The 57671-nt window shown below is 44.2% G+C and carries 44 protein-coding genes and 1 tRNA gene; 29 read left to right on the top strand and 16 right to left on the bottom strand.

Features of this window, described 5'->3' with window-relative positions:
- The first annotated feature begins 17 nt into the window (after positions 1-17).
- The 7 genes from P8O70_17380 to carB all read left to right on the top strand — a co-directional run bounded on the left by P8O70_17380 (position 18) and on the right by carB (position 8647).
- Positions 18-416 carry a YbjN domain-containing protein gene (locus P8O70_17380; protein MDG2198613.1) on the top strand — a complete coding sequence of 133 codons (399 nt, stop codon included), beginning with the start codon at positions 18-20 and terminating at the stop codon, positions 414-416.
- A gap of 346 nt (positions 417-762) precedes the next feature.
- The gene (locus P8O70_17375) at positions 763-1275 is read left to right on the top strand and encodes a hypothetical protein (GenBank protein MDG2198612.1); all 513 of its coding nucleotides are present in this window, start codon (positions 763-765) and stop codon (positions 1273-1275) included.
- Positions 1276-1284: 9 nt separating this feature from the next.
- Positions 1285-1731: a hypothetical protein gene (locus P8O70_17370; protein MDG2198611.1), complete on the top strand. Its 447-nt coding sequence runs from the start codon at positions 1285-1287 to the stop codon at positions 1729-1731.
- Positions 1732-1812: 81 nt separating this feature from the next.
- Positions 1813-2817, top strand: coding sequence for a glycosyltransferase family 9 protein (locus P8O70_17365; protein ID MDG2198610.1), 1005 nt, complete (start codon positions 1813-1815; stop codon positions 2815-2817).
- Positions 2818-2935: 118 nt separating this feature from the next.
- Positions 2936-4036: a hypothetical protein gene (locus tag P8O70_17360; protein MDG2198609.1), complete on the top strand. Its 1101-nt coding sequence runs from the start codon at positions 2936-2938 to the stop codon at positions 4034-4036.
- 342 nt (positions 4037-4378) lie between these two features.
- Positions 4379-5236 carry a hypothetical protein gene (locus tag P8O70_17355; GenBank protein MDG2198608.1) on the top strand — a complete coding sequence of 286 codons (858 nt, stop codon included), beginning with the start codon at positions 4379-4381 and terminating at the stop codon, positions 5234-5236.
- A 186-nt stretch (positions 5237-5422) separates the two neighbouring features.
- Positions 5423-8647, top strand: coding sequence for a carbamoyl-phosphate synthase large subunit (carB, locus tag P8O70_17350; protein MDG2198607.1), 3225 nt, complete (start codon positions 5423-5425; stop codon positions 8645-8647).
- 3 nt (positions 8648-8650) lie between these two features.
- On the opposite strand, the gene P8O70_17345 is transcribed toward carB, so the two are convergent.
- The gene (locus tag P8O70_17345) at positions 8651-9901 is read right to left on the bottom strand and encodes a hypothetical protein (protein ID MDG2198606.1); all 1251 of its coding nucleotides are present in this window, start codon (positions 9899-9901) and stop codon (positions 8651-8653) included.
- Between the two features lie 226 nt (positions 9902-10127).
- On the opposite strand from P8O70_17345, the gene P8O70_17340 reads away from it, so the two are divergent.
- The 3 genes from P8O70_17340 (at position 10128) to P8O70_17330 (ending at position 12379) form a co-directional block, all read left to right on the top strand.
- Positions 10128-10424: a FliM/FliN family flagellar motor switch protein gene (locus tag P8O70_17340; GenBank protein MDG2198605.1), complete on the top strand. Its 297-nt coding sequence runs from the start codon at positions 10128-10130 to the stop codon at positions 10422-10424.
- 100 nt (positions 10425-10524) lie between these two features.
- Positions 10525-11811: a CARDB domain-containing protein gene (locus P8O70_17335; GenBank protein MDG2198604.1), complete on the top strand. Its 1287-nt coding sequence runs from the start codon at positions 10525-10527 to the stop codon at positions 11809-11811.
- A gap of 136 nt (positions 11812-11947) precedes the next feature.
- Positions 11948-12379 carry a CBS domain-containing protein gene (locus tag P8O70_17330; GenBank protein ID MDG2198603.1) on the top strand — a complete coding sequence of 144 codons (432 nt, stop codon included), beginning with the start codon at positions 11948-11950 and terminating at the stop codon, positions 12377-12379.
- Between the two features lie 11 nt (positions 12380-12390).
- Here P8O70_17330 and P8O70_17325 read toward each other — a convergent pair whose 3' ends face one another.
- The 7 genes from P8O70_17325 to P8O70_17295 all read right to left on the bottom strand — a co-directional run bounded on the left by P8O70_17325 (position 12391) and on the right by P8O70_17295 (position 21917).
- Positions 12391-13383, bottom strand: coding sequence for a lysylphosphatidylglycerol synthase transmembrane domain-containing protein (locus P8O70_17325; GenBank protein ID MDG2198602.1), 993 nt, complete (start codon positions 13381-13383; stop codon positions 12391-12393).
- Positions 13383-14453, bottom strand: a complete 1071-nt coding sequence (locus P8O70_17320; protein ID MDG2198601.1) for an aminopeptidase — start codon at positions 14451-14453, stop codon at positions 13383-13385. Before P8O70_17320 ends, P8O70_17325 begins: the two co-directional genes overlap by 1 nt.
- A gap of 266 nt (positions 14454-14719) precedes the next feature.
- Entirely contained in the window at positions 14720-15229 is a 510-nt protein-coding gene (locus P8O70_17315; GenBank protein ID MDG2198600.1) for a hypothetical protein, read from the bottom strand.
- 145 nt (positions 15230-15374) lie between these two features.
- The gene (gene clpA, locus P8O70_17310; protein MDG2198599.1) at positions 15375-17612 is read right to left on the bottom strand and encodes an ATP-dependent Clp protease ATP-binding subunit ClpA; all 2238 of its coding nucleotides are present in this window, start codon (positions 17610-17612) and stop codon (positions 15375-15377) included.
- A 17-nt stretch (positions 17613-17629) separates the two neighbouring features.
- Complete coding sequence (gene clpS / locus P8O70_17305; protein ID MDG2198598.1) at positions 17630-17938, bottom strand: ATP-dependent Clp protease adapter ClpS; 309 nt, start codon at positions 17936-17938, stop codon at positions 17630-17632.
- A gap of 110 nt (positions 17939-18048) precedes the next feature.
- Positions 18049-18984 carry a serine acetyltransferase gene (locus tag P8O70_17300; GenBank protein ID MDG2198597.1) on the bottom strand — a complete coding sequence of 312 codons (936 nt, stop codon included), beginning with the start codon at positions 18982-18984 and terminating at the stop codon, positions 18049-18051.
- A gap of 29 nt (positions 18985-19013) precedes the next feature.
- Entirely contained in the window at positions 19014-21917 is a 2904-nt protein-coding gene (locus P8O70_17295; GenBank protein ID MDG2198596.1) for an Hsp70 family protein, read from the bottom strand.
- A gap of 149 nt (positions 21918-22066) precedes the next feature.
- Between P8O70_17295 and P8O70_17290 the strand changes: the two genes are divergently transcribed.
- The 7 genes from P8O70_17290 to P8O70_17260 all read left to right on the top strand — a co-directional run bounded on the left by P8O70_17290 (position 22067) and on the right by P8O70_17260 (position 29425).
- Positions 22067-24100: a carboxy terminal-processing peptidase gene (locus P8O70_17290; protein MDG2198595.1), complete on the top strand. Its 2034-nt coding sequence runs from the start codon at positions 22067-22069 to the stop codon at positions 24098-24100.
- Positions 24100-24633: a hypoxanthine phosphoribosyltransferase gene (gene hpt, locus P8O70_17285; GenBank protein MDG2198594.1), complete on the top strand. Its 534-nt coding sequence runs from the start codon at positions 24100-24102 to the stop codon at positions 24631-24633. Before P8O70_17290 ends, hpt begins: the two co-directional genes overlap by 1 nt.
- A gap of 26 nt (positions 24634-24659) precedes the next feature.
- The gene (locus tag P8O70_17280; GenBank protein ID MDG2198593.1) at positions 24660-24932 is read left to right on the top strand and encodes a hypothetical protein; all 273 of its coding nucleotides are present in this window, start codon (positions 24660-24662) and stop codon (positions 24930-24932) included.
- Positions 24933-24951: 19 nt separating this feature from the next.
- A complete protein-coding gene (locus tag P8O70_17275) occupies positions 24952-25404 on the top strand; it encodes a hypothetical protein (protein MDG2198592.1) in 453 nt (150 codons plus the stop codon).
- Positions 25401-27071, top strand: a complete 1671-nt coding sequence (locus P8O70_17270; GenBank protein MDG2198591.1) for an SUMF1/EgtB/PvdO family nonheme iron enzyme — start codon at positions 25401-25403, stop codon at positions 27069-27071. Before P8O70_17275 ends, P8O70_17270 begins: the two co-directional genes overlap by 4 nt.
- A gap of 22 nt (positions 27072-27093) precedes the next feature.
- Complete coding sequence (locus tag P8O70_17265) at positions 27094-27399, top strand: hypothetical protein (protein ID MDG2198590.1); 306 nt, start codon at positions 27094-27096, stop codon at positions 27397-27399.
- Between the two features lie 247 nt (positions 27400-27646).
- On the top strand, positions 27647-29425 hold the full coding sequence (locus P8O70_17260; GenBank protein ID MDG2198589.1) for an ABC-F family ATP-binding cassette domain-containing protein: 1779 nt from the start codon (positions 27647-27649) through the stop codon (positions 29423-29425).
- A gap of 30 nt (positions 29426-29455) precedes the next feature.
- Here P8O70_17260 and P8O70_17255 read toward each other — a convergent pair whose 3' ends face one another.
- Positions 29456-29992 carry a dihydrofolate reductase family protein gene (locus P8O70_17255; GenBank protein MDG2198588.1) on the bottom strand — a complete coding sequence of 179 codons (537 nt, stop codon included), beginning with the start codon at positions 29990-29992 and terminating at the stop codon, positions 29456-29458.
- 34 nt (positions 29993-30026) lie between these two features.
- Here P8O70_17255 and hrpA point away from each other — a divergent pair, with 34 nt between their 5' ends.
- Complete coding sequence (gene hrpA, locus P8O70_17250) at positions 30027-34064, top strand: ATP-dependent RNA helicase HrpA (protein MDG2198587.1); 4038 nt, start codon at positions 30027-30029, stop codon at positions 34062-34064.
- On the opposite strand, the gene P8O70_17245 is transcribed toward hrpA, so the two are convergent.
- Positions 34065-37070, bottom strand: a complete 3006-nt coding sequence (locus P8O70_17245) for a class I tRNA ligase family protein (GenBank protein ID MDG2198586.1) — start codon at positions 37068-37070, stop codon at positions 34065-34067.
- Between the two features lie 102 nt (positions 37071-37172).
- Complete coding sequence (locus P8O70_17240; GenBank protein ID MDG2198585.1) at positions 37173-38726, bottom strand: 2-isopropylmalate synthase; 1554 nt, start codon at positions 38724-38726, stop codon at positions 37173-37175.
- Between the two features lie 315 nt (positions 38727-39041).
- Here P8O70_17240 and ileS point away from each other — a divergent pair, with 315 nt between their 5' ends.
- The gene (ileS, locus tag P8O70_17235) at positions 39042-42170 is read left to right on the top strand and encodes an isoleucine--tRNA ligase (protein MDG2198584.1); all 3129 of its coding nucleotides are present in this window, start codon (positions 39042-39044) and stop codon (positions 42168-42170) included.
- Between the two features lie 411 nt (positions 42171-42581).
- On the opposite strand, the gene P8O70_17230 is transcribed toward ileS, so the two are convergent.
- Together P8O70_17230 and P8O70_17225 are read right to left on the bottom strand one after the other, a co-directional pair.
- Positions 42582-44267 carry a hypothetical protein gene (locus P8O70_17230; protein MDG2198583.1) on the bottom strand — a complete coding sequence of 562 codons (1686 nt, stop codon included), beginning with the start codon at positions 44265-44267 and terminating at the stop codon, positions 42582-42584.
- Positions 44268-44367: 100 nt separating this feature from the next.
- On the bottom strand, positions 44368-45156 hold the full coding sequence (locus P8O70_17225) for a hypothetical protein (GenBank protein ID MDG2198582.1): 789 nt from the start codon (positions 45154-45156) through the stop codon (positions 44368-44370).
- Between the two features lie 143 nt (positions 45157-45299).
- Here P8O70_17225 and P8O70_17220 point away from each other — a divergent pair, with 143 nt between their 5' ends.
- A complete protein-coding gene (locus tag P8O70_17220) occupies positions 45300-46019 on the top strand; it encodes a recombinase family protein (protein MDG2198581.1) in 720 nt (239 codons plus the stop codon).
- Here P8O70_17220 and lnt read toward each other — a convergent pair.
- A complete protein-coding gene (gene lnt / locus P8O70_17215; protein MDG2198580.1) occupies positions 45991-47664 on the bottom strand; it encodes an apolipoprotein N-acyltransferase in 1674 nt (557 codons plus the stop codon). The two genes, P8O70_17220 and lnt, sit on opposite strands and share 29 nt — an antisense overlap.
- On the opposite strand from lnt, the gene P8O70_17210 reads away from it, so the two are divergent.
- From P8O70_17210 to P8O70_17175, 8 genes are all read left to right on the top strand, one after another.
- Positions 47663-47896, top strand: a complete 234-nt coding sequence (locus tag P8O70_17210) for a hypothetical protein (GenBank protein MDG2198579.1) — start codon at positions 47663-47665, stop codon at positions 47894-47896. The genes lnt and P8O70_17210 overlap by 2 nt on opposite strands.
- Before the next feature lie 93 nt (positions 47897-47989).
- Positions 47990-49381, top strand: a complete 1392-nt coding sequence (gene thrC, locus P8O70_17205) for a threonine synthase (GenBank protein ID MDG2198578.1) — start codon at positions 47990-47992, stop codon at positions 49379-49381.
- Positions 49374-50375: a lysophospholipid acyltransferase family protein gene (locus P8O70_17200; GenBank protein MDG2198577.1), complete on the top strand. Its 1002-nt coding sequence runs from the start codon at positions 49374-49376 to the stop codon at positions 50373-50375. The genes thrC and P8O70_17200 overlap by 8 nt, the downstream gene beginning before the upstream one ends.
- 2 nt (positions 50376-50377) lie before the next feature.
- Positions 50378-51184 (top strand): alpha/beta hydrolase, encoded by an 807-nt coding sequence (locus P8O70_17195; protein MDG2198576.1) that lies wholly within the window; start codon positions 50378-50380, stop codon positions 51182-51184.
- A 120-nt stretch (positions 51185-51304) separates the two neighbouring features.
- Positions 51305-52129: a FecR domain-containing protein gene (locus P8O70_17190; GenBank protein MDG2198575.1), complete on the top strand. Its 825-nt coding sequence runs from the start codon at positions 51305-51307 to the stop codon at positions 52127-52129.
- A complete protein-coding gene (locus P8O70_17185) occupies positions 52126-52893 on the top strand; it encodes an A24 family peptidase (protein MDG2198574.1) in 768 nt (255 codons plus the stop codon). Before P8O70_17190 ends, P8O70_17185 begins: the two co-directional genes overlap by 4 nt.
- Positions 52894-52974: 81 nt before the next feature.
- Complete coding sequence (locus tag P8O70_17180) at positions 52975-55779, top strand: tetratricopeptide repeat protein (protein MDG2198573.1); 2805 nt, start codon at positions 52975-52977, stop codon at positions 55777-55779.
- Positions 55780-55830: 51 nt separating this feature from the next.
- Positions 55831-55905, top strand: a tRNA-Gln gene (locus P8O70_17175).
- A 46-nt stretch (positions 55906-55951) separates the two neighbouring features.
- On the opposite strand, the gene P8O70_17170 is transcribed toward P8O70_17175, so the two are convergent.
- The gene (locus tag P8O70_17170) at positions 55952-56149 is read right to left on the bottom strand and encodes a hypothetical protein (protein ID MDG2198572.1); all 198 of its coding nucleotides are present in this window, start codon (positions 56147-56149) and stop codon (positions 55952-55954) included.
- On the opposite strand from P8O70_17170, the gene P8O70_17165 reads away from it, so the two are divergent.
- Positions 56148-57428: an MFS transporter gene (locus P8O70_17165; GenBank protein ID MDG2198571.1), complete on the top strand. Its 1281-nt coding sequence runs from the start codon at positions 56148-56150 to the stop codon at positions 57426-57428. The two genes, P8O70_17170 and P8O70_17165, sit on opposite strands and share 2 nt — an antisense overlap.
- Here P8O70_17165 and P8O70_17160 read toward each other — a convergent pair.
- On the bottom strand, positions 57347-57671 hold a 325-nt coding region (locus P8O70_17160), incomplete at its 5' end, for a hypothetical protein (GenBank protein ID MDG2198570.1). The genes P8O70_17165 and P8O70_17160 overlap by 82 nt on opposite strands.

Raw genomic sequence — 57671 nt, 5'->3', positions numbered from 1 at the left:
CCTCAGCGAGAAAAAAAGTGAATAAATACAGTGCACTGATTTCTGATTTTCTTCACAATTGTGGTGATGCAGACAAGGGGTTTGTGAATGACACAGAGTGGTGGATCGTCAATGGCTCTGTGAAGGTTCAGATTTTTCTGACTTCCCTCGAAGAAGACGCAGAGTTGATTGTGGCGGCCAACCTTTTCCGTTACACACGATCAAACCCTGAGTTGAATGAATATGTTCTGAAATTAAATGGGACCTTTAAACTCAAGGGTGTCTCTTTTGGGATTCGCAATAAACATCTTGTTCTGAGTTTTGTTCGTCCGGTGCTTGGCCTAGATCCAGAAGAACTGGAGTGGATGATTGCCTGTATTGCCATCATCGCAGACGAATATGACGACTACCTGTTGAATGAGTTCAGTATTGCCTGAGTCCTCTCCTGTGGGCAGTTTCCTGAAATTCTATTCCATCGAAATTGCCCTGTGTTTGATAGCTCTGCCTCTCACGTTCGCAAAGATCCTTCAAAAAACGACAGCTAGTGTCTGGTGGCACGCTTTTTATCATTTTTTCCGCAGCGTTCAGTGGGAATGTCTAAGAAGTTCCCAAAATCTGAATTGGGAAATTTCGCTGCCATCCACATTATCACGTGATCGCTCTTATCTTGTAATTTCAAACCAAGAAGGACCACTGGTACCTCTCATTGTTAGAGGGGTTCTCGGTAGAAAAATCACACCTATTGTTACTCCAATTCGCCATAAGAAAATTCCAAATCTGATAATGGAATGGAGAGCCTGGCTAGATGAAGCACCAGTTTATCTGTACCTGCCAGCTGAGCGGCAAACTAACGATCCACAGGCCACCCAAGAGCAGTTGACAAAAGTAGCTGAAAAGTACAAAAACCTTCTTGAACAAACTCGTTCCCTGCTTTTATTGCCTGAAAAAGACGCTTATAGGAGAGACCGACAACTATTGAGAAATTCCAAATTTCTTTACACTCCGAAGGCTGGTGAACTAATTGATGCTACGCTGATGCAGAATCAAACTTGGCATTCGATTTTGGATGTGACTTTTCATCAGGAAAAACCAGTACGCTTTGCTTGGCAATGGTTTCTTGGAGGAAGGCAAAATATATTGTTGTCGGTTCGTGAAATTCCATTGCCCAGTGCCCTACAGTCTTCACCAGCAAATGACGTAAGAAGATGGCTGAGTCAATTCTGGAAGGAGAAAGCAGAATGGTTGGAAACTTTGGTGACCACTGAACCGACTCGACATGATCTGGTGAACACTTAGGAAGAATCTATGCGTTGGAAGATGATTTTGGGGACTGTAATCTTATCGACAATTATTAGTGGTTCTTTGTGTGCGCAAAACATTGTTGAATTGGGAGACGGCAAGACTCTGATTTTAAAATCCGATGGCACTTATGAAACAGTCAAGGTAGCAGCCACTGAGCAGGGTGAGAAAGTCATTTTACGTCAGGATATGACTTACGAGTATCTTAAAAATAAGGAGCTTTATCTCAAATCAGATGGTACATACGAATATCTTGCAGAGAAAGAATTTTCGCTTACAGATCAGCCAGCACGAGACAACTTGCTCAGTGAACTACAAGAACTTTATTGCACCAAACGTCAGAAGGCCTTATCTCCGCAGCAAAGGTCAAGGATGATCAAGCTCACTATCGATATTCTGGAAGGCAACCAAACAGCACTATTAGCTGAACTTCAAAACGGAAATTGTAACTGATAATCAGCCGCTTCATTATTAGACCCACGCCTTGTGTTTAGCAATATCCTGCTAATTCGCTTTAGTTCATTGGGAGACTTGGTGTTGACGACTCCAATCTATCGTGAACTCCGCAAAGTATATCCTGACTCCCGATTAACACTTCTGACCTCAGAGGGATTTGGTCGAGTCCTGGAAAATAATCCACATCTTGACGAAATCATCTACCATCATCGAAAAGAGACCCGTAACGATCTAAAAGAGCTTATAGATCAACTGCGTCTGCAAAAATTCGATCTAATCTATGATATCCACAACTCTTTGCGCAGTCGTTGGATTGGTTGGCAACTGAAGTGTCATGTTCCAAAACTAGAACATTGGTTGATTGAGAAGCGAACGCTAGCTCGTGAACTTCAAATTAGATTTGGCTGGGGGCAGTTTTTCAATGGAAGATCACAACGGGAACAGTGGCTTGAACCGTTACAACGTCATCACTCAGGTAAGCTGTTGACCAAGACAGAATTGTTTCCACGCGCAGCAGACAAAAACTGTGTGGAGGCTTGGCTGAACCAAAATGGTCTGCAGGACAAGTCATTTATCTGCATTGGTGCCTCGGCATCTTTTCTTCTCAAATGCTGGCCGATACAGAATTTTAAGCAACTGATTGAGAGAATAATTCAGTCAGGAGTCTCGGTAGTATTGGTCGGTGCCAGTGGGGAAAGTGAAACAGAAGAATTGGCAGAGTATTTTAAGGGTTCCCAAGACGTTTTCTCTGCTGCAGGGATTTTTACTATTCTCCAATCAGCCGCACTTCTTGAAATGGCCAATGCAGTAATCGCTAACGACACCTCCATAGTCCATCTTGCAGAAGCAATGGGGACCCCATCAATCGCAGTATTTGGTCCTACCGTGAAAGAATTTGGTTACGCTCCCATGTTAGCACAAAGTATGTTAATCGAGACTGATTTGGCATTGCGCTGTCGTCCATGTTCCAGAACAGGGAAAGGCACATGTAAGAACAGAGAACAGCAGATCTGTATGTATTCCATTTCGACTCAGAAAGTCTGGGATGCCGCTCAGTTACTGTTGCCAAAGGTGAGAGAGTAGTTCATGCTAATCCCTTTCATTCATGACAATCTCACTACCTTTAAATTTAAGATATTTATCAAAAATGAATTGTGAATTAAGGCTCAGAAAAATCAGTTGGATCTTATTACTAATTCTTTTGTCAGCATGCTCTGAGAAAACAAGCCTTCAGATTCTTCAGCCAGCTGAAATTGATACTTCAGATATTCAACGAATTGCCATTGGTGCTTTTGAGGTTGGAGTTATTCAAGAAGATTTTGTTACGGAAAGAGGGGGTGATTGGTTCAAAAAATCAGCAAATCTGACTGATGAAGAACGTCAAATTCTGTCACAAAATATTCGAGCTCGAATTACCAATCAATTAACCAAGGTCCCTTTTTTTGAGGTTTTACTGACTGACGAGTTTTCTAGTCTTGAGAATGATGTAGCTCTACAGCAAATGATCGCAACTCAAGGTTATAAAACTCGAGATGTGGATGCGGTCTTGAGTGGAAAGATTTGGCTGACATCAGAGAGACTGGACGGAGTCGATCTTCAAAAAATTTCTCTGAAATATTTTACACCTGCTAATTCACGACAAAAAATTCCAGCAGAAAAGTTAACTGTTCAACAACTAGTCTGGTGGCCCTACAAACAACTGAGTGGAAGTTTGATAGTGGAGCTTAAACTCGTTCGATTACAACCTGCTGAAATTGTGGCTGCCGATGTAGTGCACAGAAGATTTGCCCAGCGAGTGGGTGGAAGCCCCGGTGGAATTGTGGACCAAGCTGAAGAAGGAATGAGTTTGCTCCAAGAATTTGTGGAAGATCAAGGTGATGATCAGTCGGTTACAAGTACTTCAGAGGTTTTGCCACCATTATCTGTAATGGTTGGAGAAATGGTGGCTTCAGTGGGGGCTGATTTTGTGAGGCGAGTTTCTGTAAGTCAATCGACAGTTGAATATCCCATTGCTGAAGATGGAGATGAACAAGCCCGACTTTTGATATTAGGGGGGGCATATGAGTCTGCTTTGCAGAGGCTTCAGAGGCAGACAGCTAATGATCCCAATTCAGAAGATCTCTATAATCTTGGTCTTTGTTTTGAGGCTCTTGGCGATTATGGATTAGCACTTCTCAATTTCCGTGCGGCTCACCAAATTGATGACACAAACCTAATGTATGCCCAAGGGATTGGCAGAATCGAAAATTTACAGCGTCAATTTCCTAAGCTTCGTTCACAAATTCAGAGTAGAAAGCTTTAATTGAGTTCTGGGATGATCTGTTCAAATTTGTTTCTAATTGCATGGTTAATGTTTTTTGCTGCAAGCCAGGTGTCCTGCTCCTTTTTTAGTCAGCGTCCACAAATCGAGTTTGTGGTTGCACAAAGTCCAAAATTTCAACTCAATGAAATAGATGCTCTGAAAGTAGGCTCGTTTAAAGGTCAACCGTTAGTAAAAATATCATTACCAGTGGAGGCAGAAGGGACTCCCCATTTGTCTCCTAGTGTGCTTTCTTTTGAAGCTGATCAATCAAGTGAACAAGTAGCTGAACTCTTCCGATTACAAGTCATTAAAAATTTCTCTAAAAATTCCTCTCTGAGATTGTTGAATACTAGCGAAGACGTGAAAGGCTACGGTGGTGTCATTCCTGCCCCAAATCGAGTAGTGGTCATCTCTGCATTAGTCCGTTATTCGCAAATTCGCAAGGAAAGCAAAGAGTCTGTCCCTTATTTCGTAACAGTTTTCAATGAGGCCCTGCCGATTGAACAGCAGCTTTTGGCCCGTGGTGCTGTTTTTGGTGCAGAACGACTTGTGGGTGGAATCGAGGAGAATACGCCCTATGTTGAATTGATGGGAGCCCTTGAGGTTCGTGTTAGTCTCAATCGTCAGAGCAATGGAGCAGAACTTATCCCTCCTCAAACTTTACAGGCCTTTTATGTTCGGAAATGGGGCGGGAAAAGTGAAACGTCCCACTTGCCTGATAACGTTAGAGTTTGGATTACTAAAAACTTTCAGGAGGATGAAAATCTGACTGAACGATTTTTAAACGAAGCTGACAAAACTAGGATGATTTCGGAAAACTACGAGCAATACCTAGCACAGGGGTACAATCTAAGGCGTGATAGCAGGATCCCTCTATCCAATCTGGATCTGCAATATCGGCTGACGGAACAAATTGCTCGGGAATATGTTTCCCAAGTTGTCCCCACTTTTAGAAAAGCTGATATGAGTATTGATGACGATGGTGACGAAGTCAGCATTACCTTGCTGCAAGGTAACGCGTATGAAGAGGCAGTCACTTACTTGCAGGGACGCAAAGATAGAACAGCATCCGATGATTACAACTTAGGTTTGGCGTATGAAGCGCTTGGACAAAGACAACAGGCCCGAACATTTTATGAATCAGCGAATCGTCGGGACAGTGAAGACCTTTATGAGGAGGCTCTGAATCGAGTCAACTAGTGCAATTCTTAAAAGACTTGCAAGTCCTGTGTGCTTCCTGACAATCTTCCAAGGTTCAAGTGATGGTTATTCCACTTGTCTTCGGAACAAAACCTAGAGTTTCATTCCAATACCTGCCTGCCTCACTGAATCAACACTGATTTAAAATCTACTCCAAAATTAAAGCTGAGTAGCTAGGGCCGAATTATGCCTCGAAGAAACGATATCTCCTCCATCCTGCTGATTGGCTCTGGCCCTATCGTGATTGGTCAAGCCTGTGAGTTTGACTACAGTGGCACGCAAGCCTGCAAAGCCCTCAAGGAAGAAGGATTTCGGGTGATCTTGGTCAACAGCAATCCGGCTACAATTATGACTGATCCCGGGCTTGTTGATGCAACTTACATTGAGCCAATCCGATTACCTGTCTTGGAGCGAATCATCTCGCAAGAACGCCCAGACGCCCTTTTGCCAACAATGGGTGGGCAGACAGCTTTGAACATGGCTATGAAGTTGGATGAAGCGGGGATTCTTAAAAAATATGAGGTGGAATTAATTGGTGCGGACATAGAGGCCATCCAAAAGGCGGAGAATCGCGAACTCTTTAGGGTTTCTATGGAAAAACTAGGCATTCCAATGCCACTGAGTCGTGTTGTTCACTCGGTTGCAGAGGCTTTGGATGTTGCAGAGCAGATTGATTATCCTTTGATCATAAGGCCATCTTTCACCTTAGGGGGAGAAGGAGGTGGAGTAGCAAACGATCAGGAAGAACTAATTCAGATTGCCACTAACGGATTATCGGCTTCACCTACACAGGAAATTCTTGTTGAGCAGTCCATTCTCGGCTGGAAAGAATTCGAGATGGAAGTAATGAGGGACCACAGTAATAATTGCGTCATCATCTGCTCCATTGAAAATTTTGATCCAATGGGTGTTCACACTGGGGATAGTATCACGGTGGCTCCTTCTCAGACTCTTACTGATGTTGAATACCAGCAACTCCGTGACATGTCTTTTCAGATCATGCGTGAGGTTGGAGTTGATACTGGTGGCTCAAATGTCCAGTTTGCAGTTAATCCAAGAGATGGCCAGGTTATGGTCATTGAGATGAACCCTCGAGTATCGAGAAGTTCTGCACTTGCCTCTAAAGCTACAGGATTCCCGATTGCCAAGATTGCAGCCAAACTGGCAGTAGGCTACACATTGGATGAAATTCCCAATGATATCACAAAGAAAACTCCTGCTTCATTTGAGCCATCTATCGACTATGTGGTTACAAAAATTCCCCGCTTTACCTTCGAAAAATTCCCTCTTTCGGATCCGCGTTTGGGAACCCAAATGAAATCCGTTGGCGAAGCAATGGCAATTGGTAGTACCTTCCGGGAATCATTACAGAAAGCACTTCGATCTTTGGAAACAGGCCATATTGGATTAGATCCACAAATTTACCCAAAAGATCGAGATCTTGATGAGGTTTTGGAGGAAGAACTCTCTTGCGTCACAAGCCAGCGCTTATGGTATGTGGCTGATGCGCTGAGAGCTGGATGGAGTGTTGAGCGTCTACACCAAAAAACTTTCATTGACCCTTGGTTTCTAATGCAGATGCAGAGTTTGATTCAGGAAGAAATCAAAATAGCTCGGCAAAGCGTTGATCAAGTTACACAAACAGATTTACGTCGATGGAAGTCCTTGGGTTTTTCAGATGCCTTGCTGGCGAAAAAATTCCAAGTACCTGAAGCTGAGGTTGCTGAACTTAGAAGATCACAGGGATTGCGTCCCGTTTTCAAGATGGTAGACACTTGTGCGGCTGAATTTCCTTCGGAGACTCCATATTTCTATTCTACATATGCTCAGGAAAACGAATCCATCCCAACGGATCGGCCTAAAGTATTGATTTTGGGGAGTGGTCCAAATCGGATTGGTCAGGGTATCGAGTTTGACTACTGTTGTGTCCATGCAGCTCTGGCAGTTCGCGAATATGGATATGAAGCCATTATGTACAACTGTAATCCTGAAACGGTAAGTACAGATTATGATACCTCAGATAGACTTTATTTTGAGCCCCTCACCTTCGAAGATGTCATGCATGTTATCGAACTGGAGAAGCCTATTGGGGTGATCGTACAACTAGGGGGACAAACTCCATTAAAGTTGGCAAAGCCGCTACATGCCGCTGGTGTGCAGCTATTAGGAACTGATTTTGAGAGTATTGACCGAGCAGAAGACCGAGAACTTTTTGCAGCAATGATCATTAAGCTTGGACTGCAACAACCAGCGAATGGCACAGCTAGGTCGTTGGAAGAGGCTCGCAAGATAGCAGATCGTATCGGATATCCAATTTTAGTTCGACCTTCATATGTATTGGGTGGAAGAGCTATGGTGGTCGTTGAGAGCGAGGATCGCTTAGAAGAATTTTTTGCTGAAGCCATTAAAGTTTCACCAGATCATCCAGTCTTGATTGACCAATTCCTGAGCAATGCAGTTGAAATTGATGTTGATCTTTTGGGAGATGGAGAGAAAGCAGAAGTCGCTGGGATTATGGAACACATTGAACGGGCAGGAATTCATTCTGGAGATAGTGCGTGCTCACTTCCACCATTTGGGCTTAGGCAAGATATCTTGGAAGAGCTTTGCATACAGGCGAAATCGATGGCTCAAGAACTTAAAGTTTGCGGGCTCATAAATGTTCAATTCGCAGTTAAAGGCAAAGATATTTACGTCATTGAGGTGAATCCACGTGCTTCTAGAACGGTTCCTTTTGTTAGCAAGGCAACTGGGGTTCCCCTTGCCAAGTATGCAACTAGATTGATGCTCGGAGAAAAGCTCTCTTCCCTTGGTTTTGAGTATCATGCTCTAACAGATTATGCGGTCAAGGAAACGGTCTTTCCATTTATGCGTTTTACAGGATCTGATACGACTCTAGGTCCAGAAATGCTCTCGACTGGTGAGGTAATGGGCAGGGGAACTAACTTCGAGGAGGCGTTTTTGAAAGCACAAATGGCCGTTTTTGAGGACAGCTTAAACAGACCTTATGTGTTCATAGGGGTGATGGACGAAGACAAGCCCAAGATGGTAATAGTTGCTAAGATGCTAGAAGAAATGGGTTATGAGATCCTGTCCACTAGAGGAACCTTCCAAGTTTTGAAGGACCAAGGTGTGCAACGAATCCAAATCACATCTATGGATATTAGTGAGGAGGGCAATATCATCGAATATATTCTGAGGAAAGAAGTTGCATTGCTTATCAATACGACCCGCCGTAGAAAAAGGGCTGTTGGTGCACGCCACATTCGCCGACTTGTATTGGTGTACAACCTTCCCTATTTCACAACTTCTGAAGCAGCAGTGCAATTCTCAAAATCTCTCCATCAGTTAAGATCTTTGGAGAATTTGAGCTATCAGCCTCTTCCATTTCCTGTGGCCAAGAGTACTTAGAGATTATTCTTGCGTTTCGCCTTCGCTTAAGCCCATGCCCATTGAATTACAGGCTCTAAGCAGCCTAGCCTGCATGGGTGCGTAGGACTCATCAACAGTCATAGCAGCATCGGCAGCGTCTTTTCCTGCTTGTAACAGCTTTTTCAATCCCTCCTTGTCAAGCCTCATAATTTGGCGGTTGATGTAACCGTAGTAAGTGAGATTTGCAAACTCAGCTAGAGCAGGGAGGTCCTGTTTTTTGGGCATGGATTGAGAGACAGTTTTCATGGATCTTCGGTACGCAACGACTGCGGCATTGAAAGCAGGCGCAACAAAGGGTCGTGCCTGGTCGTCTCCGGCTTCCATGCGCATAATGTGATAACGCACCATTTGCTGGTTGAGGCGCCCAATCATTACCCACGGGTAGGGAATCTTATCTTCAATTTCCTTCATCTTTTCTGCGAGTGATAAGCCAGCGCTATTCATCATTGGAATGAGCTTAATCATGTCAATAGAGTGCATGATTTTGGTGGTGACAATTCCTTGAACCTGTTCAACATTAATGTCTGAGCCTTCTGAACCAAACATGCCACCACCACCACCCTTGCCTAGTGCCAAATCCAGTTCGTACTTACTTAGGGATACTCCCATTTTATTTTGAAGCGTGACACTGGCTTCACTGATCTTTTCAAGTAAACCCTCACAAATCTTAATTTCCATCATCATTCCAGCTCGGTTTCCTACTCCCGAGTCTTCCATGTCATCTTCGTTCACTTCGATTCCACTGAGATTCACTCCCTTCAGTACATTTGACTGAATAGCCATCATCTTCTCTTTGTGAATCTGTAGGATTCTTTCGAGGAAGAGTTTGAAAGTTCTCAGTAGCATCTGTACTGCAGGTCCTGTGACTTCACCCCAATAAAATGGTAGACAGGAGTGGATCAATAGAGCTCGTGCTACCTCCAGCTGAGGTCTGCCTTCCATTTGCAGTGCACGTCCAACCAATTGCATTCGAATTGCTTGGTTTTTTGGGTCTCCCGACAATTGAGAGACCAGTTTGTTGATTTCCTTATCCCCACGTAAAAAAGCAATTTCGAGGATGTCAGTTCCTGTGGCCGGGGTAACCTCTCTCGTTTTTCTTCCAAGTCCTAACTTTGCAAAAAATCCTTTGCCCTCCATCGCGAGGACCTCTTTTGCGATCTCTTCCAACTCCTGTTGCATTTTCAAGATGTTGACGTTAGGAGTATCTTTGTTCTCGCTAGGTTGTTTTGCCATAGCCCCTTTGCTGACAAAATTGAATCAATCTAATTTTTGAAATAGCAGACCGTTGTCTGCTGGAATTGTCTTAATTAAGCCTCTGGCATTATTAAGTGTGCCATTATTGCACACTTTAGAGAATTAAGAACCCCAAGAATTAGTCATTTGAAGACTAGATTGACTAGGCTTGATCCATCACGTAGATTCTTTATATAATATTTATTGTTGCTTGCCAAGAATTCCCATGCCTTCTAATGATCCTCCTAACATAGAACCCGGCCATACTATTGATTTTTTGAGCGATGTTCCCCAACGTTTAGTGGTAGAAATTTCTAGAAAACGCCTAGCTTTACGAGAAATTCTGACCTGGCGAAAGAAAACAGTATTGTCATTTCCAAAATTGATTGGAGAACCTGTGGAAATTTTCATAGATAACCGAATCATTGCCAGAGGAGAGGTTGTTGTGATCAATGACCATTATGGTGTTCGTATTTCAGAAATTACCCATCCTACTGACAAACCAAGCCAGTCTCGGATCTGAAAGACTTTTCTGAATTCAGACAATTAACCGAATTTGTGTATTTCTTGAATCACCGTAAGAAATTAAATCCCATCAAACGCTGACTGTTCAAACTAAGCCTATGCCACTTCCCAAGCTTTTGAAATCCAGCTTCATTCTAATTACCCTCTATATTTTGATTGGATTTCTGAGTCTGCCGAATGCACAGGGTCCCTCAGATCCGATTGTAGAGTCAATTGTTTTGTCCAAGAATTGCCCAATTCCTGACGGTCCAGATTTAGTAATCAAGTCACCAGAAATTGTCCTCAAGTCTGTCGACGATCCATATTGTCCTAAGATTAATGATATTCAATTAGTTCAAGTCACAGTCCACAACCCTGGTGAAGAAGTTCGAAGTGTGGGCCTTGAGGTTTTGTTGACATTGGATGGCAATCGATTGGATCAGTCCCAAAGGCAAATCTTTACGATCCCCCCTTACGAAACTTCTCGAATGCTACATGATGTGATTCTTGAGGCTTCTGGCCGCTATCGTGTGGCGGCAAGAATCTGGGACACAGAATTTGAGAAACCAATTGCCGAATCAGATCTGGGTGTCAACCGACAATTTTACATTGCCACACCAGACGATTTGGCAGCTGCTCAGGAACAGTTAGTTGTCATGGAAAGTAGTGGCAAAGCTCCGAGGCCTTCGCCACTTCAATTTGACCCACCCGATCTGCGCTGGGAGAGTGTCAGTGTATTGCCAGAACACCTGCTACGTGGTGAGACGCTAAGGATGCGTCTGAACTTGCTGAATGTAGGTGGAGATGTTGTTCAAAATGTACTTTGCAAGGTGGAGTACTACAACGAAAGACAACCACGACGACGAACTACTATCGCCAATCCCATTGCAGACGTAATTGCGCCCGGAGAGACAGTAACCTTTGATCTGGAATATATCCCACCCACCGACCAATTACTTGGCGAATACAAGATTGCTGTGACCGTAGATCCTGACGACCAGTTAAAGGAATTGAAAGAAGACAACAATGCAATGGAGTCTGAAACTATCCGTCTTAGTGATATTCGGTTGCTCCTCCCTTCGGATAGCTTTGTTTTCGATGAAAACGGACTATTTCTATTTCAGTGGGATAGTTTAGTCTTTGCTGAATTCAAGATTCAGGTTGGGGTTGATGACAAATTCGAAGATCCACGTCTTTACTTCGACCTACCGCAGGGAGACCGCTGGATAGCCGATAAAGAATTGGTGCCACTGACAGGTGAATTGCCAGGAATGGCAATGGGGCTTATGCAAACAAGTCAGAAGAACAAGCTCTTTTGGCGTGTCATAGGTCGAAATATCAGCGGTCAGCAGGCTATTTCAGACGTTCAAAGCTTCACAATCAAACCTACCTCCGACGCGTCCTAGATTGAAAAGCTAGCCTACTCGGCTGGTTCCAGTTACGTTGTTTTCCTCCCAAAGCCTTGCGTTCCTTTTCCAAAAGCGTTACAAGCTTGTTTCCGTTGAGTTCGTCAGTCAACAACCACTTTTCAGGGAGGAATCCATGTTGAGTGTCCGTCAAATGCTATCCGAAAAGGGCAGTGCAGTCGTCTCAATCACTCCAAATACAAGTGTGTTCGATGCACTGAAGGTCATGAGTGAGAAGAATATAGGTGCGGTTTTGGTGATGGAAGAAGAAGAACTACTCGGAATTTTTTCTGAGCGTGATTATGCGCGCAAGTTGATTCTGGCAGGCCGTTCTTCCAAAATGACAGAGGTTAAAGAATTGATGACCAGCAAGGTCTATTGCATTGATCCGTCACGGACAATTCAGGATGTGATGGAACTTATGAACGATCATAGATTCCGTCACGTCCCAGTAATGGAAAACGAAAAAGTGATCGGTGTGTTGAGTTCAGGAGATGTGATGCGAGGTGTGGTTGCTGAACAGAAAAATACTATTGATAGTCTAGAAAGCTATCTTTTGAGGCAATAGCTGATATACAGTCACATACTTCGTGAAATATTCTCTTCTTGGGGTATGTGATACTCGCTGTTATAGAGAAAGTAGGGAATTCCTCCCAACAGATATACTGTCAATTGTACGATGATGTACACATTGAAAATATCTGCTCCACCAGATATCCCCACTAACTGATACAGCGATTCAAATGCGACATGGCCAATTCCAATTCCCCCAGGCGCAAGTGGAATAGCAGTGGTTATAAGTCCAATTGGCATGAGAAATAATTGAGTTCCTAGTCCCATTTCAGTGCCAGTCAGTAAGTGAGCAATTTTCCAAAATAAGAACGCCACTAGGCAGTGAATGAGAATCGCTATCAACAATGTGGAGAGCAAAATTGGTTTCTGATTTTGGTAGCTTTTGAAAGCCAAATAAATTTTGGTTGTAAACTTTGTAGCGGGGAGTTTTTCAAAAAATTGTAGGAAGGGATCTTTACCATCATGAAATGGCCAAACGACCAAAGTGTAAAAGCAAATCGTGGCTAAAAACAAAAAACTGATCATCCAAATCAAACCATAGAGTCGTGGATTTTCAAGAAAGATAGATAAGTTCGCAAGCAGGGAAAAAAAGGAGATGACGATCAGTCCAAATAAACCTACGAAACGATCAATCAGAAGAGTCATGAAAGCACGGGTTCGGCCTTCTTCAGCTTGGGTCTTTATGATGTAATAGCCTTTTACAACGTCACCGGAGACAGCCCCAGGAAGAGTACTGTTGAAGAAGTTACCAATCCAAGTCAATAGAAAGGTTCTGCGGGGAGAAACTTGAAGGCCGAGTGCTCTGAGTAGCAGCCACCACCGTAACGCTGCCAACGGGACCACTAACATGATGAGAATAGAGAGAATCAGCACCAACAAATCAGGTGAATCCTTCAATAACAATAATCGCTCTAAGTTTAAGCGATCACTGCTAATTAAGTAATATATAATTCCACCTACAATAGATAATTTCCCACCTGTAAAAACCAACTTCTTCATCAGTTTACTTTTGATAGAATTAATTGATTCAACGACTTATCTCTCCCTTCTTTTGGTAACTGTGCGAGTTTTCCAACTTTCGCATGAAAATCCTCCCAATTGCGTTCTTCGCTCTTAAACAACTCCTCAAAAGCAGGCACAAAATTATGGTAGCGCTTGACACCCAATAGATGTGAGTTGTTCAAATCCTGAGCAAACCATCGACTGTAATTCAAGAACTGAAATTGGGATGAGTTTTGTTGATAGCGCTGTTTCAATTGTTCAAAAATCAATTGTTTCTGCAGTCGTTTTTTATCTTCATCTAATGAAGATCTGTAGAGGTCGTTTAAATCTTTGACAGTTTCATCAATCCAACTTCGAAATAATAAACGATCCTCGTAGTTTTGTCGGATTTGTTCCATCTCATCCTCCAGATTACTTGCTCTAAGGTATTGCAATGTGCCTTCCTGCTCTACAAAGGTAGCGTAGGACTCATTGAAAGATGTGTCACCAGCAACATAAACCACCTGATGTGCCATCTCGTGTATGAGGGTTGCGATTAGCTCCCTGTCGGAACGCTGGAGGAAAGTACTAAGTACTGGATCTGAAAAATAATCGGGTAACCAGCTCTGATTCAGGTAACCCAATGTGGAATAAGCACTTGCGTAAGAAAGAGATACGTCAAAACCATTCTCTCTCAACTCATTTGCTAGTTGTTCAGCATCTGCAATATCGAAATATCCACGATAGCTTTGGCAGCCAATGATCAGATAGCACCATTGTTTTGGGTTTAGTAAAAAGGGTGGTGCAGCAGAGACGAGGACACTTACATAGGAATTTGGCAACTCTACGTAACTTTTGTAGCCATTGCCGGATGGTAGATTTAATTCAGCGGAAGCGAAGCGGCGAACTTCGGAAAGAAGCAGAAACTTTTTTCTGAGTTCCGGATCAGTTGTGTTATCTAGCAACAGACTCTGGATTTCCTGCTTACGTTGAAGCAGGTCTAGATGGCCTCGTGTGGCTTGCCAGTAGTAGCTCAGTTCACATCCAGCCAGTAGTAGGCAACAAACGAGAATTAGTGGGATTTTCATGTAAAGGAGAGAAATCAGGCGTCGACTGCAGTCTCTTCTTCACTTAGGGGCATGTAAAGAATGCGGTTGCAGTGAGGGCAGTTTCGATAATTATCTGGTTCTGCTAGAAATTCATTTACAAATTGAGGTTGAAGTCGAATGTTACACCCCCCACAAGTTTTGTCCACAACTGGGGTGATCGGACGATGTAGTCCATTTTGCTGGCAACGTTTGTAAAATTGCTGAATAGGCCTGGGCGCACCTTCAAAAGATTTTTGGAAGAAATTTTACAATTCTTGTATCGCCAGGATAGTTTGCTTTTGAGATAGAACAGTTTGTTCTAGTGCTGCTTCTGATTCCTGTTTCCCTTTTTCTAATTCAGCTTCCTGCTCAGTCAGTTCAGGGTCTAAATCTTCTAATTTGATCGCAACTTCTAACAAGTTTTCTTCTAGCATTGAGCGATGCTTGCGGGATAATTCCAGTTGCTTTTTACTGGCTTCAAATTCTTTTTCATTCCGGATTCGCGGAACATGCTTTTCGAGTTTTTCGATGAGTATGCGTTGCTCTTCGAGTTCATTTTCCATTTGCTGCTGTTGGTTGATCAACGTGCTTTTCTCTGCCTGAAGGTTTTGAAAAACCATTTCGAGAGGAGCAACTAGTTCATTTACATCAGCAATTTCTTTTTCGAAGCGTCTCAACTGTAGTTTAAGAGCAAAACCCTGCTGTTCGGTGTCAGCAATGGCGATGAGGGTAGAGCGAAGATGCTGAGACATCATAGACTCCTTTGTGAGAGGCAATCTGGCTTCCTGCCTGAGTGCGGAAGGAGGCGGACGGGTAATATTGTATGAAAATCGCAAAAAGGGAAAAGTTCAACACACGTAGTGCTGATTTTGTAAAAGCTTCAAAATTCGATGTTCCCTGAAATTTGTATGAACTATTTGTTCAATTATATTTAAAAGTTAGCTTGTCGGCTTTGAGGCCAATCGTTACCTCTCCTCCGTTTTCTAGATTTCCAAATAGAACTTCATCGGCAAGAACTGTTTCGATTTCCTGCTGAATGACTCTCTTCATCGGACGTGCTCCAAAATGAGGATCATAACCCTTATTAGCTAGCCAATCTCTGGCCTTGTTACTGACATTGATCGTTACTTTTTTCTGTTGCAGTTTGATCTCTAGCTGGATGATCAATTTGTCAACGATGAGCTGGACGACTTCTTTTGGTAACTGTGCGAAGGAAATAATCGCATCCAATCGATTTCTAAACTCTGGACTGAATGTGCGCTCTAGAGCTTGTTTTGATGGAGTCGTTGGAGACTGACTTCCAAATCCAATCACCGAGGAAGCCATTTCCTTAGCACCCACATTACACGTCATAATCAAAACTACATTTCTGAAGTCTGCTTCTCGGCCATTGTTGTCTGTGAGAGTAGCGTGATCCATCACCTGAAGCAAAATATTGAAGATATCCGGGTGAGCTTTTTCGATCTCGTCCAGCAGCAATACAGTGTGGGGATGCTTACGAATCGCATCGGTAAGCAGTCCTCCTTGATCATAACCGACATATCCTGGAGGTGCTCCGATCAACCGGGACACAGTATGCTTCTCCATATATTCACTCATGTCGAAGCGTTGGAAATGAATGCCTGTAATTTGTGCCAATTGCTTGGCCAACTCAGTTTTCCCAACTCCTGTAGGGCCAGTGAATAAGAAAGAGCCAATTGGTTGATCAATTTGTCGCAAGCCAGCTCGAGAACGTTTGATGGCTTGAACCAATGCATGGATCGCATTGTCCTGCCCAAAGACCTGAAGTTGGAGTTCTTTCTCAAGATCTTTGAGCTTTTCCTTGTCAGAACTATTCATTCGCTCAATTGGAATCCGCGCAATACTGGCAATCACCTTTTCAATGTCTTGGGAATTAACAGTTTTGCGGCCCGCTCCTTTCAGCCGAATAGCAGCACCAGTTTCGTCAATAACATCGATAGCCTTGTCAGGCAGGTAGCGGTCATTAATGTATTTTGCAGACAGTTCAGCGGCTGTTCTTAGGGAAGAAACGGTATAGCGGAGTTCGTGATGTTCCTCGTAACGATTCTTTAGTCCCTTGAGAATTAAGAAGGTTTCCTCAATTGAGGGTTCATCAATGTCGATTTTCTGAAAGCGTCTTGATAGAGCTCGGTCTTTTTCGAAAAGTTTTTTGTATTCATCATAGGTTGTAGAACCTATGCATCGAATTTCACCCTTTGCCAAAGCTGGCTTGAGCAAGTTTGAGACATCCATGGATCCACCACTAGTCGCTCCGGCTCCAATGATCGTGTGAATCTCATCGATAAAGAGGATAGATTTTGGCTTCTGCTGCAAAGATTTTAACACTGCTTTGATGCGTTGCTCAAAGTCCCCACGAAATTTTGTACCGGCTAAGAGTGCCCCGATATCAAGCGCATAAATTTCAGATCCTTCCAGTAGTTCAGGAACCTCTTGACAGAATATGCGTAAGGCAAGACCCTCCGCAATGGCAGTTTTTCCGACCCCAGGATCACCCACGTAGATGGGATTATTTTTCCGACGCCTACAGAGAATCTGGATTGTTCGGTCTAACTCCGCATCACGTCCAATCAAGGGGTCAATGCGATCTTCTTCGGCAAGCTTTGTTAGGTTTGTGGTGTAGTGTTTGAGGGCATCCTGCTCCCCACGTCCCTGGGAGCTTTCTTCTTCGTCTGTACTATCAAAATTATGGTTTTCTTCTTCATCCTCGACAGCGACCTTGGCAATCCCATGTGAGATGTAATTCAGTAGATCGAGCCTCGTAATGCCCTCTTTCTGCAGAAAATAGGAAGCATAAGATTGGGATTCTCGATGAATTGCCACAAGGATGTCCCCAACGTCAGCAGATGCCTTACCAGAACTATTAACGTGCATGATTGCTAAATGGAGAACACGTTGAACCGCTCTAGTTTGTTGAGGATTGGATCCCTCTTCTCGCATGGTTTCTTGTTGATCAAAAAAATCTTCCAGATCTTCTTTGATTCGATCAACGTTGCCTCCACAACTTCTAATAATTCTTACCCCATTGTCATTGTGCAATAGGGCATAAAGAATGTGCTCTACGCAAAGGTACTCATGGCGTCGATCCTTGGCTTCACTTTGTGCAGCCATCAAGCACATTTCTAAATCTCTCGTGAACATATGGGATTCCTGTCAGATCAAACTTCTTCCATACTTGCTCTGAGAGGAAACTCGTTTTGACGAGCCATCTCATGAACAGCTTCAACTTTGGTTTCTGCCACCTCATAGGAGTAGACACCGCAGATACCGACACCAGTCTTGTGGACCTGTAACATAATCTGAATCGCTTCTTCAGCCTTTTTGTGGAAGACCGCCTCTAAAACACGTACCACAAAATCCATTGTGGTGTAGTCATCGTTATGCAGTAGGACTTTAAACTGAACCGGTGGTTTTACTTTCTGTTTCGTCAGTGTGACGAGGTCTTCTTGAGGCTTAAACTTACTCATTCTTATTTTTGGCTTACCGGGAAATTTCCTTTGTGATAATCCCAGCAACATTTAGATGAATTCCTAAATAAGTTCAATAATATACCGTTTCATATCGAGGGATTTGTCGTTCAGGTTCCTGTAGGTCTCATCTCTAAACCAGCACGAACTTCAGTACGCTGCTGACCAGGTTCTTGGATATATACTCGGCTATCTGGAGGTACACTGTGAGTTAGCCATACATTACCACCAATAATTGAACGAGCCCCCACTACGGTATTGCCCCCTAGAATCGTGGCACCAGCATAGATAATGGTTTCACGCTCAATAGTTGGGTGCCGTTTGAGATGTGGTTCATTCTTATGCTGTATTGGACTGAATGCTCCAAGTGTTACCCCTTGGTAAATGCGCACTTGGTCGTGAATCACCGCGGTGCCACCAATGACGATGCCAGTGCCGTGATCAACCATCACACCACGTCCAATCCAGGCACCTGGATTGATGTCGATTCCGGTCAATGAATGAACATGCTCACTGAGAATCCGGGGCATTAGCGGGATTTCATAGTTGTGGAGGAAATGGGCAATACGATAAATGCTAAGGGCGTGTATTCCAGGGTAGGCCAGAACGATTTCCTTACGATCATTGGCGGCTGGGTCACCTGCAAAGGTTGCTTCGACGTCTTCAGCCAAAACTTCTCTCATTTCTGGAAGAGTCTCGAGCAAGTTGAGAGAAATTTCTTCAGCTCTTTCACTGCAGGCTCCTACTGGTGGCTGGGGTAATCCCTCCTGTCTGCTTTGCCAGCAGATCACTTGCTCCAGATAGTCACGTAATCTGTAGAAGATTGAGGCGCTTTTTTGGCCTAACCAATAAGGTAAACTGATCGCATCAAGTTGTTCTTGCCTGAGCAAACCCGGGAACAGCAAAACCTGTAAATCATTGGCCAACTGAACGATGCTTTCTCGAGCAGGCAGACCAGAGCAGCCGATGCTCTGAATTTCTGGATGACTATGATAGGAGTCTAGTAAGGCATCCACTGCCTTCCGAAGTCGTAACTCTGTTTGCATAACTAACTGAGAAGAATCATGACTGGTTTTCAGGATGATTTAGTCAATTTCAAACCTATCGGTAGTTCATCACCAAACAACCAGTTCTGCAAGTTGCTTTGTAGAATCTCCACAGTATCTCTCTTTGATTCTTCGTTAAGTAATCGTACCAGGGTACCATCTTCATCATAGGATTCTACGAAAGCAATCAGTTCTTTTCGAAGATCTTGAGAAATATCTCTGTGTCGGTCTCCGGTAAACTGCCCCAGCTTAGTCAGAACCAATGGTAACTCTTGAATCGGTTTTTGATGATGGATTTCAACCAAACTTTTTATCCAAGATTCAATTTCTTTGGGAGGTATTGCATACAAAGAACCTGCATGCACTAATTCACGTGAACCAAAGCGGGCCAGACAGAGTCCCTCAATTCCTGTATTTTGCCCCTTCTCCAAGCGATCGAGTAACTGTTTGCCATGAATTCTCTTCTTCTCGTGTGGTACTGATTCTAGGTTGCTAAGTAACAACCATAATTCGTTGAGAGCGCTTGGAGAAATAGATGCAGGCCTTTTCCCTTTTGGAAGTTTTGAAGACCTTGGCTTACGATTCCCTTCGACCAATCGCTCTTCCAAAGATTTGAAGATGGCTTCTTGGGTTTGTGGAGGTAGTCCCGCGGCTACACGGCGACAAAAAATCCACCACTCAACTTCTACGTTTCTCTCTTTTCGAAACTGTGGTCCCCGATCAATCCACTCTGTCAGTTGCTTGATACGTAGCTCATCATTTGGAAATCCAAATCCTGGGCGCAGGCAGAATCCACAGATTTTCAACCAATTCATTTCATGGTTTACAGAACGAACTCTAGTTCCCATTCCACTGAGTAATTGATCAGCAATTTCTCGCAAAAGCGGTAGTGGCCACCCAGATCGGAGACCCAGTAACGCCTCCAGTTGTTTGTTTAGGCTCAAGGGCAGATTTTCTTGGCGGCTTCTCTTACCAAACCAGCTTTGCAGAGTCTTCTGAACATCATCCCAATTGCTAGGAGGTACCCATTGATTACCAACAGTGATGCTTTGATCGGGTTGAATTACCTCTGGTACAGATTCTCGGATATGGAATTCAAGACGCCATTCTTCTCTTAAGTGGTGGTTAACACACTCTAGGCTGAGGGTCCCTATCTCATTCAACTTTGCTCGGATTTGGATTCCCAGCGTTGTGGCTTTTTTGGGAAGCCGATTGCGGTCTATTCCCAGAAATGTCTGAATCGGTGGAAGTTCAGTAAAATCACGTTCCAATTGTTCTTGTTCAAGTTGCATTATATCACCCAAGTGGTCCTGCGTTCGGATACTGGACGCCCTCATCTCAAATTGAACAGGTTGATTTACGGCAATTTCAAGGGTGTGTCCCTGCACTTCCTGATATTCCTCAATTGAGGCTTGTTGAGGCAAGATGCACAACCAAGCTAGGTTTTGTGAACCAGGCTCCATTCCATCAACCAGCAGTGAGACATAGTAGCTTCGAGCACTCCCTCCTTTGATTTGCAGACCTTTACCCTCACGAACAAGATGGTAATAAGTTGCCCCTTTGGCAACAGCCAACTGCATTTGCTCTTGAGGAAGCACCTGAACACTTTTCTCAGTTTCTCCTAGTTGAGAGCCCCATTTTTCTAGTAGACACCGGATTTTCTCCTGAAGCAAAGAAGGCTCAAGTGTCCCACCGTTGAAAAGTACGTGAGTAGGAAAGCGCTCTGGTTCAATTTGGGAGCAGTGATTCCTTAAAAATCTCAGCAGATGTCGAGTAATTGCGGTGTCACTGGCGTATGGGAGTCCAAGGGTTCGCAATCCCTGAATCTTCTTGGCTGGTAAATCAGCATCCCAGTCCAGTTCAGGGAAAAAACCATCCAAGATAATTTGTTCGAATTCTTTTTGGGAAAGAATATAGTTCTTTGTCTTTCCAATCAGTCTGCTCCCTTTTCCGGCAATAGTGATCGGAAACTGATCCTGTTCAGTTGTCCAAAGTATTTCCTTTGCTCTTCTGCATTGGGCTGTGAGTGCCTCCCAAAGACGGGGGGATAGTTTTCTCTGTTGTCCAGTCAGTTGTTGCTCAACATGTGCTGCTAGGGCTAAATCCAAATTATCCCCACCCAGTAAGATATGGTCGCTGACAGCCAGACGTTCCATCTCAGGATTCTCTTTGGGATCATCCGGCATCTTTACTTTGACGAGACTGAAATCGCTTGTTCCACCACCGATATCAACAACTAAGACAATATTTTCGGAGTTTGTGAAATAATCTGATAATGTTTTTAGGGAATCATGAGCCTCTAAATTTTCAGCAATCCATGAGTAAAAGGCCGCCTGAGGCTCTTCCAGCAGCGTAATGTTTTTTAGTCCTGTCATTTTGACGGAACGGAGGGTGAACTCTCGGGCCACTTCGTCAAAAGAGGCTGGAACCGTAAGCACAATTTTTTGTTCTTCCAGCCGCAGTTCGGTTCTGTCTTTGGCAATTTTGTGATTCCACGAATCTCTAAGATGCTGAAGAAATAGTGAACTCGCAGCCAGTGGAGAATAGCGTCTGAGATCCGGCTGGTCACTCTTAGGGAGAATCTCTGCTTCTGGATTTAAATTGTGGTAGCATAACCATGATTTCGCAGAATGAATATTCCGCCCAGGTCGGAGCACCTGCTGTTGCCGGGCCCATTCTCCAGTAGCTAAATCAGGTTCAGAATCCTCTGACCAAGGCAATTGATAGCGACCAGAAAGTTTTTCTTCTTTGGTCAATAAAAATGCATGAGAAGGTAAGGTCTTCTGATTGTACCACTCGCCATTGCCAATCCACTGTGGAATTTCAAAACAGTGCAGTTGATTTGTAAGATCTTCCTGGTCTAAATAGCAAAGTGCACTGTTGCTGGTACCAAGATCAATTCCGATTCTAAATCTCGATGTGGGCAATTTCATGATGTTTTCTTCAAAAGAGGCTTGATCTCATGATATCTTTAGATGCTCTAGTGGCCATGGTAACTCTGGCAATTCGTTTGAACTTTTGGGGCAATCATGGAATAAGATTTATCTTCTTCAAGTAACCAAAGCTTAAAATTCAAATCAACATGCAAAAACTTATAGCTAGCTTGCTGCTTCTTGTATTTCTGGGAGGAAATACCGGAGTGGCTGAGGAAGACAAGCTCAATCAGGCGGTTGTTCGAGGGATTGTGGAGCGATTTACATCGTTGCACTATGCTCAGGAGCCTTTAAATGATGAATTGTCCAAAAGGATTTTTCAGCTCTACCTAGATTCCTTGGATTCTGGACATTACTACTTCCTGGAATCCGATGTGAAAGAGTTTCGAGCTAAAGAGACCAGTTTGGATGACATGCTTCGGCGTGGTGATGTTACTTGGGCAATGGACGTCTTCACACGATTCCTAACCAGGCTTAGTCAACGTCAATCGATGCTGGAATCTTTTCTGGAAGACGAGTTTGACTTCGAAAAAGATGGTCAATGGAGAATTGATCGGAAAGATGAACCCTATTCTAAGAATGAAGACGAAGCGAAACAGACTTGGAGGCTGAAAACAAAGTTTGACCTACTGACGCTCAAGTTAGCAGGCAATACGGATCAAGAGGCCAGGGACCGCTTATTAAAGCGTATTCGCTCAGTCTGGAAGGATTATTCTCAGTACACTGACGATGATGTAATAGCGCTTTATCTAAATGCACTTACACGAGCCTATGATCCTCATTCGACCTACATGGCTGCGGAGGATCTAAGGAATTTTGATATTTCGATCAAACTCTCTTTGGATGGTATCGGTGCGGTGTTGCGCTGGGAAGATGGCTACACCGTTGTGAACTCAATTATTCCTGGTGGTGCAGCTGCACGGCATGGAAAATTGGCTGTCGATGATCGGATCATTGCTGTTGCACAAGGTACAGAACCATTCGAAAGCGTCATTGATATGCGCTTGAATGATGTCGTTGAGCTGATCCGTGGGCAGCGTGGAACTACCGTTCGTCTTCAAGTTATGCGTAAGAATGAAAACGGATTTGATAACCTCAATTTTGCGATTGTTCGTGATAAAATTATTCTGAAGGATGGCGAAGCCAAAGCAGAAATTTTTGAACCGACCGCATCTTCGGAGGAAAGTCCCTCGGCTTACAAAATAGGTGTTATTGAACTACCTTCGTTCTATGTTGATTTTAATGACCGAAGACAGAATCCGAACAACTACAAGAGTTCATCCCGCGATGTTCGCGCTCATTTGGAGCAATTTAAGGGGGATGGGGTTGATGGAGTGATTTTAGATCTTAGAAATAATGGCGGTGGTGGTCTTGACGAAGCCATCACGATGGCCGGCTTGTTTGTCGGACGTAAGCCAATCGTCATTGTCCGTCAGGCCAGTGGTGCGCGGATTACAGTCCATCGCAGTCGAGAAGAAGCTATTTATGAAGGTCCGCTGTTGGTCATGCTAAATCGCTTCAGTGCATCTGCCTCCGAAATCCTAGCGGGAGCAATGCATGACTACCAACGAGCAATCTTGGTTGGGGACCGTACTACATTTGGCAAAGGTACTGTACAAAACATTGTGCAACTTCCTGAGGGCTATGGGGCTCTGAAAGTGACCATTGCCCAATTTTATAGGGTCTCTGGGTGGTCCACACAAAATCGTGGTGTGGAAACAGACATGATCTTACCTTCGATTAATAATGCTCGTGATCTTGGGGAATCCACTTTAGAAAATGCTCTGCCTTGGAAAGCGATCTCACCAATCTCATACACACCTGTCGGTAACATTCGACGCTACATTAATGAGTTGCAGCAGTATTCACATGAGCGACTTACCAAGGATACAGATTTCAAAGAAATTGAAGAGAATGTTCAGGAATTTTTGACCAATGTTAAACCGCTGGAGTACACCAGTATTTTGAAAATGCAGGAAGACGCAGCAAAGCGAAAAGAAGAGAGAGACGAAGAGATGGCCAGTGCCCAGAAGACTATGAAGAATACCACACAAGAAGATTCCGAGGATGAGACTGCTTCAAATGAAGAGACAACCATTCGGAATGATGCCTATCTTTTGGAAAGCATGGCCATCTTAGAAGACTATATTCAGTTGCAGCAACGTGTGGAGGTTCAGAATTAATGAGTGAAACAGAATTTCTTCCTTCTAACACTCTGCCAGTTCTGATTGACGCAGACCGAATCCGAAAACGTGTGGAAGAATTAGGACGTAAAATTAGCCAAGACTATAAGAATCAACCTTTGGTACTGCTTGTCGTTCTCAAAGGTTCGTTTCTTTTCTGTGCAGATCTGGCAAGACAACTTTCGATTCCTTGCCGTATCGAATTCATTCGAGCCTCAAGCTACAAAGATGCGAAGGTCAGTTCTGGACAATTGCAACTTTCTGAACTGCCTGATCTACGACATGCAAATGTTTTAGTCGTTGAAGACATCCTCGACAGCGGGTTGACTCTGCAGAAAATTCTGGGGCACCTACGGTCAGAAAATTTAGCTTCCCTCGAAGTTTGTACGCTTTTATCTAAGCAGATCCCTAGGGATATTAAGATTGAACCCAAGTACATTGGTTTTGAAATTCCTAACCGCTTTGTTGTCGGCTACGGTTTGGATTACGCAGAGCGCTACAGGGAAGTGCCTGACATCCGCTGTTTAGACTGATATTAACCCTCCAAAAAGTCATCTATATGAGTGTCAAAATTCGTCCAAACTGGAACTTTGAATCTCAAGATGAGGCAAATCAACTTTTGCTACAACTCACTCTGGAAAACCGAGCCTACCTTGAAGCAATCTTGCAGAATTTAGCTTTTCTAACAGCGAAATCAACTGATACTGATGTGGAGGAGTTGATGATGACACTATGGCAGCAAGTCAAAGACACTGGTAGTCAGAAATTTAAGGAACTGCAGCAAGATTACCACGCAAACAAAGTTTCTAGTCAGGAAGATGAAGAAGGCTAAGATCCTGATCATCTCACTATTGCTGACAAATTCTTCTCTATGGGCTATCGATGATCAATATCTCAAAGAGGGAGCCATAGACTTGTGGGATAAGTCTAAAGATGCTGCCGATACAGTAAGTGAAACTGTACGAAGTACTTGGGATGATAATGAACCTCTTAGGGAGGCGATTAGTGAAAAATCTGTTGAGCTTTGGGATGATAGTGAGCCGCTACGAGAGAATTTAGAAGAAAAAGCAAAAGATGGCTGGGAAACCACTAAGGAATGGTCGACAAAAAAATATGATGAACTGAAACAGTCCAAGAAAAATCCTGACAACTCGAGTGTTTGGTGGAATTTTTCTGATTCAGAAAAGAAAAGTGAGGACGATTCAGCAGTCGGAAATTCTTTGAAAGAACTGTGGGAGAAGACGAAGGAGGGTTCAAAACAACTAGGTGAGAAAATCCAAGAAAACACTAAAAGTCTCTTATGAACAGACTCTTTCTTGGGTTATGGTGGTTCTTGATGATCCCAGTTGTTGTCAATGGACAACAAGTTTCTCTGCGGGCAACTGGGGATGGTCTAAGTTCTGAAGAGGCACAGCAAGCAGCACTCGCAGAACTATCCTTTAGAATAGCTGCTAATGTCGAGAGCCAGATTGATTCAATTCAAGAACTGCGAAATGAGGAATTCAACCAAACTTCAAGCCAACGGCTGAGTGTCACTTCAGAACTACCTCTCCTTGGTAGCACGATTGAAATCACTGAAAAAGATGGGACCTACTTCGCTACTGCAAGCCTTGACGCTGCTACCTCTCTACCACTCTACGAAGTCAGAATTGATGAACTAACAAAGGAATTAGATGATTCTTGGAAGATTGGAAAGATTAGCGATCCAATTCGTGTGATCCCCAGCTTGAAAGCCGCTCTACTTGTCCTCGAAGAACTTAAGTTGCTGCGACTGATTGCGCGCTATCTTGGTGCAGAACTACCTCAACTTATAATAACTGTCACATCAATTAATGATCGAATTAAGCAACTCCAACAAAATCCACAGACTATCGAAGTTGCTGTTCAGATATTTGCCGATCCATGGAAAGACCTTGAAAAGGTTTATGTCTATCCTCCATTACTTAGTGGATCAGAGGAAATCACAGAGTTAGCCAAAGTCTTTCGCAGTCGGCTTGCCAGCCAACTTAGAGAAGTCAGTCGTCCTGCTCAGTCAAAATTTATTCTCCGTGGTGAATACATAATTACAGCTAAAGGGATAGTCCTAACTTATCGGTTGCAGAATTGGAAAGGTGAAACCCTTGAGACTAGTAGTGTCCAGTTAGCCCCTGTCGCCTACAGCGGACTTCAAGTTAAGACATCGCCAAAGACTAATTCAAAGATAACTTCCAAAACCGCTGTTGATCCAGATTCTTCACATGCATCCCTGATAAAGCCATCAAAGCCAGAAGGTACTCCCTCAAAATCATCTTGGATAGATCCTGTGACCAAAATGGAATACCACTTCATTCCAGAGGGACAATTTGAGATGGGTGATATCTTCGGAGAAGGAAATTCTGATGAAAAATGGGTTCGAAATGTTGTGCTCGACCCCTATTGGGTCAGTACTACAGAAGTTACCCAGCAAGCCTGGGAACGAGTCATGGGGAAACCAGCCAGCCGAAATGCTTCATCAAGATACCCTGTGGAAGTAACTCTCGCAGAGACTAATCGGTTCCTCAATAAATTGAATGAAAAAAGCGCAGGTGGAGAATTTCGCTTGATTACAGAAGCTGAGTGGGAATATGCCTGCCGTGAAGGAGGAAGAAAAGTTCGATTTGGGAATGGTGAAGATGAAATTTCTGAAAAAGCTTCTGCTTACTCCAACGTGCCAATCCAAGCTGTCGGAAGTTATCCACCAAATAGTTTTGGTTTGTTTGATTTCAGTGGAAATGTGGCGGAGTGGACTGCAGATAAATATCAAAAAAGTTATCGTGATCTGCCTGAACTCAATCCTCTTTCCCAGAAAGGAAGAGGTAATGTGATAAGGGGAGGTGGTGTTGTCAATCTACTTCCAGTTACCGAAACGAAGCACATCCGATGCAGTGCTCGCCAACAGCCTCGCAGCAGTCGTGATCGATTCGGTCTCAGACTTGTTCGAAAACATTACTGACGATCAAAATTTTCTGAGAAAAATGGTATTTCAATTTCACAGATATATGCGCACTCCGCATTCGGAAATCTATGGTATCTTCATTAGTGACCAAGTTGAAAAAGGCCCGGTAGGAAGGGTAGATATTCATTACTCGCTTTACGGTTTGGTCAATGGGTTGGTGGTAATGGAGCAAGCTTTGTCTGAATCTGAGACAGAAGAACTGATTGCAAAAATCGACGATGAACTCGTGGAAATGACCACAATTAATGACGAAAATTTTGAAATAACAGTAGCCTTTTCCACCAAGGTTTTGACCTTTGGCAAGGAAGAGATTGACGAGGAATAATTGAAAGATATAGGATTTTCTTATAGAGTCCTTAAGGCTCATAAGAACGGTTTGAGTGTCAGCACATCCAAAAATGGACTGAATGTAAGTTACACCTTGGATGTGGGGTTCGGCAAAATTAATATCCCCATGATTGGGAAGCGCAAAAAATCCCTCTGGACCAACAAAGGAAGTGGGCTCTTTTCTCAATATCTCTAACTTTGCTTGGTTTAATTTGTAACCAAGTCTTCTCTTCTAACACCTTAAAATGAGCATTCTAGTCAGCGTCCAAGGCTTGACCAAGTCATACGGATTACTGCCCCTTTTTCAGGGGTTGAGCTTTGGTTTTAACACAAATGAAAAAGTTGGGCTAATTGGCCCAAATGGTTCGGGTAAGTCTACGCTTTTGAAGATTCTTGCAGGTATGGAAGAACCAGATGACGGAGTTCTTTCTAGAAATAGACAATGTGAGATGACCTATCTTGCACAAACGGAAGCCTTCTCGAATTCAGCTACGGTTCAAGAATGTTTGGAAGAGAAAATTCCCCAGCATGTCAGTGCTTCAGAGCGACCTTTCAGAGTACAAGAAATTTTAAGAACGCTTGGTGTCATTGATTCGCAAATCCCTGTTGGAGAACTGTCTGGCGGTTGGAGAAAACGAGTTGCACTTGGCCAAGTATTAATTCAACAGCCAGATATGTTGCTGTTGGACGAACCAACAAATCATCTTGATCTGGAGGGAGTCCTTTGGCTGGAAGATCTGTTAAGGCAGGCAGCCTTCGCCTTCGTCTTGGTGAGCCATGATAGAGAATTTTTACAGCAGACGACAAACCAAACGATTGAACTGAATAAGAGCTATCCTTCAGGCTTTCTCAGGATTGATGGTCCATACGAAGTTTTCCAGGACAGGAAAGAGGAATTCATCCGGAACCAGAAAGCACAGCAAGAGACACTGGCCAATAAAATGCGTCGCGAGGATGAGTGGTTGAAAAGAGGTCCAAAAGCCAGAACTACAAAGGCCCGCTTCCGTGTTGAAAATGCAGGGGTGTTACGAAAAGAGTTGGATCAACTAAGGATGCTCAACTCACAAAACCGTCAGGTAGGAGTCAACTTTGATGCGTCCAATCGGAAAACTCGAAAATTGATAGAGTTAGGTGATGTAACTTTCGGGTACCCATCCAAGCCACTTTTTTCAAAATTGAGTCTAACACTGCCAGCGGGCGTCTGCTTGGGCGTACTTGGTCAAAACGGTAGTGGAAAAAGCAGCCTCCTGAAGTTGATGAAGAAAGAGCTTCGACCAGATCAGGGGGAAATTCGCTGGGCTGAAAATCTTAAGGTGGTGCACTTTGATCAACATCGTGATCAACTGTCACTGAACCAAACGCTTAAACAGGCCCTATCACCTGCCGGGGATACTGTCATCTATCAGGAACGTCCTATTCACGTGGCAGCCTGGGCAAGCCGGTTCCTCTTTCCGAAAGAAAAGCTGACTCTTCCCCTCAGTCAACTTTCAGGCGGTGAATGTGCCCGTGTTTTGATTGCCAACCTGATGCTTCAGCCAGCAGATGTTCTCCTACTTGACGAACCAACAAATGATTTAGACATCTCTACCCTAGAAGTTTTGGAAGAGAGTCTAGTGAATTTTCCTGGAGCGATTTTGTTGATTACCCATGACAGGTATTTGATGGATCGGCTCAGCGACTACCTAATTTGTCTACATGATGATGGAAGCGTTGATTTTTTTGCGGATTATGCACAGTGGCATTTGCACCAGAGAGAGAGAGCCACAGGAACTGAACACCAGAAAAAGAATCAACAAGTTGGTAAAAAGATTAGTTATGAAGGCAGAAAAGAATTGCAAAGGATTGAAGGAAAAATCCAAAAAGCAGAGAGTGAGGTGGTCCAGATTGGAGCCCGATTACACGCTCCAGAGAACTTAAACAATGTGGCAAAGCTACAGGAACTTTCTAATCAGTTGATTGCAGCAGAAGACAGAGTTCAGCAACTTTATGATCGATGGGCTGAGCTTGAGGAGTTGTTTGCTTAGGGCATTATTCTAATTCAGAGTTCAAATTGTTCAAATTACCTCATAATCTGATTGTACGAATCCTGAATCAAAACTCCTGGTATGGAGGTGATTTAGGATGATTTCTGGAAGTGTATTTCCAAATAGTGGTTTGCCAGTACCCAAGATGATTGGAATACGTGTTAGGTTAAGTTGTTTTACCAAACCGCACTCTAGAAACGATCTTGCTGCTTCTCCTCCATCCAAGTAAATACGCTGCCATCCTAATCCCTTCCAATAATCCAAAAGCTCGTGCGGAGTCAGTTTTGGTGCAAGCTCCGCGAAACCAGATATGGTAATTGGAAGAGATGTCAAAGTCTGGCTCAATACCTGAACAGGTTTCCCTGTGTAAGGCCATTTCTGAAAGCTGAGAACTTTCTCAAAGCTCTTTCGGCCCATGACCAAGCAATCCATACGCTTGAAAAATTCTCCAAAGCCATAATCCTCATTAGGGTCATCGGAATTAAATTTCTCCAGCCAATCGATCTCTCCATTATTTCGAGCAATGAAACCATCTAGGCTGATTGCCAAGAAGATGTAGATCTCCACTTCTGATCTTTTTTGTATGTCTATTGAGGCAGCCATGTTGTCAGAACTAGAAACCCAGTTACAAAATGTGATGTTGCGAGATCAGTTTCGATTTCGGCGACAGTTTGAACAATTGAAGAGAGCAGAACATCAGCAAAGACTCAATGAAGATGAGCTTCTGAAACTTGCGATCCGGATTGAACGATCAAGTGCACTCCGTGGTAAAAGAGCGAGTCTTCATAGAATTCCTGAATATAACTCAAGTCTCCCCATTCTTGATCACCGAGAGGAGATCATAAGTGTAATCCAAAAGCACCCTGTTCTAATTGTAGCTGGTGAGACGGGATCAGGTAAAACCACCCAATTACCTAAGATGTGCCTTGAAGCAGGCTATGGCATAGCTGGAAAGATTGGCTGTACTCAACCTCGTAGAGTTGCTGCAATTTCCATTGCCCAGCAAATTACTCGAGAGCTGCAATGTAACCTTGGTGAAGAAGTTGGTTACAAAATCCGCTTCTCTGATAAAACTAGCCCAAACACACTTATTCAGCTTTTGACAGATGGGACATTATTAGCCGAAACGCAGTCTGATCGGTTTTTGGAGAACTATGAGGTATTGATCATTGATGAAGCGCATGAGCGCTCTCTCAATATTGATTTTCTACTTGGTTACATACGAAGGTTACAGCCGAAACGCAGCAATCTAAAGCTCATTATAACATCAGCTAGTATTGATACTGGCAGATTCGCAGAGGCGTTCTCAGGTGCACCAATTATCGAGGTGTCAGGCAGAAGTTATCCAGTTGAAATAGATTATCGCCCGATTGATCCCGAAGTTGAGAATCAAGGAGATTATACAGTTGAAGATGCCTTAGTTGATACGATCAGGGAATTGTTAGAAACAACATATGATGGGGATGTTTTAGCTTTTCTCGCAGGAGAAGGGGAGATTCGTGAGGTTTGTCAAAGAGTTGGACAGGATAATTCCACAGTTCTAATTCTTCCACTTTATGGACGATTGACCCAAGCAGAACAACATCGGATTTTTCAGAATTCCAGCCAACGCAAAGTGATTGTTTCAACGAATCTTGCGGAAACATCACTGACGATTCCAGGAATTCGTTATGTGATTGATGCTGGGTTGGCACGTATTAGCCGATACAGTCCGAAAAATCGGGTTCAGCGACTTCCAGTAGAGCCAATTGCACAGAGTTCTGCACTTCAGCGAGCGGGTCGAGCAGGTCGAATTGCTCCAGGTGCATGTATTCGACTCTATTCAGAAGAATCTTTACAGAACCGGCGAGAATATGTAGAGCCAGAAATTTTACGTTCCAATCTTGCTGGTGTGATTTTGCAAATGCTCTATTTGCGACTAGGGAATATCCGGGAATTCCCTTTCATTGACCCACCGGGTAGTCACGCAATTAGGGAGGGTGAAAAACTACTTCGTGAATTAGGTGCCGTCACTGATAACATGCAGCTTACACCACTGGGTAGAGAAATGGCTACTCTTCCTATTGAACCTCAAACAGCCCGAATGTTACTGCAGGCCCATCAAGAGTCTGTTCTCAGTGAAATGCTGGTGATTGCAGCTGGTTTGTCAATTCAGGATCCAAGAGAGTTCCCAGCTGAAGAAAAAGAGAAAGCTCGCCAGATGCACAGTAGTTTTGTCAGCAGAGAGTCAGACTACATAACGCTGTTAAGCATCTGGCGGGCTTACCAGGCACAGTGGAATGAACTGAAGACCGAAAAAAAGATGCGGAAGTTTTGCCGGCAGCACTTTCTATCATTTGTGCGAATGCGGGAGTGGAGAGATATCCATCACCAACTCAGTTCTATTTTGAAGGATTCTGGAAAGTATCCTCTAAAATCCCTGCAAGCCTTGCCAGTTGTCGAAGCACGACCCGAAGAGTCTCACGATAGGGAAATTCGGAATTTTAGATTAAATCGTCCTAGCAAAGAGGAAACTAAGCCCAAGTCAATTTTTGAGGTCGGAATAGATTATGATGCCATCCATCGAGCACTTCTTTCCGGTTATCTCAATTGCATAGCTAGGCAGAAAGATAAACAGCAATATACTTCCATTGGAGGCAAGGAACTCTGGGTCTTTCCAGGTTCTGGAGTCTATAAACGCTCTGGAAAGTGGATATTAGCTGGAGAGCAAGTTGAGACTTCACGTCTATACTCAAGAAAGATCGCCAATATCAAGGTTGATTGGTTAGAGCAAATTGGAGGTAAGCTTTGTAAGCGGCATTACTCAGAGGCACATTTTGATCCTGAAACAGGGATTGTTCAGGCTTGGGAAAGAGTGACTTTGTACGGCCTGACAATCGTTGAAAAACGTAGAGTAAGTTACGGTCGAGTAAATCCAGCTGAAGCTACAGCAATCTTTGTAAGGGAAGCATTAATTGATGGCGGGTTGCGTCAATACTATTCTTTTTTCAAGCACAACAATGAACTTCATGAACTAGTTTTGAGTAAAGGGGCAAAGCTCCGTCGAGATTTTCGAGAAGAAGTAGATGCTATGCTAGAAGCTTTCTACCAGGAAAAAATCCAAAATGTTGCCTCCTTCCATGATTTGAATCGCCTTCTGAAAACAAAAAGAAAATCAGGTCAGGGCGCTTTCCTCTTTCTTGAGGAGAGTGATATTACACCTTCAACACTCAAACCTCCTTCTAGTGAGCTATATCCAGACTTTTGGGAAGTCGGTGATCTCAAGATGCCCTTGCGTTATGTTTTTGCGCCGACAAAGGAACCTGATGGTGTAACTTTGCAGTTACAAGATGCTTCTATTCCGCACCTACATGAATACGCCCTAGAGTGGCTGATTCCCGGAATTTGGGCTGAGAAAATCCAATTTTTCTTAAGGGCTTTGCCCAAGTCTATTAGGAAGAGCTTTGTGCCACTTCCTGAAACCTCAGCAAAGTTAGCGTCCGAACTGAAACCATGTGATGAAAGTTTTTTGGTGAGTTTATGTCGACTGATTGAAAGGCGTTATCAGATTAAATTGAAACCTTCTCAATGGGCTGATGTAGAGTTGCCTTCCCATCTCCAGATGAGAGTGGAAGTCAGAAATACTAATCAGAAGATTGTCTCATCTGGGCGGAATCTCGAAGAGCTAATTTCAAAGCGCAAAGATGAGCTCCGCCAACGAGGGAATAACAAAGAATTCAGGGAAGATTTAAGATCTTGGAAGGACGCATTGAAATTCTGGGAACTGGATAATCTTCAGAATTGGACGTTTGAGCGTTTACCTCAACGTATCGAACTTGAGGTGAATCACGGTATTCCACTATACGCATACCCGGGCCTACTGATTCAAGAAGATGGTAGTATTCTAAGAACCTTATTTCACACTAGAGATGAAGCTCAGCGCAAAACCCAACCTGCGATGAAAAAGTTGATGGCCTTGGCTGTCGGGCCAGAGTTAGTTTGGCTGGAACAGGAGCTTTGGAAATTGGAAGAACTAAGAGATGAATACAGGCCTTTTGGAACCTTGGGACAACTGAAACAAGGATCCAAACAAGCTCTGCTGGATTACTTGTTTGGGTTCGAATGGCTGGAATCTGAAGAAGAGTTTCAGGCAAAGCTCAAATTAGCGAAGCATCGTCTGCCAAAATTATTGTCACGTTACATTGAACAGTTGCGATTGCTTTTGCAGGCAGAACAGAAGACTCGTGGCGCTATTCGTCAGTACAGTAAAAATACGGATGACCTTAATTGTTTACAGGATCATTTACAAAATCTAGTGCCCACCAATTTTGTTGCAAAATTGCCTTACTTGCGTTGGGCTCATGTTCAAAGATACTTGAAAGGAATCAGAGTTCGCACAGAACGTCTGGATCACAATCCTGTTAAAGATGAAGAGAAAAACTTACAGTTGCAGCCTTGGCTTAAGGTTTACCAAGAGTTGAAGTTGATGGAGTTGAATTGGAATCAACGCAAGAATCTAGATGAGTTCTTCTGGCTATTAGAAGAGTATCGAGTCTCTCTATTCGCACCAGAGTTAAAGACCTCAATGCCTATTTCAGTCAAGAGACTAACACGCTTCCTTGAAGAACATTTCCCCGAAGCTTCCCTAGTTGTTGCCTGATCAGACAACAATGTTCACCAACTTGCGGTTGGGTTGCATGACAACCACCACCCGCTTAGGTGACTTGCCATTGAGGTGAGATAGTACCTTTTCGTTGCTCATCGCCATCTCTTTAAGAGTCTCCTCGTTAATATCTACTGCTACTGCCATAGCGTCTCTCTTTTTTCCATTAACCATCAAGGGCACTTCAATGGTGTCTTCTAAGCACTTGTCAGGATCGAAGTTGGGCCAATTGTAACGGAGAACTGACTTTTGCGCTGAATGCTCATCTGGTTCGAGAATAGACATCATTTCTTCCCCAAGATGGGGAGCGAAAGGTGAGGTCAACAGGACTAGATTCTTCAAATAACTTTTGGGTAGTTTTTCTTGGCGGGCAAATTCGTTTTTACATTCAATCAGCGCTGCGATCGCAGTGTTCATCCGCAAACGACCAACATCTTCGGTTACCTTGCGGATGGTCTTGTGCATCATTCGCTCAAGTTCCGTGGATATACTGACTTGAGCATCTGGAAGGGTGATCTCCATCAGATTCCACACTCCAGCCAAGAAACGTTGAATTCCAATAATCGATTCCTGCTTCCAAGGCTTACCAGCATCAAGGGGCCCTAGGTACATCTCGTAACATCGGAAGGTGTCAGTAGTGTAAAGATCACAAATCTCCTCAGGAGGGATACCGTTTTTGTAGCGTTTCCCCATTTTCCCAGGATCAATTTCAAGCTCATTTCCCGTCGGTTTGTGGAATGCCTTAGCCTCTCCATTGATGTGTTTTACCTCAACATCATGAATATCAACATAGGCCCCTCTGGAATCCTTGTAAGCATCGGCTGTGATCATTCCCTGATTGAATAATTGTTGGAAGGGCTCTTTAGTTGAAACATGTCCCAGGTCATAAAGTACCTTGTGCCAGAAGCGCGAATACAAAAGGTGTAGTACTGCGTGTTCGGTCCCCCCCACATAAAGATCAATTGCACCAGCTGGTTTCTGTTCTGGAGAACTTCCATCCAATGTCCAATAGCGTTCGATATCAGAGTTTACCATTGCATGATCGTTGCGAGCGTCCATGTAACGTAAGTAATACCAACAGGATCCAGCCCAGTTGGGCATGGAATTCATGTCCCTTTGAAAACCCTGAACTGGTAGACGCTCACCTTCTACTTTAAGAAAACCTTGTGATGCCTGTTCTTTACTGACCAAACGGACACATTGATTCGATAGGATTACACCATGGACATTTACCCAGTCTTTCACGCGACCCAAGGGTGGCTCAGGTAGTGAATCAGGGTCTTCACTGCCCTTGGGTTCAAAATTATCTAGTTCAGGTAGTTGAACGGGCAATTCACTATCATCAAGAGGATAGGGCAGATCATTTTCAATATCAAAAACGACTGGGAAGGGCTCTCCCCAGTATCGTTGTCGACTGAAGAGCCAGTCGCGTAATTTATACTGCACTTGTGGTCGCCCTAATCCTTTTTCAGCGAGCCACTCACCGACTTTCAACTTTCCAGTTTCATTGTCTAGTCCGTCAATACTCAAATTCTTATGAGTTGATTGGAAACAGGTTCCAGGCCCAGTATAAGAAGTTTGAAATTCTGTTGGGGATAGACGGTACAGATCCAGTAGTTGTTCTTCAGTCCAATCGCTTGCTTCTTCCTGAAGAGTCTCTGACTTGAGCCAGTTCCATGGAGGCTGAATTACAGGTACGATGGGTAATTGATATTTTTTGGCGAACAAGAAATCTCGTTCGTCGTGTCCAGGAACTCCCATCACAGCACCTGTCCCATATTCCATCAAAACGTAGTCACCAATCCAGATTGGAATCTGATCTCCACTGACTGGGTGAATTGCAAATCCGCCTGTGGGAGTGCCGTTCTTTTCCAGATCTTCACCAGCAGACAGGGATGTAATTCTTGCTGATTCCTTTTGGAAAGCGAGTACATTCGACTCTTGATCCTTGGCAGTTACTAGTTGAACCAGCGGATGTTCTGGTGCCAGCACTAGATATGTCACTCCAAAAAGTGTATCTGGTCTGGTTGTAAATACGGCGATACGCTCCTGCTTCCCGTTGTTTAGTTGAACTGGAAATTCAATGCGGGCTCCTTGGCTTCGGCCGATCCAAGCCTTCTGCATCTCCGTCACACCATTAGGCCAGTTCACATCTTCCAGATCTTGAATCAATCGATCCGCATAGCAGGTGATGCGGAGGTTCCATTGGCGAAGTGGTCTCCGATAAACAGGGTAATCTCCTCGTTCACTGCGTCCCTCGTTCGTTACTTCCTCGTTAGAGAGCACGGTACCCAATTGAGGGCACCAATTGACGGGTGACTCCTCAACGTAAGCGAGTCTTGCTTGGTCGATAGCGCTTCTCAGTTCATCCTCTTTCGCTCGTCGACCCTCAGGCAAATATACCGCTGGTTGTGGGGCGCCGTCATCATCAAGTAGCCATTCACCAGTAAGCAGTTTTTCTTTGAGTTCTGAAATAGGTCTTGCTCTACCTTGGGACATGTAACTATCAGGTCCCTGCCAACTTACAGTGGGATCGTAGTAGGAATGGTAGATTTGAAGGAAGATCCATTGCGTCCACCTAAAGTAATCTGGATCTGTTGTTGAGAATCGCCTTGTTGGATCATGGCTCAGCCCCAGCATCTTTAGTTGCTGCAGCATATTACGAATATTGTTGTCCGTTGTGATCCAGGGATGCTGGCCGGTCTGGATTGCATATTGTTCAGCGGGAAGCCCAAAGGAATCAAACCCCATTGAATACAGGACATTGTAACCACGCATTCTCATAAAACGGCTTAGAATGTCAGTCGCAATGTAACCAAGTGGATGTCCTACGTGTAATCCAATGCCACTAGGATAAGGAAACATGTCTAGGACAACAAATTTTGGCTGCTGCTTATCAAATCCTTCTTCGCTTGGATTGGGGGTCTTAAAAATCTTTTGAGTATCCCAATGTTGACGCCATTTGGGCTCAAATTCCTTGGAGGCGTCCCGATAAATTTTCATGAATGTTTTGCTCCAGAACCTTGACGGTAATTGCGGGGAGGGATGGAAAGTAATCGTTAGGGAAGGGAAGACGGGCCTACTAGACCCGTCTGTCATTAGCGCTTAGACAGCAGCAGCTTCTTGCTGGAGAGGGGTCATCAAACTTATGGAAGAAGATCTTGCTTCTAGTCGATTAAGTGCATGTACAAAGGCGAGTGCACTTGCCAGAATGATGTCTGTGTGAGCTCCACGTCCTGTAACTTGCTGTCCCTCATGTTCAACAGTTACGCTAACCTCCCCTTGGGCGTCAGTGCCACCTGTGATTGCCTTCACTACGTAGGAATTTAGAGTACAGTTTTGTTCGGTAATCTGCTTGATCGTGTTCAAAGCAGCATCTACGGGACCATCGCCGAAGCCTGCTTTGCGAACAACATCGTTGCCCACTCTCATTGTTATCGTTGCTGTGGGCACAGAAGTCGTTCCCGATGTGACAGTCAAATGCTGTAGTTCGAAGCGATTGTTTTGTTTGCGAACATTGTTGGTGATCAGTGCCTCAATGTCTTCATCAAAAACTTGTCGCTTGACATCAGCAAGGTGTTTGAACTCCTTGAAGATGTGATTCAACTCTACATCATTAAGTTCGAAGCCAAGTGATTTCACTCGCTCACTCAATGCATGTCGGCCAGAATGTTTTCCAAGAACAAGTTGACTCTGCCTTACACCAACTGACTGTGGAGTCATTATCTCGTAGGTCAAAGCATTCTTCAGCACCCCATGTTGGTGAATTCCAGCTTCGTGTGCAAAGGCATTTGCCCCAACGATAGCCTTGTTAGGTTGAACAGCAACACCCGTGATTTGAGCCAGCAAGCGACTTGTAGGGTAAAGTTGCTCAGTGACGATATTTGTCTGGAGGTCGAAGTACTGCTGACGGGTGTTCATTGCCATCACAATCTCTTCCATCGCAGCATTACCAGCCCTCTCACCGATACCGTTGATCGTACATTCGATCTGTCGAGCCCCAGCTCTCACGGCAGCCAGTGAATTAGCTACACCCATTCCCAAATCATTGTGGCAATGAACTGAGAAGACTACTTGATCTGCTTGATATACCTCATTTTTCAGCAGTTTGATTAAGTCATACATTTCATCAGGTGTGGTATAACCTACAGTGTCAGGCACATTGAGAGTAGTTGCACCGGCTCGAACTACAGCAGAGAAAAGCTTGACCAAGAACTCTGGTTCACTTCTGGTTGCATCTTCTGCACTGAATTCGACGTAATCCGTGTGCTTGCGTGCAAACTCGACGGCTTCAATCGAGCGCTTGAGCACTTCATCCTCATCCATCTGCAGCTTATATTTCATGTGCAGTTGGCTGGAAGCGATGAAAGTGTGGATTCCCCAGTTTTCAGATTCCTTTAGAGCATCAACTGCCCGCTCAATATCTGAAATACTGGCTCTGCAAAGTGAAACTACCTTTGCTCGACTAATTTGTTGTCCAATTTGCTTAACGCTTTCAAAATCCCCAGGGGACGATGCTGCGAAACCAGCTTCTATCACATCTACTCCTAGCCGATCCAGTTGGCGAGCCAGTAGTAGCTTTTCTTTCGCGGACATGGAACAACCAGGGGACTGCTCGCCATCGCGAAGCGTAGTATCAAAAATGCGGATCGTTTCCATAAAGCTCTCCTTGACAGGAATCGATGGAACTCTGCACCATTACAGGTCCCAATGAGTAGTTGTGCTGCGCTGCAATTCCTTGCGAAATTGAGATTGCAACTAAAATAATAAATTTAGCACTTGCGATAGAAGATTCAAGCATCATCAAGCCTTAAACGCAACTACAGGCCAGCCTATAGCTTACGTCCTTGCTTGCGTCGTGCCGAGTCTGCCAGTATCTTAGCAAATTCATTGCAAGCAAAAAGTTAAGATTTTCCAAATAAATAAGATCTTTTGTTTTCTATATTTGCTCAACTCACGTGTGGCTAACTCCGGATGAAATCAGTCTCTAACAAAATCAATTTCCCTGAGCTGGAATCTCGAATTCTCGAATTTTGGCGACAAGAAAACATCTTCAGAAAATCGGTAGAGGAACGACCGGCTGATAATGAATTCATATTTTATGATGGACCTCCGTTTGCGACTGGTCTCCCACATTATGGACATTTGTTAGCAGGAACAATCAAGGACGTGATTCCACGCTACAAAACCATGCAGGGCTATCGAGTAGAAAGACGATTTGGATGGGATTGCCATGGGTTACCCGTTGAATACGAGATTGAGCAGACTTTGGGTTTGAAGGGACGTCCAGATATTGAGGAATTTGGAGTCGGAAACTTCAACGAAGAATGTCGCAAGATTGTGCTCCGCTATGCAAGTGAATGGCGAGAAACCGTAGAAAGAATGGCTCGCTGGATCGATTTTGACAATGACTACAAGACAATGGATCTGACATTCATGGAGTCGGTTTGGTGGGTCTTCGACCAACTCTGGAAGAAGGGACTCATCTATGAGGGTGTCAAGGTGATGCCGTACTCTTGGAGAGTCTCCACCCCGCTTTCAAACTTTGAAGCAAATTTGAACTACAAGGACACCCAAGATCCATCAGTTACCGTTAAATTTGCCTTAGCATCCGAACCAGACACCTTTATTCTTGCTTGGACAACGACTCCTTGGACTTTGCCTTCCAACCTTGCGCTCTGTGCAGGTCCGAACTTGAACTATGTCTGTTTGCAGCCCCACGGAAGTGAAGAGAAGTATTGGATCTGTGAAGGTCGCCTTTCGGCATACTTTGAAGAAGGCAGCTATCAAATTATTAAGAAGTGTGCCGGGAAGGAGTTGGAAGGCCTAGCGTATGAACCAATATTCCGTTTTGCCGATGGGAGAGTCGAGCTTTCCAAGGCACGACGTGTTGTATTGGATGAGTATGTCAGTGATGAAAGCGGTACGGGAATCGTGCACCAAGCTCCTGCATTTGGTGAGGATGATCTAAGAATCTGTCAGCGTGAAGGCATTCCTGTTTTTGATCCTGTGGATACAGAGGGAAATTTCTGCACTTACATGGATTTTATCGCAGGAATGAATATCAAGGAGGCTGATAAAACGATTATTCGTGAGCTGAAAGAACAAGGCTCACTATTCAGGCAGGACACAATTCAGCATAGCTATCCATTCTGCTGGAGAACAGACACTCCACTGATTTACAAAGCTATCTCAACATGGTTTGTCAACGCAGAGGCAATCAAAGACCGAATGGTTTCTCACAACCAAGCTGTTCATTGGGTACCAACACACATTCGTGATGGACGCTTCGGCAAATGGTTAGAAAATGCGAGAGATTGGGCGATCAGTCGCAACCGATATTGGGGCACACCGTTACCTATCTGGCGTAGTGAGGATGGGGATATTTTATGTTTTGGAAACGTCGCTGATTTGGAAGAGGCCGTTGGTCAAAAAATTACAGACCTGCACAAGCACTTTTTGGATGATTTATTGATCAACAAGGACGGGAAAACCTATCGACGCATTCCTGAAGTATTAGATTGTTGGTTTGAGTCAGGTGCAATGCCCTACGCACAACAGCACTATCCTTTTGAAAACAAGGAACTATTCGAAGAAAATTTCCCAGCAAATTTCATCTGTGAGGGTCTAGATCAAACACGCGGTTGGTTCTATACCTTAGTGGTTCATGCTGCAGCCTTGTTCGATGCTCCCGCTTTTCGCAACTGTATCGTAAATGGACTGATTTTAGCGGAAGATGGCAAGAAGATGAGCAAACGTCTCAAAAATTATCCTGATCCAGTTGAGATGCTGGATCGGTATGGGGCTGACGCCATTAGGCTATACATGCTCAACTCTGTTGCAGTTCAAGGGGAGTCTTTGCGTTTTTCTGAGCAAGGCTTAGTTGAAGTAACTCGCTCCGTACTCTTGCCCTTGTGGAATTCACTATCCTTCCTTTCAACCTATGCAGAAATAGATGGTTGGGATCCGACTGAAGCAAATCTAGCTGTAGAAAAAACGAATCCATTGGATCGTTGGATTATGAGTCGTTTGCAAGGACTCATCGCTGAGGTTGACTCTGCAATGGACCTTTATGAATTGAATAAAGCATCTGCACCCTTTGTTCACTTTATCGACCTCCTGACAAACTGGTATTTGAGACGCAGCCGACGTCGCTTTTGGAAAGATGGTAGGGGCCAAGACAAGATGTCTGCATATGCTACTCTGTTCTTAGTGCTGAGAGATCTTTCTAAAATTATCGCTAGCTTCGTTCCATATGTTGCAGAAGGAATCTATGAATCACTTCGAAGGGAAGGGGATCCGATTAGTGTACATCTGGACTTCTTTCCAGCAGTAGATGACAAAGTGAGGGATTCAGAGTTGGAGGCAAGAATGGATCTTGTCTTAGCCGCAGTTAATATGGGGCGTGCTCTTCGAGCGAAGCATCAGTTGAAAATCCGCCAACCGCTTCATAGATTATTTTTGATAACACGTGATCCAGAGGCACAGAGAATCTTGAATGAACTGGATGCGCTGCTGCTGGATGAACTAAACATCAAAGAATTAGTCCTCACAGAAAACGAGGAGGATCTAGTGGGATTAAGCGCACAGGCAAATTTTAGAGTTTTAGGGAAGCGTTTGGGCAAGCGTATGAAGGAGGTCGCTGATCAAATCAAGACACTTGACTTGGAAAACATTCGAAGATTGCAGGATGGAGGAAGTGTCACCTTACAACATACGAATGGAGAAGTTACGCTCACACTTGAAGACGTCCTTATTAAGCGTTCACAGCGTGAAGGACTTTTGGTGGAGTCTTGTGGTAGTGTAACCATTGCACTTGACACTCAATTGAATGAATCCCTAATCAAAGAGGGTCTTGCGAGAGAATTTGTGAACAAAGTTCAGCACATGCGCAAGGAACAAGACCTCGCAGTCATGGACCGTATCCTAATTAGGTGCAAGCCCACAGATATTGTGGGCAAAGCGCTTAATGCTTACCAGGATTTTGTTTGCACCGAAACCCTTTGTGAGAAACTACTGCTTGAAGAAAACTACGGCAGTGAGTGGGACATCAATGGTGAGATTTGTACGATTGAATTACAAAGAATGAATCCTTCTCCTTGAGGTTACATGAAAAGGTTACTGTTGTGCTTAATGTTTGGCTTTCTTTTGGGGTGTGCAGCTGAACACGAATCAATAGGAAAAGTATCAAGCGAAAGTCAAAGCGGTGCTGCAAAGTTCTCTGAATCTGAAACCCAGAATGTTCTGATTTTCAATGAAAGCTCAGCTATTGTTTCTGAGCCTGAAGGAAGCTGGAATCTCATAGTCAGTTCCTTCAAACCAGTACAAGCTATATATGTCGACAACATCCCAATGACTCTAGCTGGAAGGTCTTATGATTTTCTCTATAAAATACCCTACTCACTGAAGTCTGAGGAAAAGAGTTTTACTGTTGAGGTGTATACAACGGAGGGAGTGATTAAGCGTGAAGTACTATTGAAACAGAAGGCCTCCTAAACCAATTTGTTACATGATTTAGACAATCTCTAGTGGTGGAATTTCTTCTTCAGGATCAGCTTTCTGTACCTTCTCAAACCACACACTGAGCTGTTCTGCGTGACTGTCTAGACGAAATTTGCGACAGCAATCCAACATTTGGACAAAAACTTTATGCTGTGGCAACATAATGATTGATTGCTGATATTCCTGAATTGCTGCTGGACCCTGACGTTTCCCCTCAAGCATCATCGCTCTTTCCAAATGTTGATTGGCAATAGCCAAGCGATCTTTTTGTTTCTGTAAGGCAAGCTCTCTCTCGAACTCACGAATTGTTTTTGGATTCCCGAGCCCCTTGGCAACTTCCAAGGCTTCCTCTAAGACTTCTTCGTCCGCTTCCACGCTGATTACGAGTTGATATCCCAGCACAGATTCTTGCCAGTTATTCCTGTCAGCCGCAATTCTTGCCAAGGCCAGCCATTCTTGGCGGATGGTTCTCATCCCATCTAGTGCTTGCCGGTTTTTTGGATCCTTCAGTAAAATTTCATGAAAGCAACTCTGAGCTGTATTCCACTCTTTAAACTCCAAGGATAAGGTGCCCAACTGCAAAAGTTGCTCTGGCTTTGTCATATCCAGTCGCAGATCATGTAGCAGCTCCCAAGCTTTGCGTCGATTTTTTCTGATTAGAAGCTTAGCTTCCTCGAACAATCCTGCGACTTCATATTTTCCCTGGGACCGCCGCAGCATCTCGAAGCCAATGAAGAGATAACGACGTGACAACTGAATATTATTAGCTCGACGATAGGTTAATCCTAAGTTGATCAGGGTGTAGCGATGATTTGGCACTTTTGCCAGTAAGGCAATGAGCTTTTCAACGGCAATTTTTGGTTGCTTTAGTGCTAATGAACAAAATAAAAAGCAACGCAGGTTTGCATCAAGAGGATTTCGCTGCACAGCCCACTCAAAAACTTTGAAGGAGACAGCTTGATTTTGAGATAGTAGTTGATAGCCAAGCGCACAGATCAGTTTGAAGGGTTCTTTTTTTTCTTGGGGTGATTGGGCTTCATTCCATGCTAATTTTAATTTTGAGAATAGCTGACCAGGTTCTTTTGGCGTTTTTGGCCGTTTTGGTTCAGGCTGGTCAAATGCTTTCGGTTCTGGTTCCAGTTTGGCTTCTTCTTCTGCAGCTTCTTTTGCGGCCTCCCATGCTGCAAACTTTTCATTGAATTCCATGTCAATCAGTTGGGCTAACTCATCCTCAAACGGGGGTAGGACAAAGCTAGTTCTGACCTCAAAGACACTGATTGAAAGCTTTGCATTGTCATCATACTGATAGCTGTGAGCTAGTGTTGCTGCAAGATTGTAGGATGCCCATTCGTAGTCCGGATTTACCTTCAGCGCATGTTTATAGTAGTTCTCTGCTTGTCTTGGCTGAGAGTGGCGTCGACATAAATTCCCTAAAAAGTTAGCTAATTCTGGGTTGTTGGGAAAGGAAACTAGTAAGCTCTGTCCCAGAGATAACAGGTCCAAACCCCCCGCAGCTTCTGCATCCTCAAATTGTCTCTTAACAATTGGTATTGATTGCTGAGCATTAATCTGGAGAGCCTTGCTGTACTCAACAGAGGCTCGGTCATAAAATCGGCTGTCCAACAACTGTTTGGCTTTTTTGAGATGTGTCTGATAACCCTCATCTTTTGTCCCGCCTTCTTTGAAAATCTTCTTCAAAAATTCCATAGATACCTGTGAGGTTCTTTACTCGATCAAGAGTCGATCATTATGTTGCTTGTGGAATAAATAGGGCTAGCATTCAGGATCATACGCACTTTTAAAACAGTGGTTTGATCTCATCAATCATTTTTGAACCCTCATTGTTCCATTCAAGTAGTGTATGACGAGTTTTACCTTCTTCAAACTCCAGGATCAAATGTGGTGAGCTCGTCGCGATAACAAACCGAAAACGACTTTTTTCTGCGGGAAGTAGAGCTCGGACTGTCCATGATGCGGGATAAAGGTCAATTTGAAGTGCTTCTTGAGCGCCCCATGGAGCTGAATAATTTCGTTTCTTGATGGGCTCTGCAATCATTTCCAATTGGCTCAGAGATTGAGGCAGTCCCTGCTCTTCCAATTCCAATGCTAACATCGACGCATAAATGGGGAATTTCACTTCCTTATCCTTCAAGAGCTCAGGCATGAGAAATCGCATGTGCAACATGATCAACTCTAGGGGTACCGTGCCCTGCTCAAGTTGTTGTTTAAAAGTCCGAATTTCGTGGGATCTATTGAGAACAGACTCTGAAGTTGATCCCTGATAAATTGTTGAAACCTGATATACATCTCTCAGATCTTCTTCAGTGTATTGTTGAATCTGACCAGTGTCTGTGAAAATAAGCTGTTTGCGAGTAAAGACTTCCCCATCAGGTTTAGTGTTGGCGTTTTGCTCCAGCCATTGTTTTTTATCATTTTGATAAATTTGGAGGAAATTACTGTAACCTGTTACCTCTTTGCGATCTAAGTTCCAATGTTCGTAGCGTAAAGTGGATCCATCTTGAAGCAGTGAAAGGTAGTTATTCGCTAGTAAATCCTGCGAAAATAGACTGTAAAAGATAAAAGACAAAATGATGAAATAAAATTGTTTTATCTGACAAACTGATTGACTATTCCGACAAACCATCTAAACCTTTCAGAATGATTTAAAAATTCAAATTCCTTACTTTTTTCGGAATCCAGAAATCAAGAGGGACGTTCAAAGGGCAAACTATGGCGGTTTACGGCTACATTCGAATCAACTATCAGCGCACTCAGCCCAAAGGTTTTACCCTGGAAGAGCAGGAGTCACAAATCAGACACTTTGCAGCCGCAAGAAACCTTACACTCAAGAGAATAATCCAAGATGAAGCGGAAACTAGTGCAACTCTTGATCTATCTGGTCTTGCTGAAGTTTTGCATCTTGCTGAATCCGGTGAAATTACAACTTTGATTGTTCCTCGATTGGATCGATTGGTGCGAGTACTTCATCTTCATCAGCAAGTTTTACAGAAATTATGTCATGAGAGTGGTGTCAATCTAATCTCGATTGAGGAAAACGTTGAGACAGCAACCGCCTGCGGGCAACGTATTCTAAACATCATCGGCATTTTGTCGAAGTGGGAATCCCGAAGAATCTCTGATCGAACTCGTGAATTGATCGAGAGAAAGCGCCGCATTGGAGAGCGTGTGGGCCATGCTCCCTACGGCTTTGTTTATCAGAATAAAAAATTGATCCCAGCCGAGGAGGAAGTAGAAATTGTTAAACTGATCCGTCAGAAAAGGGAGATGGAGCAACTCAGTTACAGCAAAATCGCAAAATACTTAAACCAGAATCTCATTCCCGCAAAACGCGGTGGCAATTGGTATACGGAAACTGTGAAAACAGTTTGCACGAATCCTGTTTACGGAGAGCCAATCCGGATTAGAGGCCGGATGCGTCGTCCTGACTAATTGTTATCTTTTTCCTATGTTTAATCAAATATCCAAACGCCATCAAACTGAGTATACAGTAAAGCCACACTAACCACTTGGACTTCTCCCTATACCAAGAATTATATGTGGCCAATTCCATCACTGCACTCAAATGTCCTTCCTCAAAGAGTTTCATCCTCTTGGTACGCACTTGGCCTGTGGCATCCCAGTACGAACTGTAGCCGCTATTCGTAGCAAAAATCACGGGTACACGACTCTCAAGACTTCTCCAACGCGTAATCATTTCCAGATAATCAGCGGCATTGGATTTTCCAAACCAGGCTAAATTTCCACTCAACACGATCAGGTTGGCACCATTCTGAACCATTTTCGGAATAATCTCTGGTGAGAATCCGTCGAAACAAATAGGCGCCGAAATCTTGACATCCCCAATTGGCATAGCTGTAAATTCCTGGCCCGGCTCAAATTCTGAGATGTTGGGAATCATCTCCCTTAACCAAGCGGCCCAACTTGGAAACCAACTTGAACCTGGAATACTCTCTCCAAATGGGATTAAAAAGATCTTGTTGTAGCGCCCTGCAATCTCTCCTTCAGGGTTAACCAAAACTGAAATACCAAAAAACCGGTAACTACCATCTGCCTGCATTTCCCAGTCCACAGTACTGAGTAGAATATGTACCCGTTCTTCTTCAGCAAAATTTGAGACTAACTCTTTAGCAGAAGCATCTTTAAAAATTGGGGCTGGGAAGGTAGATTCTGGCCAAACAAGTATTCTTGGTAGATCTTTCTCTTTTCGATGGGTTTTCGCTAGGGCCTTTCTCGAATCATCCAACAAAGAATCAATATTACGAATGCGTTCCGAGTAAGCTAGATCGGGATTAGAAGCAAGTTGTGCTAAAGAGAAATTGGGTTGTAAAGATACTACCTCAATCTGTGCTTCTGACTTGAAATCATGCAACTCTATTATGCGCCACCTACCATAGGCCCCAGCTAGCAAATGCGCTGTTATCAATAGTATTGTTGCGAACTTAACGTTGAACCACGCATCGTTTCGTTGCTTGAGGCAACGCCAGGCCAAGACGAATGTAAAATTACAGCCGACACTAAATAAGCTAAGTCCTGAAGAGCCAATTATATCAGCGAGCTGCTCAATATATGGGACTTTGTAGTAAGTGAATCCGCCAAGACTCCATTCGAACAGACGAGGATAGTGAGGTTCCAGAATCAAAATCCAAAGAATACGGACAGGCAGGTCAGCCCAGGAATGTTTAGGTAAAAATGGAAGCAAAAACCCAAAATAGAAGAAGAAAATCAGACCAACCTCGAGGCCATATCCAACAGCTGTGACTAAGACTGCTAGAGGTAGTGGCAGATGACCATAGACGTGGGCGCTGTTGGTGATGCAATAGCCCCCAATCACGGCACTGATGGATCCTGCAACAAAACTGTAAACAAGAATGTTGAAAAATGATTTGCGCCTCTTTTGGGGAATTGAGAGGATTTCCTCATACAAAATTAATAATGGCACCAAAGAAACTAGCCCCAGTAATGGCAATCCGAACCCTGGGGTACTGAAACCAAACATTACCCCACTGCTCGCGGCTACAAGAAATCTACGACCACGATTGCAGAATGCCCTCCTAGTCCAATGAGAATTAGTCATGATCAATCTTACGCCGCATTCTATTGATCACCCTATCTTGGTTGATGACGAGGAATACTATCAATTGGTGTATCGGAAGGATAAAGGCTGGAGTCACTGTGAGAGTCGAAAAGAATGCTTGGCGAAGCTTCACTATCTTCGAGATGGATTTGCTCTCGGCAAGATCGATGAAACTTCTTTTAGAGAAAGAGAAGCAAAATTAGTGCTGACATGGTGGATGCAAGGGCTCTGAAACATTACTTCTTTAATGCGCCCAATTGATGTTATTCTGTACCTGCATACCCTATTTTACAACCAAGATGTTCAGTGTTTATTCAGGAAATAAATGAAGTATTGCAGTACCCGCGGAGGTGTGAGTGAGCTAAATTTCGATGATGCAGTCATGATGGGCCTTGCCGAAGATGGAGGTCTATTAATTCCCCAAGAGTTGCCAAGTATCAAAGGAAAACTCAAAGATTGGCGTTCGTTGAATTATAAAGACCTTTGTCTTGAAGTACTGGATTTGTTTGTGGGGGAGTCTGTTGACAGATCAGAATTAAGAGCAATGATTCAACAGAGCTACAGAAGTTTTCGAACATCAAGCATCACCCCAGTTGTTCCAGTATCTTTGATACATGTACTAGAATTATTCCATGGCCCCACCTTCGCTTTTAAGGACGTGGCTCTTCAGTTGTTGGGGAACCTGTTTGAGTCTCTGCTGAACAGACGGGGTGAACGATTACGAATTCTAGGTGCAACTTCGGGAGATACTGGTAGCGCTGCCATTCATGGGGTGCGACACCGTAAGAATCTCGAAATTTATATGTTGCACCCTTTTGGCCGAGTCAGTCCTGTACAAGAGCTGCAGATGGTTACAGTGACAGATGAAAATGTACACAACCTTGCTGTGGACGGAACCTTTGATGATGCTCAAAAAATTGTCAAAGCCCTTTTCAACGATGTGGAATTTAAAAAAACTCAGCGATTGGGGGCTGTCAATTCAATCAATTGGGCTAGAGTTCTCACCCAAATTGTCTATTACATATATGCCCACTGTCGTGTGGCGCCAAGTGCTAAAAGTCCAGTTATTTTCTCAGTGCCAACCGGAAATTTCGGAAATGTACTGGCGGGATATTATGCCCAGCAAATGGGGCTGCCTGTTGAGAAACTAATTGTAGCCACCAATTCAAATGATATTCTCCATCGTCTGTTCAGTAAGGGTGAATACTATCAAGAAGATGTTCAAGAAACGCTTAGCCCATCAATGGATATCCAAATTTCAAGTAACTTGGAACGTTACCTCTACGACTTGTGTGATAAAGATCCTAAAATTGTACGAAATTGGATGACAGAATTTCAGTCTTCGGGAAAATTAACGCTTATCGGAGATTATCTAAATAAGGCTCAAACCCAGTTTGAGTCAGTTCGTGTGGACGATGAGGAGACTGTAGCAACCATCCGAGAGGTGCATTCAAAGCACGGTTATCTGCTAGATCCCCATTCTGCGGTTGGGTATGCTGCAGCGCAAAAGATTTCATCATCCAGTCCTGTGATCAGCTTGGCATGTGCACACCCTGCGAAGTTTGCTACCGCTATCGAGCAAGCCACGGGAAATCCTCCTCCAGAACCCTCTGAATTGGCCAATCTACGTAACAGGGACACAAGATGTCATCGTTTACCGGCAACTTCTGAGGCAGTCCGCAATTTCCTGGAAAAGACCGTTCATAAGTATGACTGATTCAATTTCTTACTCCCAGTTTCGTAAAGATCCACGAGCTTCCTGGACAATTCGTCTCAGCCGAAATCTGCAATATCAACTCTTCAAATTCGGTTTGTGGTTGGGAGATCGACTTACGCTAAGTCAACTTCAAAAGATTGGTCGTGGAATTGGTAATCTTGCTTATTGGTTACTTTCCAAGGAGAGAGGAATCGCAAGGGTCCAACTGGGGCGTGTCTTTCCGGAGGTCTCTGAATCCACTCGTTCCCAATGGTTGCATGAATGCTTCAAGCACTTTGGGATGCTGCTAATGGAATTCTTCGCCCTGAACCACTTGATGAAAAATCATCAAGAGCATGTGATTGTGGAGGGGTATCCAATCGTTGAGCAGGCGTTAGCAAAAGGGAAAGGTGTGATCTTTGTGGGACTTCACATGGGGAACTGGGAGATGCTTCTGCCCTTTGCAGCAGAAAAAGGGCACTATGCTGCCTTGGTGACAACGAACGTTCCAGATGAACGTCTGAATGAGTTGATCCGACAACATCGACAGAGGGGTAATCTAGAGTTGATACCAAGAGGTGATCCTAAGACGATGCGCAAAATTCTTAACTGTTTCAAACGAAATGGAATTTTGTTTCTAGCTGTAGATCAGGACACGAATGTTCCAAGTGTCTGGGCACCTTTTTTTGGAATGTTGGCTAAGACACCGGTAAGTGTTGCTCGGTTTGCTATGAAAACTGGGGCTCCGGTATTAGGATTTACGACATTGCGGCAACCTGATGGTAGTTTTGAGGTAAAGATTTATGACTGGGGTAACTTTCATTCAGAATCCAAAGTCCTGGAGGAAGATCTCTACAGAATTACTCGTTGGCTCAATCAAAGAATTGAGGAATTAATACGTGTCGATCCGCCCCAATGGGCCTGGTTTCATCGTCGCTGGCGTCATCAAGCTTCCTCGGAAGATGAGGCTTTTTCCCAGAAGATGGAGCAAAAGCTTGAGGGAGGAATGAACTAACAATGGCGTTTGTAGTCTCGAGGCAACGAAAAATATTTTATGATCTTGATGGTGAACGAGGACCATACCTTTTGCTCTATCCTTCGCTTTGGATGGATCTGCAATCTTGGGAAGAAGCAGGATATCTTGATGTGTTGCAACAAGAGTATCGTGTTTTGAGAATGGATCCGCTTGGACAGGGAAGAAGTGATGATTCTGATGATATCTCCGATTATTTGCCAGCAGCACGATTGCAAGATCTCTGTTGCTTGTTGACTACCCTTGAATTAGAGAACGTCCACTTTCTTGGAATTGGTGAGGGTGCACGCATGGGCTATTTGATCTCAGCGTGGGAACCAAATCGTCTTCGTTCAATGGCGGTTCTGGATGGACACCCCTACATTGCTGAGGAATATGAAAAGAAGACTTGGCAACAGCATGTAGACTGGGTCAAAGCGCAGGATTGGGAGAAGCTTCGTCAGGAACCTGGTTTGAAAGAATTATCAGATCTTCAATGGGATAGAATTCAAAAAGTTAAAAGCAGCAACCGAGTTGCTGCTATGCAAGCAGAAATGCAGTGGCCAGGAGTGGACCAAGAACTTCCCCCTGCCCCAAGCGCTCCAGGTATGCTTTTTACCAGCACCCGTGAAACTAGCTTTATGAAGATGCGTGAGGCAGGAAGAAACTGTGCCTACTGGAGATATCATATTTTTCCCCAACTTGAATATCATGAGGGTCTTCTTAATTCGAAAATTTTGCTTCCAGCCTACTTGGATTTTGTCAGGCGACAACGTTGGGTGCCAAGGAGTTATGAGGGAGGCCACCTTTGATCCAATTGGTGTTGACGCTCTGTCTGCTAACCACCTTTAGCTTCGCGGCTCTAGCTCAGGATGCGGTGGCTACTCTCTATTCATCAAAAGGTGTAGTTGAGGCCCACTCTATCCAAAAGTATGCGAACAACTCAGGGACGTGAGGGTTTGCTGCTTTATGAAAGGGATCTGGTTCGTACAGGAGTAGATGGGAAAGCAACGATTCTATTTCGTGATGGCTCTGAGATTCGATTGATTGAAAACACAGAATTTCAAATTCAAGAAGCTTCTGAACATGGTGCGGGAGAGCGTACCTTCCGAAGAAAATTATTGCTAAGATTTGGACCATCCTTGAGCAATTTTTTTGGCAGGAGTGATCATACAGTCATCGAAACTCCTGATTTTCAATTAAAACCTGAGGGAACTTCCTTTCATGTGCAAGTGACGAAAGAGCAAGGATTTGTGGCGCTTTTCTCAGGGAAGCTACTCGTTCAAAACGTTCGAGGAAAAGCACTTCTGGAGCTGGGAGAGGTGGTCCTTGGTGTCAACCGAGGTGACATACTCTCTGACCGAATTGAAAAGTTGACTCAACAACTTCAGCTGCAGGCTGAGCCAAGTGAACTTGTAAGTGAGCGCAGTTCTCAAAAGCTACTGATTCAGATTCAAGCACGTGAGCTGAAAGGTGAAGCAATTGGCGCTGGATTACCACTTAGTATTTTGACGGATGGTGAAGGAGTCCATTTTCCTGATGGGGTGCGCTTGGATGAAGAAGGAAAGGCTGAGGTCGAAGTTCAATTGCTTGTCCCAGATCGACTGTATCGAAAGGGCTTTTTACGCTTCATCGTCATGGTCAATGATCCTCTTGGTTTAAAAATCTCAGGAACTGAGATTGAAATTCGTAAGCCTGGTGATGTCAAACGCTTAGAGATTGATGCAGATACCGGTAAAATTCTGCCGGGGAAATGACCTTGTGGTTGTTGTTCTGGACTTTAGGCGCTTTGAGTCTCGGTTGGCTAGCAGAGCGGTGGTGGTGCCAAATACTTCAAGAGGCTGAAATCCCCCAGCCATCTCAGCGTTGTTCGTCGTGTCTTGAAATGCTGACAGGCTGGCGAAAGTCGCTGCTTTTCAATGCCTTTAAAAACAAGGGAAGATGTCTGAAATGTGGGGCAATTTCGCCATGGTTAGCTTTTGGGTTCCCACTCGGAATTTGGCTAGGATTTTGGCCTGACAGACCTCAAGAGCCTTGGCAACTTTGTCAGGAATTGCTAATGCTCTGGTCTTTGCTGCTCATCGCAGCAATTGACTGGCATACGATGTGGATTGAATACCGCATTGTCATCCTGACACTATCCCTACATTTTACGATTTTGTTATTGAATGAACCAGGTTCAGTTCGTGGAGCAGTTTATGGTGCTCTACTTGGGGCAGGTGGACTGTATTTGTTAGGTGTACTTTATGAGGCCCTTCGAGGTAGAGCAGGACTTGGAGATGGAGATCCTGCGGTCATGGCATTGATTGGTGCATGGACTGGTCCGGAGGGGCTTATTTTTGTTATCTTTGTGGCAGCGATCAGTGGATCACTATTTGGTGGTTTATGGCTGCTAAAGAATCGACAGAACTTGCGAGAAACCCCAGTACCTTTTGCTCCTTTTTTATGCCTGGGAGGTCTAGTAGTGCATTGGACATATCCAGAAATTCTCGACCAATGGCCTCTGTATCAAATTTTCTGAGTTTAGATAAAAGATGAGCCGATGAAGGCTAAATACCAAACCAGCTGCTGGTTGATCATTTCGATATTAATGTTTTTTCCAATGAGCGTAAACGCTCAGGAAGAACCAATGAGCATCTCTGGGGTGGAACTGCTGCGCAAAGGTGAGCAGGTCAGCATCACTCTGCAAACCAGTGGCAAGCCGATATATGAGCTTAATGAAAATCTCAAAGCCCGTACCTTGGTTGTCAAGTTCCGCAATACTAAGGCTACTTTTGCGGATGGACGTCGTGATCGATTGTTTAATGATCCTCAGGTTGAAGGAATAAGGTTTTTGGATATGGATCCAGACACTTGGGCCCAATTCAAGCTTCGTAAGGATGATTTAATTTTCGACATGGTACCAGGCAATAACCCTGGACAATTGGTCTTCCGATTCCGCCCGTTAATTCAACTGCCTCCCGTCACACTCCCGCCAGATCCAGAGCCAGCAACTATTGCCTTGGAGGCTTTGGACTACGACGACAGCAATCCAGATTTTACGAGTCTGACCTTCTCGTTCACGGGTCCTCCTCGCTTATTTGTTCTGGAAAACCCTCAGGATCGAATGGTACGCTTACGGTTTGCGGATACAGCACCGGGTAATTCATTTACGCTGACACCCTATAAAGATGGTCGTGTACGGGTCGATGAATTGACCACTGATCCTAATCAGGTGTTTGTCACCTTGGGGCAGATTGCGACAGATTTCAGGCTTGAAAAAGATGAGCTCTCAGACCCTGCTCGTTGGGTGATTCGAATCTATGGTCAACCCATTTTTCAAGACATTGCCATTGAGGAGGAAGATTCTTCATTGACACCAGAGGAAGCTGCCAAGTTAGATCGAGAAAAACGCGTTCTTAAGGCAGAAATTAGAGCGGCTTATCAACAAGGTGAAAATCATTTCCGCAAAAGTGAATATGACCTGGCTATCGAGCAGTTTCAGAAGGCTTATGCAGCAGGGAAAAATGGCGTTAGTGAATTTGAGGATGAATGGAATCCTCTAGCCATCCAGTCTTTGTTCAGGATTGCTGATACCAAGTATACCCAATTGGAAAGACGACGAGGAAGGAACTATCATCAAGCGATTGATGATTACACAACAGCAATCAGGGTGGCAAATTCGACAGAGATAGCCAAAGACTTAATTCCGCATGCTCAGTTTCGAATAGGTCGCAGTTACCAGCAGATGCGCTTCAGCCAAGAGGCGAACACGAGCTACGAACTTCTGAGAAGAGATTTTCCCTCCTCCTACGAAGCACAGGAATCCTCATTCTGGCAAGCATTGAATCAGATCGCTCGACGAGAATGGGGCCAGGCGATTTTGCAGTTTGAGGAATACCTCAAGGCGATGCCAAATCCAAAATTCATCCATATTGCTTACTACAAGATTGCACAGGCGTACTACCAACAACAAAAATTCCCTGAAGCTAGAGACTTTTTTGATCGAGCCCGAGCACTAGACAGTCGGTATGTTCAGGAAGATCCAATGTTGCTCTTCCACATGGGAGAGACCTACTACGAAAATGCAGACTACGATGTGGCTCGAGAAATTTTCCAACTGCTGCTAGATCGCTATCCTGACGCAGATTTCTCAAAATTTGTCGCACTGCGGTTAGGTGATTTTCTGAGGGATGAGGGTAAGGAGGATGAAGCGATCGCTGCCTACAGCAATGCCATCCGCAGCTATTCATTGGAGATAGCGCTGATGGGCAAGCTTCGTATTGCCAACATCCAGGCAGAGCGACCCTACTCCGATGAATATCGCCAAGCGCTGAGAACCTATGATGAGATCATTACGCTTTATCCAGATTCTCCACAGGTTGAGGAAGCAAAATTGCGCAAGGGGTTGACGCTCACACTCTACGGAGCATATCGGGAGGCGATTGCTGCGCTGGAAGGCTTCATGGAGGAATATCCTCAGAGTATTTACGTGCGCCGCAACATCATCCAGGAGAATATCGACGAGAACTTGAAGGGGCTAGTTGATCGTGCCTACCAGCGCCAGGATGATTTGGGTGTCGTCACGATTTATCGAGATTACCAGGCTAAGTACCTACTCAACTTCCGATTTGACACGACATTATTTCAGGTGGCCCACGCACATCAGAAACTGGGTTTCCATAATGAAGCAATGGACCTGTACCAGTTTCTGGAAAGTCGTGTAGAGGGTCCTATGTTGGAATTATTGCAATTGCAGGCTGCTGAGGCCTTGATTCAAGCAGATGATTTTCAGCAGGCTCGAGATCAGCTAGCCCGTTTCCTTCAGCGGTATCCAGATAGTGTTTACGATGCAGACGTTCGTAAGAAGCTTGCCGATGTTTACAAGCAAGCCAAGGAATTTGAGAGTGCAGCCCTTGTTTATGAGCAGGCGATTGAGAAGTATGAACAGGACACAGATCTGCTTCAAGCTGAGGTAGTGCCAGAACTCTATTATGAACTGGGCTTAATGTATGAAGAGATGGGGCGTTATACTGAGGCTGCGGAGGCTTTCCAGAAATCCATCGCCACATACAATCATCCGCTTATTGAACCGGATGTCCCAAATTATGTTGTGCAAAGTCATTTCCGCGCGGCAGAGATGCTTTATAAAGTCCGAAACGATGAACGAGCTCTGGCTCAATACGAGCAGGCGATTGTGACCTACACCAATTGGCCTGATGAGCGGGTACAGGAGCAAATCAACTGGGCTCGATACCAAACCGGAGTACTGCATAAGGACATGGGACAACTCCAACAAGCCTTGGAAATTTTTGGCGATTTGATGGAAAAAACCCCAGCTTCCCCTGCTTTGTGGCAACAGTTGTCCAGTGAACAACATCAGGCATTGAGCCGTCAGTTGGCTTATGAAAACTACCTCAATGACTAAAAATTCCTTGAAATTCAAACATAGAGACCTTAAGGTTAACAGCTTACTTTCTGGGGTGTAGCCAAGTGGTAAGGCAGCGGGTTTTGATCCCGCCATGCGCAGGTTCGATCCCTGCCACCCCAACCATCCTTCCTTTGAATACGCATTTCCGATTCTATGGCTTTAGGGGAGTCTAAAAAGGACCAACAACCAGACTCTTACTAGACAGGCCCTGAAAACCTTTTTTTGAAAGGCGAGTCTCCCAAACATTCCGGTCCGTTTCTTCCCAACGGATTTGCTCTCTGAAGTCATCGATCGCCTGTCCAGCTGACCTCCATTGGAAAAGTGAAGGACGTTGATCCGCAGTCCTTACGTTTTTGCTGATGTTCATGCCATCTTCAGTTTCTCCAATAAAATCAATCGATAAATTGTTCAGACCCAATGGGAAAGTGTTTTATGGGTGGTGGATTGTTGCCATCGCAGCACTGATTCAATTCATCGGAGGAGTATTGTGGATGCAGAGTTATGGGCTTTATACGGTCGTTCTGCATGAAGAATTCAACTGGAGCATGACGGTCCTTTCAGGAGCTTTTGCTCTGACTCGTGTGGAAAGTGGTTTACTTGGTCCCCTGCAGGGCTGGTTAGTCGATCGATATGGTCCAAGAATCATTCTGACAGTCGGGCTTGCTATGTTCGGCATTGGCTTCCTTTTGCTTTCGCAAACTGATTCGCTACTTTCCTACTACCTCATTGTGTTTATTATTTCAGTTGGAGTCAGCCTCGGTGGATTTCACACTCTGATGGTATCGATTGTTAACTGGTTTCAACGGCATCGAACCAAAGCGGTTGCTTGGTCACAGATGGGATATTCTATTGGTGGACTCTGCGTTCCTGTTGTCGCCTGGGGAATGGAGTGGGATGATTGGCGAACAGTAGCTATGATTTCGGGAGGAATGATCTTTTTGTTGGGTATTCCCACGGTACAATGGATTCGTCATCGCCCCGAAGAGAGAGGTGAACAAGTTGATGGAATGGTGAGCCAGGAAGCACTAGAAAACAAAGCTGGAGGTGGAGAAACCTCATTCACATGGCGACATGCAGTGCAAACCCCCGCTTTTTGGTTGATTTCAGCCGGTCATGGTATTGCACTTCTTTCAGTTTCATCAGTGATCGTCCACATGGTCCCTCATTTGACAAGGGGAGTCGGTTTGGGGTTGACGGAAGCAAGTCTGATCTTCTCCTTGGTGAGCATTTTTCAGTTGATCGGCTTGGGGATCGGTGGGTTCTTGGGTGATATTTTCAACAAGCGGCTGATTGCAATGACCTGCATGCTGTTTCATGGGTCTGGAATGCTGATTCTCGCTTATTTTGAAGCTTTCCCGATGCTAATTCTAGCCTGTGTACTTCACGGATTGGCTTGGGGGACTCGCGGACCATTGATGGTTGCTATCAGGGCGGATTACTTTGGGCCACGCTCCTTTGGGACAATCATGGGAATATCCTCTTTGATTGTTATGCTGGGTATGATGGGTGGGCCAATGATTTGTGGTGTGATCGTCGATACCTATGGTAGCTACGAAATGGCGTTTCAACTAGTGGCTTTCCTCTCTTTAGCAGGAGCCTTGAGCTTCTTCTTTGCTAAAAAGCCACAGAATTTGAATTCTGCATAGCGGAAACTCAAAGATTTCTTGAATGAGTGATCAAAGTGAAGCCTAAGGCCTACCCGCATTCTCCATTGAGCAAACGCCTTCTGATTCTCTTCTTTTGTAGCGGGATAAAGTCCAATGATGGACGCACCTTCCCGAACTCTCTCCACCACAAAACCCTCAAATGCAGTCATTTCAACAGCTTCCTCTGCAATCTCTTCTACCAAGTGGGCTGGAATGACAATCACACATTCGTCATCACCAACC

It is taken from the genome of SAR324 cluster bacterium, assembly GCA_029245725.1.
Classification (GTDB): domain Bacteria; phylum SAR324; class SAR324; order SAR324; family NAC60-12; genus JCVI-SCAAA005.
The sequence above is the reverse complement of the archived record's forward strand: the minus strand, read 5'-3'. Positions and strand labels throughout refer to the sequence as shown.

Excerpts from the sequence above, each read along its gene's own strand:
- P8O70_17245 (MDG2198586.1), bottom strand. The coding sequence starts at position 37,070 with ATGAAAATTTATCGGGACGCCTCCAAGGAATTTGAGCCCAAATGGCGT.
- P8O70_17320 (MDG2198601.1), bottom strand. The coding sequence starts at position 14,453 with ATGAAAATCCCACTAATTCTCGTTTGTTGCCTACTACTGGCTGGATGT.
- clpS (MDG2198598.1), bottom strand. The coding sequence starts at position 17,938 with ATGAGTAAGTTTAAGCCTCAAGAAGACCTCGTCACACTGACGAAACAG.
- thrC (MDG2198578.1), top strand. The coding sequence starts at position 47,990 with ATGAAGTATTGCAGTACCCGCGGAGGTGTGAGTGAGCTAAATTTCGAT.
- clpA (MDG2198599.1), bottom strand. The coding sequence starts at position 17,612 with ATGTTCACGAGAGATTTAGAAATGTGCTTGATGGCTGCACAAAGTGAA.
- P8O70_17170 (MDG2198572.1), bottom strand. The coding sequence starts at position 56,149 with ATGAACATCAGCAAAAACGTAAGGACTGCGGATCAACGTCCTTCACTT.
- P8O70_17200 (MDG2198577.1), top strand. The coding sequence starts at position 49,374 with ATGACTGATTCAATTTCTTACTCCCAGTTTCGTAAAGATCCACGAGCT.
- hrpA (MDG2198587.1), top strand. The coding sequence starts at position 30,027 with ATGTTGTCAGAACTAGAAACCCAGTTACAAAATGTGATGTTGCGAGAT.
- P8O70_17220 (MDG2198581.1), top strand. The coding sequence starts at position 45,300 with ATGGCGGTTTACGGCTACATTCGAATCAACTATCAGCGCACTCAGCCC.
- P8O70_17210 (MDG2198579.1), top strand. The coding sequence starts at position 47,663 with ATGATCAATCTTACGCCGCATTCTATTGATCACCCTATCTTGGTTGAT.
- P8O70_17180 (MDG2198573.1), top strand. The coding sequence starts at position 52,975 with ATGAGCGTAAACGCTCAGGAAGAACCAATGAGCATCTCTGGGGTGGAA.
- hpt (MDG2198594.1), top strand. The coding sequence starts at position 24,100 with ATGAGTGAAACAGAATTTCTTCCTTCTAACACTCTGCCAGTTCTGATT.
- P8O70_17280 (MDG2198593.1), top strand. The coding sequence starts at position 24,660 with ATGAGTGTCAAAATTCGTCCAAACTGGAACTTTGAATCTCAAGATGAG.
- P8O70_17185 (MDG2198574.1), top strand. The coding sequence starts at position 52,126 with ATGACCTTGTGGTTGTTGTTCTGGACTTTAGGCGCTTTGAGTCTCGGT.
- P8O70_17345 (MDG2198606.1), bottom strand. The coding sequence starts at position 9,901 with ATGGCAAAACAACCTAGCGAGAACAAAGATACTCCTAACGTCAACATC.
- P8O70_17335 (MDG2198604.1), top strand. The coding sequence starts at position 10,525 with ATGCCACTTCCCAAGCTTTTGAAATCCAGCTTCATTCTAATTACCCTC.
- P8O70_17330 (MDG2198603.1), top strand. The coding sequence starts at position 11,948 with ATGTTGAGTGTCCGTCAAATGCTATCCGAAAAGGGCAGTGCAGTCGTC.
- P8O70_17340 (MDG2198605.1), top strand. The coding sequence starts at position 10,128 with ATGCCTTCTAATGATCCTCCTAACATAGAACCCGGCCATACTATTGAT.
- carB (MDG2198607.1), top strand. The coding sequence starts at position 5,423 with ATGCCTCGAAGAAACGATATCTCCTCCATCCTGCTGATTGGCTCTGGC.
- P8O70_17265 (MDG2198590.1), top strand. The coding sequence starts at position 27,094 with ATGGTATTTCAATTTCACAGATATATGCGCACTCCGCATTCGGAAATC.
- P8O70_17290 (MDG2198595.1), top strand. The coding sequence starts at position 22,067 with ATGCAAAAACTTATAGCTAGCTTGCTGCTTCTTGTATTTCTGGGAGGA.
- P8O70_17240 (MDG2198585.1), bottom strand. The coding sequence starts at position 38,726 with ATGGAAACGATCCGCATTTTTGATACTACGCTTCGCGATGGCGAGCAG.
- P8O70_17165 (MDG2198571.1), top strand. The coding sequence starts at position 56,148 with ATGCCATCTTCAGTTTCTCCAATAAAATCAATCGATAAATTGTTCAGA.
- P8O70_17370 (MDG2198611.1), top strand. The coding sequence starts at position 1,285 with ATGCGTTGGAAGATGATTTTGGGGACTGTAATCTTATCGACAATTATT.
- lnt (MDG2198580.1), bottom strand. The coding sequence starts at position 47,664 with ATGACTAATTCTCATTGGACTAGGAGGGCATTCTGCAATCGTGGTCGT.
- P8O70_17295 (MDG2198596.1), bottom strand. The coding sequence starts at position 21,917 with ATGAAATTGCCCACATCGAGATTTAGAATCGGAATTGATCTTGGTACC.
- P8O70_17375 (MDG2198612.1), top strand. The coding sequence starts at position 763 with ATGGAATGGAGAGCCTGGCTAGATGAAGCACCAGTTTATCTGTACCTG.
- ileS (MDG2198584.1), top strand. The coding sequence starts at position 39,042 with ATGAAATCAGTCTCTAACAAAATCAATTTCCCTGAGCTGGAATCTCGA.
- P8O70_17190 (MDG2198575.1), top strand. The coding sequence starts at position 51,305 with ATGCGAACAACTCAGGGACGTGAGGGTTTGCTGCTTTATGAAAGGGAT.
- P8O70_17325 (MDG2198602.1), bottom strand. The coding sequence starts at position 13,383 with ATGAAGAAGTTGGTTTTTACAGGTGGGAAATTATCTATTGTAGGTGGA.
- P8O70_17300 (MDG2198597.1), bottom strand. The coding sequence starts at position 18,984 with ATGCAAACAGAGTTACGACTTCGGAAGGCAGTGGATGCCTTACTAGAC.
- P8O70_17270 (MDG2198591.1), top strand. The coding sequence starts at position 25,401 with ATGAACAGACTCTTTCTTGGGTTATGGTGGTTCTTGATGATCCCAGTT.
- P8O70_17195 (MDG2198576.1), top strand. The coding sequence starts at position 50,378 with ATGGCGTTTGTAGTCTCGAGGCAACGAAAAATATTTTATGATCTTGAT.
- P8O70_17260 (MDG2198589.1), top strand. The coding sequence starts at position 27,647 with ATGAGCATTCTAGTCAGCGTCCAAGGCTTGACCAAGTCATACGGATTA.